The 57,671-nt window shown below is 38.0% G+C and carries 47 protein-coding genes, 8 tRNA genes, 1 rRNA gene and 2 riboswitches (1 of these 58 running past the window's edge); of the genes, 43 read left to right on the plus strand and 13 right to left on the minus strand.

Translation table 11 applies throughout. The features are described from left to right. From rrf to F1560_RS21180, 4 genes are all read left to right on the plus strand, one after another. Window positions 1-82, plus strand: a 5S ribosomal RNA gene (gene rrf, locus F1560_RS22815); the annotation flags it as partial. Window positions 83-105: 23 nt separating this feature from the next. Then, window positions 106-180: transfer RNA gene (locus F1560_RS21170), tRNA-Asn, on the plus strand. A gap of 7 nt (window positions 181-187) precedes the next feature. Further along, window positions 188-260 (plus strand) — tRNA-Thr (locus F1560_RS21175). 620 nt (window positions 261-880) lie between these two features. Further along, window positions 881-2,953, plus strand: coding sequence for a methyl-accepting chemotaxis protein (locus F1560_RS21180; protein WP_149476597.1), 2,073 nt, complete (start codon window positions 881-883; stop codon window positions 2,951-2,953). Window positions 2,954-3,125: 172 nt separating this feature from the next. Here F1560_RS21180 and F1560_RS21185 read toward each other — a convergent pair whose 3' ends face one another. Continuing rightward, complete coding sequence (locus F1560_RS21185) at window positions 3,126-3,752, minus strand: TetR/AcrR family transcriptional regulator (protein WP_338112816.1); 627 nt, start codon at window positions 3,750-3,752, stop codon at window positions 3,126-3,128. A 129-nt stretch (window positions 3,753-3,881) separates the two neighbouring features. On the opposite strand from F1560_RS21185, the gene F1560_RS21190 reads away from it, so the two are divergent. Beyond that, on the plus strand, window positions 3,882-6,122 hold the full coding sequence (locus tag F1560_RS21190) for an MMPL family transporter (protein WP_246811959.1): 2,241 nt from the start codon (window positions 3,882-3,884) through the stop codon (window positions 6,120-6,122). Window positions 6,123-6,355: 233 nt separating this feature from the next. On the opposite strand, the gene F1560_RS21195 is transcribed toward F1560_RS21190, so the two are convergent. After that, the gene (locus F1560_RS21195) at window positions 6,356-7,042 is read right to left on the minus strand and encodes an RraA family protein (protein ID WP_187773795.1); all 687 of its coding nucleotides are present in this window, start codon (window positions 7,040-7,042) and stop codon (window positions 6,356-6,358) included. A gap of 14 nt (window positions 7,043-7,056) precedes the next feature. Next, window positions 7,057-7,989, minus strand: coding sequence for a hydroxyacid dehydrogenase (locus F1560_RS21200; protein ID WP_149476600.1), 933 nt, complete (start codon window positions 7,987-7,989; stop codon window positions 7,057-7,059). 129 nt (window positions 7,990-8,118) lie between these two features. Here F1560_RS21200 and F1560_RS21205 point away from each other — a divergent pair, with 129 nt between their 5' ends. Continuing rightward, a complete protein-coding gene (locus F1560_RS21205) occupies window positions 8,119-8,994 on the plus strand; it encodes a LysR family transcriptional regulator (protein WP_149476601.1) in 876 nt (291 codons plus the stop codon). Window positions 8,995-9,104: 110 nt separating this feature from the next. On the opposite strand, the gene F1560_RS21210 is transcribed toward F1560_RS21205, so the two are convergent. Continuing rightward, window positions 9,105-10,430 carry a 2-hydroxycarboxylate transporter family protein gene (locus tag F1560_RS21210; protein WP_187773796.1) on the minus strand — a complete coding sequence of 442 codons (1,326 nt, stop codon included), beginning with the start codon at window positions 10,428-10,430 and terminating at the stop codon, window positions 9,105-9,107. 450 nt (window positions 10,431-10,880) lie between these two features. Here F1560_RS21210 and F1560_RS21215 point away from each other — a divergent pair, with 450 nt between their 5' ends. The 3 genes from F1560_RS21215 to F1560_RS21225 all read left to right on the plus strand — a co-directional run bounded on the left by F1560_RS21215 (window position 10,881) and on the right by F1560_RS21225 (window position 17,169). Beyond that, window positions 10,881-12,440: a glutathione ABC transporter substrate-binding protein gene (locus F1560_RS21215; RefSeq protein ID WP_149476603.1), complete on the plus strand. Its 1,560-nt coding sequence runs from the start codon at window positions 10,881-10,883 to the stop codon at window positions 12,438-12,440. A gap of 76 nt (window positions 12,441-12,516) precedes the next feature. Continuing rightward, a riboswitch (SAM riboswitch) is annotated at window positions 12,517-12,624 on the plus strand. A 113-nt stretch (window positions 12,625-12,737) separates the two neighbouring features. Further along, window positions 12,738-14,363 carry a sodium:solute symporter family protein gene (locus F1560_RS21220; protein ID WP_149476604.1) on the plus strand — a complete coding sequence of 542 codons (1,626 nt, stop codon included), beginning with the start codon at window positions 12,738-12,740 and terminating at the stop codon, window positions 14,361-14,363. Between the two features lie 1,323 nt (window positions 14,364-15,686). After that, a riboswitch (purine riboswitch) is annotated at window positions 15,687-15,787 on the plus strand. 86 nt (window positions 15,788-15,873) lie between these two features. Further along, complete coding sequence (locus F1560_RS21225) at window positions 15,874-17,169, plus strand: NCS2 family permease (protein WP_149476605.1); 1,296 nt, start codon at window positions 15,874-15,876, stop codon at window positions 17,167-17,169. Window positions 17,170-17,217: 48 nt separating this feature from the next. Here F1560_RS21225 and F1560_RS21230 read toward each other — a convergent pair whose 3' ends face one another. The 3 genes from F1560_RS21230 to F1560_RS21240 all read right to left on the minus strand — a co-directional run bounded on the left by F1560_RS21230 (window position 17,218) and on the right by F1560_RS21240 (window position 19,335). Beyond that, on the minus strand, window positions 17,218-18,144 hold the full coding sequence (locus F1560_RS21230; RefSeq protein WP_149476606.1) for an EamA family transporter: 927 nt from the start codon (window positions 18,142-18,144) through the stop codon (window positions 17,218-17,220). Window positions 18,145-18,389: 245 nt separating this feature from the next. After that, a complete protein-coding gene (locus F1560_RS21235; RefSeq protein WP_149476607.1) occupies window positions 18,390-18,779 on the minus strand; it encodes an RDD family protein in 390 nt (129 codons plus the stop codon). A 151-nt stretch (window positions 18,780-18,930) separates the two neighbouring features. Further along, window positions 18,931-19,335: a cytidine deaminase gene (locus F1560_RS21240; protein WP_149476608.1), complete on the minus strand. Its 405-nt coding sequence runs from the start codon at window positions 19,333-19,335 to the stop codon at window positions 18,931-18,933. Window positions 19,336-19,558: 223 nt separating this feature from the next. On the opposite strand from F1560_RS21240, the gene F1560_RS21245 reads away from it, so the two are divergent. Next, window positions 19,559-19,762: a hypothetical protein gene (locus tag F1560_RS21245; protein ID WP_149476609.1), complete on the plus strand. Its 204-nt coding sequence runs from the start codon at window positions 19,559-19,561 to the stop codon at window positions 19,760-19,762. Window positions 19,763-19,860: 98 nt separating this feature from the next. On the opposite strand, the gene F1560_RS21250 is transcribed toward F1560_RS21245, so the two are convergent. Then, on the minus strand, window positions 19,861-20,580 hold the full coding sequence (locus tag F1560_RS21250; protein ID WP_149476610.1) for a YwaF family protein: 720 nt from the start codon (window positions 20,578-20,580) through the stop codon (window positions 19,861-19,863). Between the two features lie 192 nt (window positions 20,581-20,772). Next, on the minus strand, window positions 20,773-21,549 hold the full coding sequence (gene fabI, locus F1560_RS21255) for an enoyl-ACP reductase FabI (RefSeq protein ID WP_149476611.1): 777 nt from the start codon (window positions 21,547-21,549) through the stop codon (window positions 20,773-20,775). Between the two features lie 298 nt (window positions 21,550-21,847). On the opposite strand from fabI, the gene F1560_RS21260 reads away from it, so the two are divergent. The 10 genes from F1560_RS21260 (at window position 21,848) to F1560_RS21305 (ending at window position 27,178) form a co-directional block, all read left to right on the plus strand. Further along, window positions 21,848-21,922: transfer RNA gene (locus F1560_RS21260), tRNA-Glu, on the plus strand. A gap of 4 nt (window positions 21,923-21,926) precedes the next feature. Further along, window positions 21,927-22,002 (plus strand) — tRNA-Val (locus F1560_RS21265). Window positions 22,003-22,005: 3 nt separating this feature from the next. Next, window positions 22,006-22,081 (plus strand) — tRNA-Thr (locus F1560_RS21270). A 36-nt stretch (window positions 22,082-22,117) separates the two neighbouring features. Next, window positions 22,118-22,202 (plus strand) — tRNA-Tyr (locus tag F1560_RS21275). Window positions 22,203-22,212: 10 nt separating this feature from the next. Then, window positions 22,213-22,287 (plus strand) — tRNA-Gln (locus F1560_RS21280). A gap of 78 nt (window positions 22,288-22,365) precedes the next feature. After that, a tRNA-Lys gene (locus F1560_RS21285) sits at window positions 22,366-22,438 on the plus strand. A 280-nt stretch (window positions 22,439-22,718) separates the two neighbouring features. After that, a complete protein-coding gene (locus F1560_RS21290; RefSeq protein WP_149476612.1) occupies window positions 22,719-24,008 on the plus strand; it encodes a hydroxymethylglutaryl-CoA reductase, degradative in 1,290 nt (429 codons plus the stop codon). Next, window positions 24,005-24,964 (plus strand): mevalonate kinase, encoded by a 960-nt coding sequence (gene mvk / locus F1560_RS21295; RefSeq protein WP_149476613.1) that lies wholly within the window; start codon window positions 24,005-24,007, stop codon window positions 24,962-24,964. Before F1560_RS21290 ends, mvk begins: the two co-directional genes overlap by 4 nt. 120 nt (window positions 24,965-25,084) lie before the next feature. Continuing rightward, the gene (gene mvaD / locus F1560_RS21300) at window positions 25,085-26,062 is read left to right on the plus strand and encodes a diphosphomevalonate decarboxylase (protein ID WP_149476614.1); all 978 of its coding nucleotides are present in this window, start codon (window positions 25,085-25,087) and stop codon (window positions 26,060-26,062) included. 12 nt (window positions 26,063-26,074) lie between these two features. Then, on the plus strand, window positions 26,075-27,178 hold the full coding sequence (locus F1560_RS21305) for a phosphomevalonate kinase (protein ID WP_149476615.1): 1,104 nt from the start codon (window positions 26,075-26,077) through the stop codon (window positions 27,176-27,178). A 132-nt stretch (window positions 27,179-27,310) separates the two neighbouring features. Here the strand turns inward: F1560_RS21305 and F1560_RS21310 are convergent, their stop codons facing one another. Then, on the minus strand, window positions 27,311-27,463 hold the full coding sequence (locus F1560_RS21310; protein ID WP_149476616.1) for an aspartyl-phosphate phosphatase Spo0E family protein: 153 nt from the start codon (window positions 27,461-27,463) through the stop codon (window positions 27,311-27,313). A 272-nt stretch (window positions 27,464-27,735) separates the two neighbouring features. On the opposite strand from F1560_RS21310, the gene sigW reads away from it, so the two are divergent. From sigW to F1560_RS21360, 10 genes are all read left to right on the plus strand, one after another. After that, window positions 27,736-28,299 carry an RNA polymerase sigma factor SigW gene (gene sigW / locus F1560_RS21315; protein WP_149476617.1) on the plus strand — a complete coding sequence of 188 codons (564 nt, stop codon included), beginning with the start codon at window positions 27,736-27,738 and terminating at the stop codon, window positions 28,297-28,299. 15 nt (window positions 28,300-28,314) lie between these two features. After that, window positions 28,315-28,953: an anti-sigma-W factor RsiW gene (gene rsiW, locus F1560_RS21320; RefSeq protein WP_149476618.1), complete on the plus strand. Its 639-nt coding sequence runs from the start codon at window positions 28,315-28,317 to the stop codon at window positions 28,951-28,953. 191 nt (window positions 28,954-29,144) lie between these two features. Then, on the plus strand, window positions 29,145-29,966 hold the full coding sequence (gene cdaA, locus F1560_RS21325) for a diadenylate cyclase CdaA (protein ID WP_149476619.1): 822 nt from the start codon (window positions 29,145-29,147) through the stop codon (window positions 29,964-29,966). Then, complete coding sequence (locus tag F1560_RS21330) at window positions 29,959-31,203, plus strand: CdaR family protein (protein ID WP_149476620.1); 1,245 nt, start codon at window positions 29,959-29,961, stop codon at window positions 31,201-31,203. The genes cdaA and F1560_RS21330 overlap by 8 nt, the downstream gene beginning before the upstream one ends. A 53-nt stretch (window positions 31,204-31,256) precedes the next feature. Further along, window positions 31,257-32,603 carry a phosphoglucosamine mutase gene (gene glmM / locus F1560_RS21335; protein WP_149476621.1) on the plus strand — a complete coding sequence of 449 codons (1,347 nt, stop codon included), beginning with the start codon at window positions 31,257-31,259 and terminating at the stop codon, window positions 32,601-32,603. 195 nt (window positions 32,604-32,798) lie between these two features. Beyond that, a complete protein-coding gene (locus F1560_RS21340; RefSeq protein WP_149476622.1) occupies window positions 32,799-33,473 on the plus strand; it encodes a response regulator transcription factor in 675 nt (224 codons plus the stop codon). A gap of 18 nt (window positions 33,474-33,491) precedes the next feature. Next, complete coding sequence (locus F1560_RS21345; RefSeq protein WP_149476623.1) at window positions 33,492-34,871, plus strand: sensor histidine kinase; 1,380 nt, start codon at window positions 33,492-33,494, stop codon at window positions 34,869-34,871. Window positions 34,872-34,942: 71 nt separating this feature from the next. Then, a complete protein-coding gene (locus F1560_RS21350; protein WP_149476624.1) occupies window positions 34,943-36,010 on the plus strand; it encodes an ABC transporter permease in 1,068 nt (355 codons plus the stop codon). Next, window positions 36,007-36,666: an ABC transporter ATP-binding protein gene (locus F1560_RS21355; protein ID WP_149476625.1), complete on the plus strand. Its 660-nt coding sequence runs from the start codon at window positions 36,007-36,009 to the stop codon at window positions 36,664-36,666. Before F1560_RS21350 ends, F1560_RS21355 begins: the two co-directional genes overlap by 4 nt. 242 nt (window positions 36,667-36,908) lie before the next feature. Beyond that, window positions 36,909-38,696: a S9 family peptidase gene (locus F1560_RS21360; protein WP_149476626.1), complete on the plus strand. Its 1,788-nt coding sequence runs from the start codon at window positions 36,909-36,911 to the stop codon at window positions 38,694-38,696. 43 nt (window positions 38,697-38,739) lie between these two features. Here the strand turns inward: F1560_RS21360 and F1560_RS21365 are convergent, their stop codons facing one another. Continuing rightward, complete coding sequence (locus tag F1560_RS21365) at window positions 38,740-39,267, minus strand: GNAT family N-acetyltransferase (protein WP_149476627.1); 528 nt, start codon at window positions 39,265-39,267, stop codon at window positions 38,740-38,742. 555 nt (window positions 39,268-39,822) lie between these two features. Between F1560_RS21365 and glmS the strand changes: the two genes are divergently transcribed. The 9 genes from glmS (at window position 39,823) to F1560_RS21410 (ending at window position 51,162) form a co-directional block, all read left to right on the plus strand. After that, window positions 39,823-41,625, plus strand: coding sequence for a glutamine--fructose-6-phosphate transaminase (isomerizing) (glmS, locus tag F1560_RS21370; protein ID WP_149476628.1), 1,803 nt, complete (start codon window positions 39,823-39,825; stop codon window positions 41,623-41,625). Between the two features lie 272 nt (window positions 41,626-41,897). Then, window positions 41,898-42,560, plus strand: a complete 663-nt coding sequence (locus F1560_RS21375) for a hypothetical protein (RefSeq protein WP_149476629.1) — start codon at window positions 41,898-41,900, stop codon at window positions 42,558-42,560. A gap of 244 nt (window positions 42,561-42,804) precedes the next feature. Beyond that, window positions 42,805-43,524, plus strand: coding sequence for an ABC transporter ATP-binding protein (locus F1560_RS21380; RefSeq protein ID WP_149476630.1), 720 nt, complete (start codon window positions 42,805-42,807; stop codon window positions 43,522-43,524). Continuing rightward, complete coding sequence (locus F1560_RS21385) at window positions 43,493-45,958, plus strand: ABC transporter permease (protein WP_149476631.1); 2,466 nt, start codon at window positions 43,493-43,495, stop codon at window positions 45,956-45,958. The genes F1560_RS21380 and F1560_RS21385 overlap by 32 nt, the downstream gene beginning before the upstream one ends. A gap of 5 nt (window positions 45,959-45,963) precedes the next feature. Then, a complete protein-coding gene (locus tag F1560_RS21390; RefSeq protein ID WP_149476632.1) occupies window positions 45,964-46,470 on the plus strand; it encodes a PadR family transcriptional regulator in 507 nt (168 codons plus the stop codon). Window positions 46,471-47,141: 671 nt separating this feature from the next. Beyond that, window positions 47,142-47,918 (plus strand): class I SAM-dependent methyltransferase, encoded by a 777-nt coding sequence (locus F1560_RS21395; protein ID WP_149476633.1) that lies wholly within the window; start codon window positions 47,142-47,144, stop codon window positions 47,916-47,918. A gap of 531 nt (window positions 47,919-48,449) precedes the next feature. Then, window positions 48,450-49,118, plus strand: a complete 669-nt coding sequence (locus F1560_RS21400; RefSeq protein ID WP_149476634.1) for an MOSC domain-containing protein — start codon at window positions 48,450-48,452, stop codon at window positions 49,116-49,118. 206 nt (window positions 49,119-49,324) lie between these two features. After that, window positions 49,325-50,128: a nucleotidyltransferase gene (locus F1560_RS21405; protein WP_149476635.1), complete on the plus strand. Its 804-nt coding sequence runs from the start codon at window positions 49,325-49,327 to the stop codon at window positions 50,126-50,128. 176 nt (window positions 50,129-50,304) lie between these two features. After that, a complete protein-coding gene (locus tag F1560_RS21410; RefSeq protein WP_149476636.1) occupies window positions 50,305-51,162 on the plus strand; it encodes an AraC family transcriptional regulator in 858 nt (285 codons plus the stop codon). Between the two features lie 161 nt (window positions 51,163-51,323). On the opposite strand, the gene F1560_RS21415 is transcribed toward F1560_RS21410, so the two are convergent. Further along, window positions 51,324-52,148, minus strand: a complete 825-nt coding sequence (locus F1560_RS21415; RefSeq protein ID WP_149476637.1) for a DUF6612 family protein — start codon at window positions 52,146-52,148, stop codon at window positions 51,324-51,326. A 220-nt stretch (window positions 52,149-52,368) separates the two neighbouring features. Here F1560_RS21415 and F1560_RS21420 point away from each other — a divergent pair, with 220 nt between their 5' ends. From F1560_RS21420 to ppsA, 4 genes are all read left to right on the plus strand, one after another. Continuing rightward, window positions 52,369-52,674, plus strand: coding sequence for a nucleotidyltransferase family protein (locus F1560_RS21420; RefSeq protein ID WP_149476638.1), 306 nt, complete (start codon window positions 52,369-52,371; stop codon window positions 52,672-52,674). Then, window positions 52,658-52,999, plus strand: a complete 342-nt coding sequence (locus F1560_RS21425; RefSeq protein WP_149476639.1) for a HepT-like ribonuclease domain-containing protein — start codon at window positions 52,658-52,660, stop codon at window positions 52,997-52,999. The genes F1560_RS21420 and F1560_RS21425 overlap by 17 nt, the downstream gene beginning before the upstream one ends. Before the next feature lie 352 nt (window positions 53,000-53,351). Further along, complete coding sequence (locus F1560_RS21430) at window positions 53,352-54,233, plus strand: YitT family protein (protein ID WP_149476640.1); 882 nt, start codon at window positions 53,352-53,354, stop codon at window positions 54,231-54,233. A gap of 312 nt (window positions 54,234-54,545) precedes the next feature. Further along, a complete protein-coding gene (gene ppsA / locus F1560_RS21435; RefSeq protein ID WP_149476641.1) occupies window positions 54,546-57,149 on the plus strand; it encodes a phosphoenolpyruvate synthase in 2,604 nt (867 codons plus the stop codon). 177 nt (window positions 57,150-57,326) lie between these two features. Here the strand turns inward: ppsA and F1560_RS21440 are convergent, their stop codons facing one another. After that, window positions 57,327-57,671, minus strand: partial view of a GNAT family N-acetyltransferase gene (locus F1560_RS21440; RefSeq protein ID WP_149476642.1) — the 3' portion only. 210 nt of this gene lie beyond the right edge of the window; 345 of the gene's 555 nt are visible here — the last part of the coding sequence; its start codon lies beyond the right edge, outside the window; it ends in the stop codon at window positions 57,327-57,329.

Below are 57,671 nucleotides of genomic sequence, written 5' to 3' on the forward strand. Positions count from 1 at the left end.
CCATCCCGAACACAGAAGTTAAGCTCTTCAGCGCCGATGGTAGTTGGGACTTTGTCCCTGCAAGAGTAGGACGCCGCCAGGCTGCTTTTTTCATATCTACATAATTCCACAGTAGCTCAGTGGTAGAGCAATCGGCTGTTAACCGATCGGTCGTAGGTTCGAATCCTACCTGTGGAGCCAGGTTCACGCTTCCATAGCTCAGCAGGTAGAGCACCACCATGGTAAGGTGGGGGTCGCAGGTTCAAATCCTGTTGGAAGCTCTCTACTAAACGTTGATATAGCGCTATTCCTAATATTTAGGAATAGCGCTTTTTTCCTTTTCTTTCGACTTTGACGGTATTCTTGCCGGCGGGAATTGTTTTCCGTTACTTTTCATAGAGGTATTATTACTACATATGAAATAAGTGAGAAGTAAGTCTATCAAATAATACTTCTACTTATTTTTACTTAATTAATTTTATCAACTCCTGCAATCATTGAAGAGAAAATATATCCTTTATTGATACTCTAGAAAATGAAAATAAGGAGAAATTATGAAATTTATTTAGCGAAAGTAATTGATAATATAAAAAACTAGTCCTTAAGTACCTAAAAAAGTTAACTAATGGTATAATTGGATTATGTTATCCTTAACTGGGAAACTAATGTGGAAATACATAGATTATCCAATTTGATATGCAGATATGATTAGGGAACAATTAAATTAAATATCTAAAAAAGAGCTTTGCTACAAGTTAGTAAATTTGTGAGAAGTATTCTTTTGCGATAAATTCAATAAAGGCTGTTTGATTTTTAGCTAAATTATGTGAAGCGCTGAAACGATTACCGAATCATATCACAGGAGTAGCATCAGTAAAATACAAGAAAGAAGGAATTTACGGTGGGGGCAAAAGGAAAGAAAAAGAAGTCGATAGGATTTAATTGGATTCGTAAAAGTATATCAACAAAAGTAGCCGCAGCACTTTTTGTAGCTATATTTATTGTATTTTCTACAACAGGATTCTTTATACATATGTATACAAAGGCATTACTAGTAGAAAATGTTGAAACAGATTTATCGACAAAAAGTGATGCAATCGCTGCACAGGTGAATAGCCTGTTCAAAGAAAAAGCGACGATTGTGCGGCAAATGGTAACGAATCAAGAGATTGGCAGGTACTTAAATACAACTGATTCTAGAGATGAAGCTTTAGCAAATGATTATTATGAAGGTGTATTACAGTCGCTTAATGAGGTTGTTGAGATAGATGATTCGATTGCAATGGCATGGGTTGCAAGTAATAAATCAAACTTTTTAATCGGAAGTAATGATGTTTTATCTGACTCTAGCTTTGACATAACAAGCAGACCTTGGTATGAGGCTGCTATGGCAGAAGATGATGTTTATTTCACCGAACCGTACATGGATGAAGTATTTGGAAAAATGATCTTGAGTGCAATGAAGCCAATTCAAGAGAATGGCAATACAGTTGGTATTGTTGCAATTGATATTTTTCTAGATCAGTTACCAGAGCTTATGCAAGCTTATAGAATGGGTGAGAGTGGATATTCATTCTTAACCTCTAGCGATGGAACAGTTTTATATCATCCAGATGAAACATTAATTCTTGAAGAACAACTGCAGGATATGTCTGGTGATATGGGGACAATCGGTAACAAAATGATTGCAGGCGAAAAAGGCCTTCAGTTAGCTCAAGTCAATGGTAATTTAGAATATATTGGGTATTCGCCAGTTCATACAACAGGGTGGTCTATTGGAACGTCGTTACCAGAAGACGAAGCTTTAAGTGAACTTGAAACGTTTACGATGATGATGGTTTTATTTTTTAGCATTGCCTGTTTGATTCTTGTGGTAGTCGTGATTTTTTTATTAAAACGTATGTTACGAGAGATTCCTCAAGTTACGAAAGTGATGAGAGAGTTAGAATTAGGTAATTTAAGTAAGACAAAGATACAAGCTAAAACGGATGATGAAATAGGCCAATTGGTAAGTTCTACAAATAAGATGAATGAAACACTGCGAGAACTCGTCATGAAAATCAAAAATGTATCTGAGACGGTTAGCAGTAAAAGTGAGGAATTAACGCAGTCAGCAAATGACGTGAAGATTGGATCTGAACAAGTGGCGACTACAATGCAAGAGTTAGCTTTTGGTTCAGAGTCTCAAGCAAATACCACAAGTGACCTTTCTTCCTTGATGGCTACTTTCCAATCAGATACGGATCAAGCATATGCGAACAGCAATCAGGTGTATGAATCTTCTAATCAGGTACTGAGTCATACAAATGAAGGAAGAAACCTAATGGAAAAGTCGACAGAACAAATGGAAACAATTGATACCATTATTTATGATTCCGTTCAGAAAGTAGAAAGTTTAGATACACATTCTCAAAAAATATCCGATCTAGTTTCTGTTATTAAAGATATCGCTGATCAAACGAATTTATTGGCTCTAAATGCTGCGATTGAAGCTGCTCGAGCTGGAGAAAGTGGGAAAGGCTTTGCAGTTGTTGCAGATGAGGTTAGAAAGCTTGCCGAGCAGGTCGGGTCATCCGTAACTGGCATTACAGATATTGTTGAGAATATCCAAAGGGAAACAACTCAGGTTACGAAGTCTTTACGAGATGGCTATAAAGAAGTTCAACAAGGAACTAGCCAAATAAAGGTGACGAGAGATACGTTCCAAACAATAAGTACATCCGTTACGCAAATGGTAGATGGTATTAAAATGATTTCTGATAAATTATCTACCATATCGGATACGAGTGAAAACATGAATACTTCTATCCAGGAGATTGCAGCAATATCTGAGGAATCCGCGGCAGGAGTTGAACAAACCTCTGCATCTTCACAACAGATCAGCAGTTCAATGGAAGAAGTTGCCCTAAGTTCAGATGAGCTCGCAAAGCTAGCGGAAGAATTGAATGAATTGATACAGCATTTTAGGAGCTAAGAGATTATAAGATGAGCCCAAATAAATGACTTTACACGAAAACAACGCTATTTTCCCTTAAGAATAGCGTTGTTTTTTCGTTTGTCATTTAAAAATTGCTATCAATTTGTTGTAAAAGTAATAGCAATTTTTATATACGATCCTAATTCAACATCTTTACAAACTTACACAGCTAGCTTCCATTAGCCAAACCATCCCAATAAAAGTCTACAATCTGCGTTACTAAATCATCCAGCGATGAAAATGAATTTTTAAATACTGTATTCATATTGTTTCCGGTTGTCACCATGGATACAAACAGAAGCGCTCCTAAGCGTGGATTGCTCCCGGGAATTTCCCCCTTGTCCATTGCTTTTTTTAATGCATGTTCCAATTCGTCATACATTTTTTGCTCGGCTTCCTGCATCAATTGCAACTGTTCCTGCGATAAAGATGTCTTTGCTTCCTTCATAAATGAATTAATATCAATATCAACTGTCGCTTGTAAATGGCCTTTGGCAAACTGAAACAATTGCTTTTTCAATGGCTCATTGGTTGAGAGAATTACGACAATTCTTTCGTGGATCCGATTCATTAACTGAACCATTGCATCCGTGAAAAGGTCTGTCTTTGTTTTGTAATAGTAATAAACTGTTGCTTTTGTGACATCACATTGTTGGGCAACATCGTCCATGGATACTAACGGATAACCTTTTTCTAAAAACATACCGGTTGCGATATGTAAGATCGTATCCTTCGTTGATGTTCCATCCTGTTCTTTACGAGGTCTTCCTAATGTTCGATGTTTGCGTTGCATCATGAACCCCACTCCAAATTCTATAAACTACACTTAGTATATCATAATTTAAATAGTACTTGATTAATTAACCGACTAGTATATATAATTACGAGGTACATGATTTTAAATGCACGAGAAAGGATGAGATTCGTGAAAGGTCTTTTGAAAAATTGGGGAGGTATTGTTGCAAATACCAAAACCCGTTGGGCAACCTTGTTTATTTGGGTCTTACTGATTGGGATATTTTCATATATTTGGCCACAAGTCAACGATCGGGAGACATCAGATACGCAATTATTGCCAGAAGATACGATGTCTGTCGAAGCGAGTAAAATTACAAATGAAGAATTTTCTAATGATGCTGGTACACCATTGCTTTTAGTTTGGCATCGTGATGGAGGACTAAATGAATCTGATTATGAGATGATTCAATCCCTTTATCGAAATCTAAATGAGGAACCGGTTGATCAACAAACATTTATCCCGCCTTTTCAGGATGCTCCTGTTGAAGCAATAAAAGGAAGTGCGTCTGAAGACGGGGAAGCGCTGACAACACCGGTCTTTTTTGATGAAGCTGCAGCAACAAAGGAATTACAAGCAGCGCTAGATCAACTGGGAGTTAAAATAAAGGATACATTTGGAAGTGAAGTGCTGGAAAGTGAATTAGACGATGCTGGACTACACGTGCGTTTTTCCGGACCTGTCGGAATACAGACGGATACAGTTTCCTTGTTCAGCAATGCAGATTTCACCCTGTTAATCGCAACAGTATTGATTGTATTTATTTTACTTATTTTGCTGTATCGCTCACCAATTTTGGCACTTGTTCCGCTTGTTGCGGTTGGGATTGCCTATGGGATTATAAGTCCACTGCTTGGTTTTTTCGCCGATAAAGGCTGGATAGTTGTGGATGGGCAAGCAATATCGATTATGACGGTTCTCTTGTTCGGAGCCGGAACAGATTATTGCCTATTTTTAATTTCACGATATCGAGATGAATTGCGACAAGAAAAAGATAAACATGTTGCATTAAAACGTGCGATTAGCGGTACTGGTGGGGCCATCATGATGAGTTCCCTGACAACGGTTTTAGGACTGCTGTCACTTGGGATAGCCTATTACGAATCCTATGATCGTTTTGCTGTACCTTTTAGTTTATCGATATTTATTATGGGGATCGCAGCATTAACCGTGCTTCCTGCGATTTTGGCCTTACTTGGACGTTTTGCATTTATTCCATTTATCCCACGCCCTGAAGAAATGATTCAGGAAATGGAAGAGAAGAAAGGCAAAAAACTGCGTCGTCCGAAACCAAGTCATCGATTCGGGAAAAAGATTGGAAAAGTGGTAACAAAAAAACCTTGGACGATTATTCTTGTCAGTGTAATTATTCTTGGTGGTCTAGCTGCTTTCGTACCGAAAATGCAATTTACGTATGCTTTATTAGATTCCTTTCCAGAGGATATGCCATCCCGTGAAGGATTTACATTGATTGCAGATCATTATCCACCAGGTGAAATTGCGCCTGTCAGTGTGATTGTCGATACAAATGGAGCGGATGTTTCGTTGCAGGAGGAATTGGCAGAGCATCCTTATGTAGAGCTTGTTGATGACCCTGTGGAAGGATCGGAAAATAAGGATATCCAAGAATGGAAAGTGACACTTGCGATTGATCCATACTCCACGGAAGCGGTAGAAAGCATTCCAGAGCTTCAGTCTATTGCGACGAATGCATTAAGCGATGCAGGTGTATCCAATTCAGATGACTTTGTATGGCTAGGTGGAGAAACAGCGACATTATACGATACAGACCAGATAACGAATCGAGATCAAGGGTTAATTATACCTGCCCTTCTACTCATCATTGCAGTGTTGCTCGTCATATTCCTAAGGTCCATTGTTGCAATGGTCTATCTTTTATCAACCGTTATTATTTCGTATTTATCTGCGCTTGGTTTAGGCTGGCTTGTGCTCCATCATATTTTTGGGGTCACAGAAATTCAAGGATTAATCCCGCTCTATGTGTTCGTCTTTTCGGTTGCTTTGGGTATAGACTACAACATATTCCTTGTTTCTAGTCTATGGAGCAATCGAAAAGAAATGCCGTTGAAGCAAGCTATTTCCAAAAGTGTTGCAGAAACGGGCAGCGTAATCAGTTCAGCAGGACTTATTTTAGCTGGTACGTTTTCAGTTCTGGCTGTAATGCCTATGCAGGTTCTTGTCCATTTCGGTACCATTACAGCAATCGGAATCTTGCTTGATACGTTTATCGTTAGACCATTGCTTGTTCCAGCGATTACGACGGTGCTTGGGCGTTTTGCGTTCTGGCCGGGTAAGTTATGGAAGCTAAGGGATGATGAGAGTTTTAAAGATCGTGTAAGTGAAGAATGATTTTGAGTTTGGCTGCTGGCAGGGGTGTCAGCGGCCACTTTTTTATCAATGAAGTTCAACTTATAGTTTGGCAGAAAAGGCGAAACGAAGATATTGGTAGAATAAAGTAATTTCATATCGCTAAAACAGGAAAGTATCCTGATGTCAGAATTACATTATTGATGATGTAATTGATAGTTTTGCTAGAAATGTATAATACGAATGGAACGAGGCAAAACCTCATCCCATTCGTATTATAAAAACTCATAACCATCCTCTTTTAATTGCTTGGAAAGATTAGTAGCTATGGACCCATTTTCCCAATCACCATTAGCTATTAGGTTTAAGGAGTTAATTTCATTGGCTTGTAATTCTTTTACTTTTTCTAAAATATTAAGTGCTTCTTGGGGTGGAATTACAACAATTCCATCTTCATCACCTAAGATTATATCTCCTGGATGAACGACTTGACCACCACAAGAGATATCAACATTTATTTCTCCAGGACCATTCTTGTATGGTCCACGGCCCGTAATTCCAGCTGCGAAAACAGGGAACTCATTGTTTACTAAATAATCTACGTCTCGTATGCTTCCATCAACTACAAAACCAGCTATGTTCTTACTCTTAGCATATGAATACATAATCTCACCGCAAACACTATGATTCATATCTCTCCCAGCATCTACTACGATAACATCACCAGGATCGGCCATTAATAATGCCTGATGGAATAGCATATTATCTGCAATAGAGGCTTTTACAGTAAGTGCTTGTCCAATTATTTTATTATCTTTCCCCATTGGCCTAATATGGGCATTCATACTATAAAGTCTACCCATACAATCAGATACATTGGCACTTGGGTATTTTCTTAATGCTTCAACTAATTGTTTATCTAGATTATTTCTGTGCCGAATTATTCGTTTTCCAACACTCATCATTATCTTCCCCTTTATACAACTCTATAGTTAGGTGTCTTACCTTCTAACACAGTTATAACTTCTTTTACCACCGTTGAACCCATCAGTTTCATCGCTTCTGCTGTGTTTGCGCCAATGTGAGGAGTAGCAACAAAGTTATCTAAACTAAGTAATGGATTTTTTGATGTGGGTGGTTCATGCTCAAAAACATCACTTGCAGCTGCAAATAATTTCTTTTCTGCTAAAAATGTATACAAAGCCTTTTCATCAATTACTCCACCTCTAGAAGTGTTAATCAAGACTGCATGTGGTTTCATAAAACGTAAAGCCCTTTCATTAATTAAATGCTTGGTATCTTTTGTTAGTGGAACACTTACCGATACAAAATCAGCTATCATCATCAAGTCTTCTAATCTATCTACTTTTTCAATCCCAACCTGAGAACACTGCTGTTCTGTGACAAATGGATCGTATACTACAATCTTCATATCAAATCCGTGCTTGGCGATTTTTGAAGTATTTAATCCAATCTTACCTGCTCCTATCAGTCCCAATGTCTTATTATTTAGCTGGTAGCCCATCAGCTCTTTAGGTGCTATTGATTTATTTTCACCTTTTTTTCCCTTCTCAAAGCTTAAACTTATATTACGCACAACATTCGTCATAAGAGCGATAATTAACTCAGATACAGATTGAACATTAGCTTCAGGTGTATAGACAACTTTTACATCATGTTCTTTGGCGGCCCCTATATCAATTGAGTCATATCCAATACCATGTTTACCAATAACTTTTAACTTTTTTGATTCCTCAATCATGGAACGAGATACTTTTTCTGCCCGGATTATCATGGCATCGATATCCTTTAGCTCATCAAGATTATTTGTTACTGTGGCATATTTTTGAAGTGTGTTTAGAGCATCTTCATCTATGTGTTCATTAAGATAGACCTTATACTTTGGCACTTTATCTACTCCTTTGTTTGATAGCGCTAACAATTAATTATATACTAAGTATAAATATTGCTAAATGTAATGTAAAATACATAAAAACTGTATTAAATACTATTTATTTTAATATTAGGAGGATCGAGAATGAACCTGAACTTTATCCCGACGTTTTTAACGATTGTACGAAAGCAGTCGATTAGTGCTGCAGCAGAATCGATGCATGTTGCTCAAACGACAATTAGCCAAAGGCTAAATGTTGCTGAACAAGAATTTGGTTTTAAACTCATCGAAAGAGGAAGGGGTATTAAAAAAATTACGTTAACACCTGCAGGCGAGGAATTTTTACGTTTAGCAGAACAGTGGGAAAACATCTATAACGACTTAAAAATCCTAAAAGAAAAAGGACCTAAGCTAACGTTGAGCATTGGTTCGATAGATAGTTTTAATACATTCTATTTACCAAGTGTCTATAAGGAAATTAACAAAACATCATCGTCTGTGCTACTACGTAGTCATACACTACATTCAAATGAAATTTATTCCGGAATTGATAATAAGACACTTGATATAGGTTTTACGCTAATTCAAAGGAGTCATTCAAACGTAAACGTAGAGAAATGTTATGAATCTGATTTAGTCGTATTACGCAGTGGCAATGTTAGCGATTCAAAAGTAGATCCTTTAGCGTTAGATCCTTTATATGAACTATTTATGCCTTGGGGAGAAGAATACAAAATATGGCATGAGTTTTGGTGGGATCCGTTAAGTGTTCAAAAAATAAAACTAGACGATATCCACTTATTATTTGATTTTTTACAAAACCCAACTTACTGGGCAATCGTTCCTGAATGGATTGCGAAAAAGGCAAATAAAAGCAGAGGGTTTTCGATTCAGTATTTTACTGATCCGCCACCAAAGTACACCTGTTACAGGCTTACTCATAAAAATCCAAGCTTGTCTAAGAGTTCTGCTATTGAGTTTTTTGATAATCAATTGAAAAAATGTATCTCTATGTCATGACAACGTCTTTATTTTTTATATAATGTATTCACAAATAAAACCCCTAGAATGTGACTTGCTCAACACTCTAGGGATTTCGCTTCTATATTAAATATAAATCTAACATATTATTACGTGGCGGATAGAAAACTCATAACTAAAATTGTTAATACTCCACCAATACGTGTAGTTACCTGTAAGAAGGGATACAATTGCATTCGATCACTTGCTTTTAGAACAGCAACATCTCCTGAACCTCCCATATCAGCTAATGAAAGTCCAGAGATGATGGAAGACTCAATGAAATGAAAACCAATTAGCCATCCAGCCAATCCGGCGATAATTGAAATAATCACTACAATAGTAACAATTAAGAAGATGTGTGATGGATCTGTAATGATTTGTAGGATACGGTCAATATCAATTAAGCTTGCACTTATAGCTACTAATATAGCTGGGATCCAAAGCTTACTTATAAAATTAAACCATACCTCTGCACCAACGGTGATATATTCAGGGAAAATATTCCAAACCTTTAATATTGCAGTTAAAATTATGATCCATACAAAAGTATGTAGTGCGGGGACAAGTTCACTTAGCAACATTCCTGCCATATATAATCCGCCAGCTACCATCATACCTATTCCGATATTGCGAAGTGATTCTAGCATACTTGTATCTTTTGTGGTTTTAAATCCTGCATCTTTTTTTCTAAGTGGATTCCCTTCTCCTGAGAACCCTTTTACAAACATGTTTTTATTTTTCTTCCCTAAATAGTTAAGTACAGACGCTAATAGTATACAAATAATATTAGAAACGATTACTGCAGGTGCAAGAATATCGAAATAATCTACTGGCAAACCTCCCATATTATCAGCATAAATCTCCGAAAGCGGAATGGCCCCTGTAGTTATTCCGCTTGCCATAATCGGTGCCACTATCATAAGAATCGTTTGTTTAAATCCTATACCAAATAGTTGCCCTAGCAAACCACCCGCTAATGCTGCCAGTAATATCGTCGTTAATAAAGGAATTAACATTTTTAAAGCTACATTAATAAGAACTTCCTTTTTTATACCTAATATACTTCCGACAATTAATCCTGCAACAATTAGGTTAGAGAATCCAAAACCGCTATAGAAATCAGCAGCTAATTCAGCAGTTACTTCAGGCAAAATTCCGATATAAATTAGTAGAGAGGGTAGGAAGATGCAAAGTATAGTACCTCCTCCAAAATCAGAGAATTTTGGAATGGAATCCCCCATCCACATGAACAAACCACCTAAGCCCATCGTAATCATAAAACCAGTAATTAAACTAGAAGGAACGACATCAAGGTATAATCCTACTATTGCAGGTACTAATAGTAAAAGATATATTGGAAGTTTTATTCCGTAAATCTCTTGATTAAAAATATTATTCTTTCTTTTTGTATTCACAACATTTTCACTGCCCATTAATCCCACTCCTTTTTTAGATAAGTAATTCCCTAACAAACAAATTTTGATAGCGCTTTCTATTAATTGGAACGTATACTTGCTTTGATTTCTATTATCCATCATAAATATTAAGAATTATAATGTAAAACTAATATATTTGCTAATAAATATCAAAATATGTGATGTTATGATGTTTAGAATCTCATTGTAAGGAAAAAGAGCTATTCTCATAGTTAATTAGTTTGTAATTAAAAACATTGAATGCTATTATATATTCAATTCAAAGTAAATTCATCGGTATTCTTGAATAATTGAATTGAGAGATAGATGTTGCTAGGAGGGGGATATAAACTGTTCTTAGAATAACTGAACAGATCATAATAGATACATAATTGATTGTGGATAATGGAGAGCAAACAATCATAGAAATTAAAAGTAGTAAAAATTTCAACACTTGGAGTGGTTTAATTGAAAAAAGCATTATTATTTATTTTACTTATATCAAGTTTATTGGTTATAACTGCTTGTGCTGGTGATGGAGCAGATGAAACAGAGAATGTTGAGGAAAAGGATCTGACAGTCGGATTAGCCTCTGAACCAGTATCGCTGGATCCACATGCTGCAAATGATGGTAACTCCTTATATGTGATGAATGCCATCTATGATACGTTGATTGAGCAAAATACAGATTTGGAGATTCAGCCAGCTTTGGCTGAAAGTCTCGAACAAATTGAAGATACTGTCTGGGAAGCAAAGCTTAGAGAAGATGTTACTTTCCATGATGGCAGTGCATTTAACGCAGATGTTGTAAAGGCGAACCTGGATCGCGTTCTTGACCCTGACATGGGATCACCGCTCGCCTTTTTATTCGATATGATAGAGTCTGTAGATATAGTAGATGAATATACGGTTCACATTAATACGAAATATCCCTTTTCAGCCTTACCATCTCATTTGGCACATCCAGGCGGGCATATGATCAGTCTTGAAGCGATTGAAAAAGATAATGAAGCAATTGCCAATGGTGGAGAGCCGTTTGCAACAGTTAATGAGAACCCGATTGGTACAGGATATTTTAAATATGATGACCGTACAAGTGGAGAACAAATTAAGGTTGTAAAAAATGAAGACTATTGGGGAGAGCAAGCCGGGGTAGATTCGGTTACGTTTAAATTTGTCCCAGAAGATTTAACACGAATTGCAGAGCTGCAAACTGGTGATTCGGATATCATTTATCCAGTAAATACAAGCAATATTGATGAAGTGGAAACGAATGAAGGAACACATGTTAAACAATCCGATAGTGCAAGTATGTCCTATCTTGGTTTCAATGTAGAAAAAGAACCATTTACAGATCTTAGAGTAAGACAGGCGATTGCAAAAGCAATTAATAAAGAAGAAATTATCGAAGGAGTACTTAATGGTGTTGCCTTACCAGCAAAAGGACCACTTGCGCCGACCGTGTTTGGGTACGATGAAAAGGTAGAACCAATTGATTATAATGTTGCTGAAGCAAAGGAATTATTAAAGGAAGCAGGCTATGAGGATGGTTTCAATGCAACAATCCTGGCCTATGATACAAATACATCAGATATCACACAGGTTATTCAAGCAGAGCTAAAGGAAATCGGTATCGATATTGACATTGAGATGACTGAAGTAGGAACCTATCTGGAAGTCACTGGTAATGGTGGTGTCGATATGTTTATCGGAAGCTGGGGAACTGTAACATTAGATGCGGATTACGGGCTATACCCAATGTTCCATTCAGCTAATGCCGGGAATCCCGGAAACAGATCTTTCTATGCAAATGATGTAGTAGATGCATTACTGGAAAAAGCAAGACAGGAAGGAGCAGAAGAGGAAAGACTACAACTATATAGTGAAGCACAGCAAATTATTGTAGATGAAGCTCCAATTGTTCCGCTTTACCATTCTGTATTGCTAGCTGGTTTAAGGGATGAAGTAAATGGGTTTTATCAGTTTCCGAGTAGTTTCCCGTTTTTGCGGGATGTAACGATTGATTGACAGATAAATTGAATTTTATAATAACATTGACTTTTTTATCACGAAGGTGTAATTTTAATACAATTGAATATTGAACTTCTTATCAAGAGAGGTGGAGGGATATGGCCCTTTGATACCTCGGCAGCGGGCTCAATTTATTGAGTACTGTGCCAATTCCATCAGACACTAGTCTGAAAGATAAGAAGAGGAACTAGAATTTTTCTACCCTCTTCTTATGGAAGGGGGTTTTTGCTTTGGTCTTATAATTGAATATTTGTCTAGCTAAAGGTGATTTAAAAATTAAGGGAGTGAATAATTGTGACAGAATATGGCGTATGGACAATCATACTGGCATTGGGATATACATTTGCGCTGATAACGGCAGGACAAATTGCCAAAAGACGCTTGACTAAGAAAGATAGTTATTTTGTGGGAAATCGGAATTTCAATAAATGGATTGTTGCGTTTTGCATAACTGGATTATTCTCGGGATCCACATTCATTTCTATTCTGGAATTATCCTATTTAACTGGTATCTCGGCAATCTGGTATGGAGTGGCAGAGATGGTCCAGATTTTTATCATTGCTTTCTTGATTATCCGTTCTTTCCGAAAAAAGATGCTTGTAACGGTTTCTGGTTTGATAGGAGATACGTACGGGAGAACAGCAAAAGGCTTATCAGGAGCAATTACTGCATTCGCATTTCCAATGTGGTCGGTTGCCACAGCAATCGCATTTGCTTCTGCCTTTCATGTGTTTACAGGTATTTCGTTGAGCTTATCCGTTGCGTTTACTGCTATTTTACTTTTTATCTATCTGCAGGCTGGTGGCATGTGGTCCATTGCTTTTACACAAACAATGAACATGTTTGCGTTCGGATTGATGATTGTAATTGGAGTTATTGCTTTTTTCATCAATCCGGGATTATCAGGTTTAGCTACATTGAACATGGAGCGCCCAGAAATGTTTAACTTTGGGAGTGCCGGGCTACAAGTGATTGTCGTCTGGTTTGGAACTTTTCTCGTAAATGTCATTCTGGCACAGGCGGCCTTCCAAATGGCATTATCTTCCCGTTCACCAGAAGAAGGGCAAAAAGGCCTTGTTATGGCTGGATTCATGGCGATTCCGTTTATAGTCGGTGGTGTTATCTTCGGAATATCAGCTGCTATCGTCGTACCGAATGCATCCACTGGTCTTATCGCCATTCCGCAGTATCTGATGGAAGTTTTGCCTGCCCCATTAGTAGGTTTATTTTTCCTTGGTGTATGGGGCTGTGCACTTGGCTGGGGTGGACCATGTCAGTTCTCAGGTGCTACAAGTCTCGGACGTGATGTGGGAAGTGCGATTAATCCAAGTGCCACAGGAGACCAGCTTATTAAATATACGAAAATCTCGCTTCTGCTTTTAACTGGCCTGATGATTGCGTTTGGTTTATTGCGAACGGAGCAATCCGCATGGTGGAATGTATTTGCATGGACGATACGAAATAGTGCCACGTTTGCACCGGTAGTAGCCGCGCTGTTTTGGCCGGTGGTGACCAAGCGCGCTGTAGTTGCTTCATTGTTCACTGGATTTACTAGCGGCCTATTGTGGTATTACTTGGGTGGTTGGCATCCTCAGGAATTTTATTTGAACATACACCCGGTTTGGATCGGAAGCTCGGTTAATATCGTGACAATTACATTGGTAACACTGGCTAATAGAGGAACGAATTTAACATTGCGAAAGACAGATCGTTTTGGTTACATGGGGTTAATTGGAGGAGTTATTTTAACGCTGGTGAATATTATTTATTTTGAACAGGCCTATCAAAGTGGATTGTTTGGGTTGTTTATGTTTGTGGCTGTATTGAGTTACTTTATAGCGGCGATACGGTTTGTGAGGTTAAATGAAGTCGGAGCTGTACTTGTAGAGGAGAAAGAATACATTGCGTCAAATAGTTAAGGAACTACAATAAAGATAGAAAGTTTATCTACGATTTAATTGGGGTATAGATGATTTATCGCAATGAAAAGTAAGCGTAAAAGTTGTGTTAGCAGGGAATGGAGGTAGAATAAGTATGGATTTAATTATCACTACTTTTGTTGCCTTGATTGGTGTCTTTGTATTAACCATTAGGGCGTTTACAGCGGTATATAAAAATAGATTGAAGGATTCTGATGAGTAAAGAGATTTTTTTAAATCTTGTTTAGGGTAGTTAAGATTTGTTATGAAAGGCAGCATCATTTTGTGTTTTGCTGCTATCTGTTTACTAAAATTATTTGTTCTTGAATGAAAACATATTGAAAAACTATGAAATACATGTACGGTATTGCAAGAAACCTATAGAAACGAAAACGTGTTAGGGTATAACGTTTTCCCTTAATCAAAGTAGAACTGCATTGGGACTTCCTTTTTTTTAAGGAAGTCCTTTTTACGGATCTAGATATTAGTACTGACGCGGCGCGGTAGCAGAGGTAAGCTTGAAAAAAATTTAAGTAAAGAATTGTTAAGAGAAATTTCTTTTGGTTATAATTTATAAGAAATTTATATTTATTTGAAGGAATAAAATTCTGACCGAATTCACCGACACTAATCAGACCTATTCTAACAATAGCTAATGTATAAGATTCCTGGATCAACTATATAGCCCTAATTCCAATTGCGGAGTTAGGGCTTATTTTATTTGAGGAGGAAAAGTATTTCAAGGGAAGATATTTTTGAAGAGATGTCAGATCTTCCAAATATAAAATATAAGTAATCAGGGGGAAAAGCGGCAATTTGAACAGAACACACCACATCACGCAATATGGAAGAATACCTGATTACTATTAATTTTCATCCCCTTATTATAGTAGGGATGCTTTTTATCTAAATAACCTACAGAAACTATAATTGCTAAAAAGTCTTGTTAATTTACTCATATAGCCTTTGGAACAAATGAATTGAAAGGAATTACATTTCAATGAGTAAATATCTGTAAATCAAATAGGTAAGTCAAACAAGACCTTTTGAAAGTGAAGGTAATAAACTAAAAATTGTAATGGAATGAGCAGCTATATTAGACTATATAAAGAAAGTTTGCGAAGGATAATTTTATGTTGGAGATGTATTTTTGAATAAAGATGACCATAACAAAATTAGAAAAGAGAATTTGGAACGATCCAAGTAGATCAATTCTAATAGGGGGCGAGTGTCAATTTACCGCAGTTCATCGTTATACTAGTGATTATCCTCCCGACTACCCTTGACGCCCACTCACCAACTTGTTATCATTTTTCTATTGTTCAAAAACAAATAGCTACATCTTGTATAAGTCCAGGAATATGGCTTGGACGTTTCTACCAGCTACCATAAATAGCTTGTCTACAAGGGATGGAAATGTATTTTCCTATACCTTTTACGATTACTTTGGCATGCTGGGACGGAGCAAGGTTTTTTATACAAAAGTAGCAAATAGGAGATACTACATATTATGAAAAACTTTTTTGGATTTACAGAAAGAAATACTTCATATAAACAGGAAATTTTTGCTGGTCTCACAACCTTTCTTTCCGTATCTTATATTTTAGTCGTAAACCCGCTTATTCTTAGTCAAGCAGGGATGGATCGGGGGGCTGTATTTACAGCTACTGCGCTTACCGCAATCATTGGTTCCTTACTTATTGGGTTGCTTGCGAATTATCCAATTGCTATTGCACCTAGTATGGGGCTGAATTCATTCTTTACTTTTTCTGTTGTTATTGGGATGGGTATTGAATGGCAAGTGGCTTTGACAGGTGTTTTTATTGCGGGAATTATCTTTATGATTTTAAGCTTGATGAAAATCAGGGAAAAGATCATTAATGCGATTCCGGAGGATTTAAAACATGCGATTGCTGCTGGGATTGGATTTTTCATTGCATTTATCGGCTTTAAAAATGCAGGAATTATTGTTGCTAATCCAGATACGTTTGTTTCGATTGGTGACGTAACATCACCTGGAACAGCATTAGCTCTCGTTGGTCTTATAATCACCATTATTATGCTCGTTCGCGGTGTAAATGGAGCAATTTTTTATGGAATGGCAATTACAACGATTATTGGAATGCTTGTTGGGTTAATTAAAATTCCGTCTTCTATTATCGGGACGATTCCGAGTCTTGAACCAACATTTGGCGCTGTGTTTATGAATTTCGATGCGATTTTTACACCAGAAGTCTTAGCGGTTATTTTTACCTTTTTATTTGTTGCCTTTTTTGATACAGCTGGTGCTTTGATTGCACTTACGAGTCAAGCTGGAATCATGAAGAATAATGAGATTCCGAAAATAGGAAGAGCGCTGCTTGCGGATTCTTCGGCTGCGTCTATCGGTGCGATATTGGGGACATCCACACCTGCAACGAGTGTAGAATCTTCATCAGGAATTGCGGTTGGGGGAAGAACTGGCTTTACATCGATCATCATTGCGCTTTGTTTTGCGATTGCATTATTCTTTTCACCTGTTCTTGCTGTTATAACGACAGAGGTTACTGCACCTGCGTTAATTATTGTTGGGGCGCTAATGGCGATGGATATTCGTAATGTTAACTGGAATAGAATTGAAATTGTCATTCCGGCATTTTTGACGATTATTATGATGCCACTAACTTCCAGTGTCGCGATGGGTCTTGCATTTGGATTTATCCTTTACCCATTATCGCTCCTTGCGCAAAAGCGTTTTAAAGAAGTGCATCCAATTATGTATGTGCTTTGCTTGCTATTTATTTTATATTTTATCTTTATTGCATAGCAAATTAAATTAAACCTCAGGGTTCACATACCCTGAGGTTTAATGTATTTAGTGCACATACCGCTTTCGCTTCAATATTACCTGCCAAAGTCCTCGCATCTCGCCAACAGCAATAGCTGCTAGAATTAGTAAAACGCCAAACCATCTAGAAGGTGCAACATATTCTGCTAATCCAATATAGGCAATAACTACCGATACAGGAAGCTCAACCGCACCAAGAATGGTGGCTAAGCTTGCTGGTAGATGTGGTGTTGACATGGCGAACATGAGTGGCGTTAAAATTAGTCCACATAGAGCGAGTGCTCCTGCATAAATCCAGATGCTACCACTGCTCAAGACATTAGCATTTAATGTCAGGTGTGGTGGAAATAGAATAAAGATTAATAGAGCTGCACCTGTCACCATAATTGGTGACCGAATCGTTGCTGGAACATTAACCGCTACACGTCCACTGACGATAATAAAGGCGGAATAAGTAAATGCAGAGCCGATTCCAAGTAGGAAGCCGATAAGTGTTATCTCGCTTAATCCACCATTAAACACATCTGCCGCGAATAATACACCAACTAATGTTAGTGCAACAGTGAGCAATATCTTGCCGCTTGGTTTTCGGCGATAAATGATCCATTCAAATAACACCCCAACCCATACAAATTGGAATAATAAAACAACGGCTAGTGATGCTGGTAGATATTGCATAGAGCCATAATAAAGAACACTTGTTAAACCGGTGAAGCTTCCTGCGACCATAAGGGAGAGTATCGTTTTGAAGGAAAGCTTTTTAACTGCCTGGGGATGTCGTTTGATAGCAAATAACCCAATAATCCAAAGGACAACAAAAGCGATGCTTGCCTGTACAACATTAATTTCACTGAGAGACCAGCCTGCAGCAAAACCTAATTTAATAAATAACGGGTTCAGCCCAAAGAAAAAAGCCCCTAAAGAGAAAATGATAATAGCATGATGTCTTTTCATATGATTTCCTCCGTTACTATTTAAAAAATATGATATCTATTTAAAGAAGACCATCTTATCTATTATAGCATATTTACTAGGGTTTTTGGATGCCGACTAGCTGTTAAAAATTGCTGGTAAGGTTAAAGTAATTGGAGGTTTCCTTGGATTTGAGGGTTATTTTCATTATCAAAAGCAAAAAACGAGGTTAAGGCATAGCCTTGTCCTCGTTTAGGGAATCCATTACGAATTTATTGTGCACCTTATTATACCTCTCGAACCACTGTCCCTGCAACCTCGTCATGAGGCAATACGGAGCCATCTTCACCTTCAAATGCTTTTCGGTCCTTCATGTATTTAAACGTGCTTAACGAATCTCGGTAAGCCATTCGTTTTATAATTTGGCCAGATGTTATCTCAGATCCATCCTCATTTTCAAGGGCTAGTCCCATTGTTTTATACCCAAGCGTTTGACCGCATGTTTTTAGTTGAGCATATTCCAAAGACCACATGACAAGAGTTGGAGTAACGAACGCATGGAAAGCTTCATTTTTAATTTTTTTCTTTAAAAAATACTCGACACCAGCTGATGCGACACCTGAAATAACACTGTCGATAAGAACCGCTTTTGTACGCTTTTTCGTAATTGCTTTCACTAGAATTCCCCCTGTAAATTTAGTTGTTTCTATTATGTACGAGTGCTGCTCGAAAAGGTTTCGCTTTATCATGAGAAAATTGTTGTTTAGTGATACTTTTTATCATGTGATTGCCTGTGAACCTTGATTAGGAGATGCCTATAAAGGATCATTATTCCTCACAATAAGCCTTATACCAATGGAAAGGCTGAATTTCAGCAAGTGTTTTAAATATAAGGTCTCCACTCACTGTGGTAATGGCAGCTTTTGTCGTCGGTCCCCAATAGAATAGTCTTTCCTGGCACACACCACATGGAGTTAGTATTTTAAATGGGCTTTGTTCATCATCCCTTACGACACAAATACTATGTGTAATTTTTGTATCGAGCTTATGCGCCTCTAAAATCGCACCGGTTTCCATACATAATTCGGTGGAAGCATTGATAACGTCCGGTGCAACACTAGTAAGGATTCTCCCATCTTCTGTATACATCGCTGCAGCGCCGCCCCAGCCAGTGGGGTACCTTTTTGTTAGTAACTGGGTAGCAGCTTCATAAAGTTTATGTTCTATGTCCATTTGTTCCCCTCCAATTCTCTCTTATATATTATTAAAGCATATCTTGAGCTTCGTTTGTAAAGTTCCTTACTTTTTGAAAACAGCTTAGAAAATCCGGTGGGAAATTCGAAAATGCCATCGAAAAAAGTCACTTTTAGGGAATCAAGTACCTGCTGTTTTTAGATTATATCCATTTGTATGATGAAAGAAGAGCGTACATAGTGCTGATGAGGAGGAATATCAAATGCGCGAAGAAATCATGAAGCAGCCAAAAGAAGAGGCAGAAAAAGTACTGGAATTGCAGAACTATTATTTTGATAAGGGCGTTGTACGCGGTTTCGAACGCGGTATTGAACATGGAATTGATCAAGGGAAGAAAGCACAAGCCATTGAGGTTGCAAAGAAGCTGTTATCTAAAGAAATGCCTCTGGGGATATTGCGGAAATAACTTTGAGTAAGAAGAAGTAAAACGCCTTGCAAGAAGCTGTAATTAAATTGTATCGAAGGACCTCCAATGCTCAAATTAAGAAAGCTCTCATAGCACTGCTAAGAAAGCTTCTTCTTCTGACAGAATCGATACAAATAATAAAGCCCGATAAACACTACGAGTCCCAATAAACATAACTGGACATAATAGCTTACACCACTACCAAGTAAATCAAGTGGGCTGCTGGTGCTTGGCGTATTTGCAAGATACAAGTAGTTGGAATCTAAGATAGGATTAACGAAAAAACCAATAATACTTGCGTAAATCAATAAATAACCGTACGCCTCCAATGTGGACTTTAACGTTAGTTGGACAGCATTTGTAAGGACTAGAAAGAGCCCGACAAAAGAAATCGTAATATGATGAAGGAAAAAAATAAAGAAACGAAAATTTGGGAAATCATATGGAAGCTCTGGTGTAATGAGTGCCAAAAAAGGTGGAATAAATCCAATAAAAAATGTAATCGTAATTAATTTTTTATGTTGTGTTGCAAGTGCAATTGCTCCTACTATGCTGGCAATACTACATAGATGAAGTGGCAGTTGCTCCCTCGTGCTCCAGATGCCATTCGTTGCTGCCCATGCTTGATAGCAAAGCTCGGCTAGTATTAATATGCTAAATGAAACCCATCGTAACGCATGATACCAGTTTTTATTGATTTTTTTGTACGTAAAAATGAGCGTGAGCATGACAATAAAATAAATGAAAATCATCGTAATATGACTTGGGCCAAACGCAGTAAATGGCTCTCCATCTAAGGTTCCAAACCAATCCTTCATCCTTATCCCTCCTTTCTAAAGTTAAAAAGACGCTTTGAATCATGGACTGATAGCAAAGCGTCTTACTACATTTAATTAAGAAAGCATAAAAATTATGCGACTTTATTTATCACAAAGAATAGTTACGGCAATGAAACGCTAAAAATGGAATGACGCTTATACCGTCTAGAAGCTTACAATTCATACTCCGTTCTAACCACCAATAATATGGAAACCAGAATCAACATGGAGAACTTCTCCTGTTACACCACGTGAAAGATCACTAATAAAGAATAAAGTTGCGTCCCCGACTTGATCTTGGTCAACATTGCGACGAAGTGGTGCCTTTTCTACGATTACATTTGCTTTTTCGTTAAAGCCGGATACACCCTTAGCTGATAGTGTACGAATTGGACCAGCAGAGATAGCGTTAACGCGGATGTCATATTTACCTACATCTTCTGCTAGGTAGCGGACGCTTGCCTCTAAGGAAGCTTTTGCCACACCCATGACATTGTAGTTTGGAATAACGCGTTCGGCACCTAGGTAGGATTGCGTAACGATGCTTCCTCCCTCAGTCATCAATTCTTTTGCTGCTTTTGTAACGGCAACAAGTGAATAAGCGCTGATTTCCTGAGCTAGTAAGAAACCATCGCGTGAAGTGTCGGCATACTCTCCTTTTAACTCTTCACGTTTTGCGAATGCAACAGAGTGTACGAGTCCGTGAATAACGCCTACTTTTTCTTTGATCTCTTGAAATGCTTCTTGAATACTTTCATCGCTTGCAACGTCACAGGAGACGACAAGCTTTGGCTCGATATCGTTTTGCTCCAATAATTTAACCAACTTTTGGTGTGAACGTTCCTGTCTATTTGTAAAAATTAAGTTCGCTCCAGCATTGTGAAGTGATTTTGTAATTCCCCAAGCAATACTTCTTTCATTGGCAACACCCATTATAACAACGTTTTTTCCTTGTAGTAGACTTGACATAATAAACCTCCATCAAAATATCTTTTTTCTATTATAACCTATTAGGACCTGGTGATGAAACTAAAATAAAAATCTAAGTAACTTCGTAATAAATCTAGCACAAAACCCGTTTGTAATATTCTTTTTATTGTATCGAAAACCTTAATATGCAAGGGGTTTTGCGACTTTTTATAAAAAAACGTAAAAAAAATCAAATTTACTCTTTACAAACATTTCAATCCTGGTTATAATAAAATTCGTCAGTCTGCGACAGGGTGTTACAAAGTTTGTCGTAATTACTGATTTGAAACGAAAGTATGGCCCGTTGGTCAAGCGGTTAAGACACCGCCCTTTCACGGCGGTATCACGGGTTCGAATCCCGTACGGGTCACCAACATGGAGGATTAGCTCAGCTGGGAGAGCACCTGCCTTACAAGCAGGGGGTCGCAGGTTCGAGCCCTGCATCCTCCACCATTTGCCGGCCTAGCTCAATTGGTAGAGCAACTGACTTGTAATCAGTAGGTTGGGGGTTCAAGTCCTCTGGCCGGCACCATTTCTTGTATAAAATGAAAAGATAAGTTTATAATATGGAGGGGTAGCGAAGTGGCTAAACGCGGCGGACTGTAAATCCGCTCCCTCAGGGTTCGGCAGTTCGAATCTGCCCCCCTCCACCACTTATATTGTTGGGCTGTAGCCAAGCGGTAAGGCATCGGGTTTTGATCCCGTGTACCCTAGGTTCGAATCCTAGTAGCCCAGCCATTTTTTTATTTTAGGATTATTTACAAGTTCGTTCTAACGAGCATATTGAATTAATCCACACCTTCCGTTTTTCTACATGAGCCATTAGCTCAGTCGGTAGAGCATTTGACTTTTAATCAAAGGGTCGAAGGTTCGAATCCTTCATGGCTCATCAATTTAACATTATCCAGTTTTGGATTATATACAGCAGAGATAAAATAAACAAGGTCGTTGTGATAATATGCATACTACCTTGTTTATTTGCATTTTAAGTGGATTTTTTACATAATAGATACAGTGATTTTATTTTTAGGGACGCATCATTTTCTGTTAATAAGAGCAGGAAGCTTCTAATGAAAAAAACTATGATATCGTGTTATAATTTATTCAATGAAAAGTGTAACGATTGAAGTATCGATTCTTATATAATCAATATTAAAGGATGATCCAGGATGAACTCTTCCAGAATCCCCGGTTTCTATAATATGTCTGTTGAACAACGACGGGAGCTTTTAAAAGATAATTTTCATTTATCTCCAGAGGAATGGAACGATCTATATGTGAAAGAACCTCTATCTACAGCAACAGCAGATAAGATGATAGAGAATGTGATTGGAACATTTCAACTTCCATTAGGTTTGGGGTTGAATTTTCTCATAAACGGGAAAGAATATATAGTGCCAATGGCTGTTGAAGAAGCTTCTATTATTGCATCTGCAAGCCATATCGCTAAAATTGTCAGAAGTGCCGGTGGGTTCCAAACGGAAGCGACGGAACGTGTAATGATTGGTCAAATCCAAGTCATCGGCTGCTCCGATTTTCAAGCTGCTAAGCAGGCATTGCTTGAAGCGAAAGATTCGTTAATCCAAGCAGCAAATGCAGCCTACCCGAGTATTGTTGCTCGAGGTGGAGGAGCACAGGATATGGACGTTCGCATCCTGAATGAGGAAGCAGATTCGACTTATAATCAGATGCTTGTGATGCATATGTATATCAACACGTGTGATGCAATGGGAGCAAATATCATCAATACGATGGTTGAATCGATTGCACCAATTGTCGAAGAAATCACGGGTGGAAAAGTTTATCTGCGAATTTTATCAAATTATGCCGATGAATGCTTGGCGCGAGCGCACTGTGTTATTCCTCCCGCATTACTTGCTACGGGTGAATTCTCAGGTGAGGAAGTACGTGATGGTGTGATTCATGCATTTGAATTTGCATCATCTGATCCGTACCGTGCTGTTACGCATAATAAAGGTATAATGAACGGGATTGACCCAGTTGTAATCGCAACTGGAAATGATTGGAGAGCCGTGGAAGCTGGTGCACATGCATATGCAGCCAGGAATGGCAGCTACGGTTCGATGACAACCTGGTCAAAAGATGAAGCAGGTAATTTAGTTGGTGAAATTGAATTACCAATGGCTATTGGAACGGTTGGTGGGGCAACCCGAGTCCATCCATTAGCAAAGCTTTCATTATCTATGATGCATATTGAGTCAGCCAAAGAGCTTGCTCAAGTAATTGTAGCAGTTGGATTGGCGCAAAATCTCGGAGCTTTGAAGGCATTAGCAACAGATGGTATCCAAAAGGGCCATATGGCTTTACATTCTCGCTCTGTTGCGATTGCAGCAGGAGCCACAGGGGAGATGGTTGATATCATTGCAGAACAATTAATCGAACAAAAAGAAATCCGTGTCGGAAAAGCTAAAGAATTGGTGGAACAGTATACAAAATGAGTGCAGAAAAAGTAACAACTTCAGAGAAAACAGCTATTGGTATAGCTCATAGTAAACTAATTTTGATTGGAGAGCATGCGGTTGTACACGGACAACCAGCAATTGCGATTCCATTTCCATTAATTGGTGTTGAAACAGTCATTGAACGTGTGCCAGGTACGGTTAAAATGGATAGTTCTTTTTATCATGGTCCACTATATTTAGCACCAGAAGCCCTGCAAGGAATTGTTAAGTGTGTTGAAGCGTCGTTAGAATATTTGGAAATTCCTTGCAAAGACCTGCTGATTCGAATTAATTCCTCTATTCCGCCTGGAAAAGGGTTAGGCTCGAGTGCGTCTGTTGCGATCTCTGTGATTCGGTCTTTATTTGACTTTGCTGATAGAGAATGTACAGACGAGGAGCTATTAGAGCTTGCAAATGTAGCGGAGACTTATGCGCATGGGGCTCCAAGTGGGCTTGATACGCTTACAATTACATCTCGTTCTCCTGTATGGTATAAGAAAGAAAATCCAATTGATTACATTGACCTTGGAGAGGATTTCCATTTTATTGTCGCTGATTCAGGAAGAGTTGGTGATACACGTACATCCGTGGAATCCGTTGCGAAGCTTCTCAAGTCAGCGCCGAAAAGAATTCAGCGAAAAATGGATCGAATTGGTGAATTAACCCATCAAGCGAAGCATGCATTGGAGCGGGCTAGTAAACATTTTCTTGGACAACTATTGAATGAAGCGCAGAAAGAACTGGAATCACTAGGTGTTAGTGATGCAGGATTGAATAAATTGATTTATTTCGCTCGTAAAGAAGGAGCCTTAGGTGCGAAATTAACAGGTGGAGGCAACGGCGGCTGTATTATCGCACTTGCCCAAAATGAAGTGCATTCAAAATTGCTTGCAGAGAAGCTAAAAAAGTACGGTGCAACAGCTGTGTGGCCGTTTGTATTGAAAAAACATTAGAAAACTTGGCATTCGCTATTAGATTCGGTGAATGCCTTAGTTGCACTTATGCACATTGGTAAGTTTTGTACTTTCTTATTTGCGAAATAAGAAGAATAGAGAGACAAGGGAGATATAATGATGAAAGCTACAGCAAAAGCACATACAAATATTGCTTTAATCAAATACTGGGGAAAGCGTGATGAACGGCTGATTTTACCTACAAATAGCAGCCTTTCCCTCACATTGGATGGCTTTTCTACAACAACTACTGTAGCTTTTCAAGAGGATTTATCCGAAGATCAATTTATGTTGGACAATCAGCGTGTAGAGGGGGAGGCTTTCCGTCGTGTGACAAAATTCCTCGACTTAATTCGCCAGCACGCAGGAAAAGAACAGTTATATGCGACGGTGAATTCAATCAATGATGTTCCTACTGCTGCTGGTTTTGCCTCATCAGCGTCTGGGTTTGCAGCACTAGCAGCAGCAGGTGCTAAAGCAATCGGACTAGACTTGGATGATCAAGCATTATCCCGTCTAACTCGTCAAGGGTCAGGGTCAGCTTGCCGTTCTATCTATGGTGGCTTTGCAGAATGGGAAATGGGAGAACTTACGGACGGTTCGGATTCGTATGCTGTCCCAATTGCTCCAGCCGAGCGTTGGGATGTTCGTGTAGCTGCTGTTGTCCTTTCGTCCACGATGAAAAAAGTGTCGAGTCGTGCTGGAATGAAGCGAACGGTTGAGACATCTCCGTTTTATGCTGGCTGGATTGACAGTATTCCAAATGATTTGAAACAAATAAAAGAAGCAATTGCAGCGAAGGATTTTGAGAAGGTAGGAAGTATTGCTGAAGCGAATTGTCTCAAGATGCATGCAACGACGTTGGCGGCGAATCCTCCATTCACGTATTGGCATGATACGACAATGCGTGTGATGCAAACGGTCGGGGACATGCGAGGAGATGGAATTCCGGCATACTTTACGATTGATGCAGGGCCGAATGTGAAAGTCCTTTACTTGCCAGAGGATGAAGTACGTGTTAAGCAAAAACTTTCTGAAATATCCGGTGTTTCGGATGTGATTTTAAGTAAACCGGGGCAAGGAATAAGCTATCTTTAGGGGGCAGACGTCTTGGGTAATACATCAATGACTATAAGAGTACCAGGGAAGTTAATGATTGCCGGAGAATTTGCTGTTCTTGAGGCCTATCAAAAACTAGCGGTTACGGCTGTAAATCGGTTCGTTTATGCGACAATTGAACGTAGTGAAAGAAACAGTCTAACGTTACATGATTTTAATCTCGAGAAGCTGAAATGGGAATATGAAGCTGGAGAAATAAAAATCCATTCGAATGATGAACGCGTTCAGTTCGTATGTGATGCGATGACAGTCGTTTATACATACTTAGAGGAAAATGAAATTCATCCAGACAGTTTCCAGTTAGCGATTCGAAGCGAATTGGATGACCGTTCTGGTATTAAATATGGGTTAGGGTCAAGTGCGGCAGTTGTAACATCTGTTATTGCAGCTGTTCTTAATAAATTCCTTGGAGAAAAGCCTGCCCCAGAGCTAGTTTTTAAACTTGCGGCTATTTCTCATGTGAAAACCCAAGGAAATGGATCGGGTGCAGATGTAGCTGCTTCATCATACGGTGGATTACTACAGTATGCCTCGTTTCAAGCGGAATGGCTATTGGATGCATATATGAATCGAAATTCGATAACAGATTTGGTTGAAAGAAATTGGACGTATTATGGCGCGAAATCGATACAAATGCCGAAAAACATCTATTTTTGTGTAGGCTGGACAGGGAAACCAGCATCGACCTCGAAACTTGTCGATCGAATTTTACAATTAAAATCAGACCAGCCAGAAGCCTTTGAGCGTTTTCTGGCTGCAAGTAAATTGGCAGTCGATCATTTTCTGCAAGGTATGGAAGAAGCGAACGTGGAGCTCCTATTAAAAGGAGTGAAACAAAATAGAGAGGCTTTGGCTAACGTTGGCAGGGATGCCGATACGTTGATTGAAACGCCTCTACTCGGCACGTTATGTGATTTGGCAGAGTCCTTAGGCGGAGCGGGGAAGCCGTCAGGAGCTGGTGGTGGAGATTGTGGTATTGCTTTTATGCCATCAAAACAACAAGCGGATGAACTGATGAAAGCTTGGGAGGAGGCAGGCATTAAAGCCTTGAGCCTTCAACCGTATCCATATGGCGCTACTGTCATTGATAAATAATATAGAATAGACAGGGTAATTTGATCGTTCTGAGTCACTATAATTTTTGCCCAAACAAAAAAGACATTCATTCCCTGCTCAGTTGGAGAGCATTTTGATGTCTTTTTTTTACCCTATTCGTCTCTTTTTCTATTAGTAGAGGTGCTTTTGGTATGCGTTAATTAATTCGTCTAACTTAACACTTGATGCAATAACAGCCTCAGAAGTCAGGTCATGTGTTGTAGAAAGTGAAATCATCTCTTCGCGGCATGCTTCAATTTTTTCAATTAAATGATCTTTATTCACAATTCTGTCCTCCTATCTAGTATACTATAATAGAAAATTACCCAAATTATTGCAATAGTAAACGTGTGTGAACGTTTTGTGTCTTTTTAGAAAAAGTGTTTTTTGAGTGGCGAATTCAGACAGACTGGATGTTTGTCAAGCCTTGGGGCGCATGACTTAGTTGAACCTATGCAGGTAGGAAGGTTTTAATATTTTTTTGTTAAATAAAGTTTGAAACCTTTTGTATTACATATTCGTATAACAAGTACCGCATAGTAAGCGGAGGTAACCTGATGGATCAGATCATAATAGAAAAAATAAAACAAGTGAAAAAAGGAGATCAATCTGCATTTGCGGATGTTGTTTCCTTTTACCAAGATAAAATATACCAGCATTGTTTACGAATGCTAGGTAATGCACATGAAGCAGAGGATATGGCGCAAGAAGCTTTTATTCGTGCATATGTGAATATCCATTCGTTCGATGATCGTAGAAAGTTTTCTACATGGTTGTATCGGATTGCGACGAATTTGACAATCGATCGGATCCGTAAACGAAAGCCAGATTATTATCTGGATGCAGAGATCAGAGGGACGGAAGGGTTGGATATGTATTCCCAGCTGGCGAGCGAGGAGCGGCTACCTGGAGAGGAAGTTGAAAGCTTAGAATTACAACGCTATATTCATCACGAAATTTCCCAGCTTCCACCGAAATATCGTAGCATTATTATGTTGCGTTATTTGGAAGAGTTTTCCCTTCAAGAAATAAGCGACATCTTAGATATACCTTTAGGAACGGTGAAAACCCGAATTCATCGTGGGAGAGAAGCTTTAAGGAAAAGGCTTCGTCATGTGTAAAGGAGTGTGAAACACTTGGAATGTAATAAAGAATCGGTTGAATTGATGCATAAATATTTGGACGGTGATCTTTACAAGAAGGAAGAGGAACAGCTACGTGCGCATCTAGAAACTTGTGAAGCTTGCCAACATCATTTCCATGAGCTAAAGCGTACGATTACATTGATTAAGAGTGCGGAGCATTTCACGGCGCCAATGGACTTCACGCAGAAAGTCATGGATAGACTTCCGACCGAGAAGAAACGTGTAACCTATATGCGATGGTTTAAGATGCACCCTGTACTCACCGCGGCGGCAATATTTTTCGTGTTGATGATGACTGGAATGTTTGCTTCTTGGAGTGAGGACGGTCAGTTAGTTGTATCGAAACAAGAAGAGCTAGTCATTCAGGGAGATACGGTGATTGTCCCAGAAGGAGTGACTGTTCCTGGAGATGTCCTTGTGAAAAATGGGAAATTACTAATTAAAGGTACAATTGATGGGAACGTAACGTTAGTAAATGGAAAGCTTATTAGTGATGATGGTTCGTTAAATGGAGAAGGGCTGATGGCTTCAGCCGGTGGAGTCAATGGTGAATTAGAAACGGTTGATCAGATGTTCGAATGGATGTGGTATCAACTGAAAAGCTTTCTTAGAGGTGTTTTCTCCTTTTAAAAGCGGTTGAAATACCCCAGGTAAGACATAAAATCTTATCTGGGTTTTTGTGTTCATCATGCAATATGTTTTGGAAATATTGTGTTATAATAAGTATCGTTCCTATCTTTTTAGATTAGGTTCTAAATAGATCGTTTGTATGAGTTGAACGAGAGTTAGACTAAATTATTATTGCAAAAGGATGTGTGCACATGCTTGATGGGGGATTCGATTTAATTGACCTGCTAAGAATAGGCGTAGATATAGCTCTCGTCTGGTATGTATTATATAAATTAATGATGCTGATTAGAGGTACAAAAGCAATCCAGCTTTTAAAAGGAATTGCCGTTGTACTTGTGGTCTGGCTATTGAGTATATTACTAAATTTACAAACCATGCAATGGCTAACGAATCAAGCCATTTCCTGGGGGTTAATTGTTATCATCATTTTATTCCAACCGGAGCTAAGGAGAGCGCTCGAGCAACTCGGTCGAGGGAACCTTTTTGCGCGGAGTGTGAAGTCAGAAGAAGAAATGATGCAACAGGAAATTGATGCGATTGTACAGTCGTGCAGTTATATGGCAAAGCGAAGAATCGGTGCCTTAATTTCGATTGAACGTGAGACGGGTATTGGTGAATATGCTGAAACAGGGATTGCGATCAATGGAAAACTGTCGCATCAGCTGCTAACAAATATTTTTACTCCGAATACACCGTTACATGATGGTGCTGTTATCATTAAAGAGGGTGAAATTACAGCAGCTGCTTGTTATCTTCCTTTATCAGAAAGTCCATTTATTTCGAAGGAGCTAGGGACGAGGCATCGTGCGGCAATGGGGATTAGCGAGGTTACCGATGCGTTGACAATTATTGTTTCAGAGGAAACAGGTGCGGTTTCTTGTACAAAGAACGGAGAACTACACCGTGACCTGGATCAGGATCATCTACGCGGTATGTTAGAAGCCCATTTATCCCTAAGTCAAAAGACCTCTGAGAAAAAGTCGTGGAAACGAAGGGGGAACAAGAATGGATAATTGGTTTAAGAGTAAATGGTTTGTCCGACTTGCTTCTTTAGCTTTCGCGGTGTTCTTATATATTTTTGTGAATGTAACGGTTAATTCGTCTCACTCTGATCCAACATTTTCAGGTAGAGCCGATCAATCGCAAACACTTGATGATGTACCAGTTGAAATAAGGATTGATGAACAAAACTATGTGGTTAGTGGTGTACCTCAATTTGTAACGGTTAGCTTACAAGGAAGTCCTGGAAACTTAACCCCACTCGCTCTGCAACGTAATTTTGACGTGTTTGTAGATTTACAAGGGTTAGAAGAAGGGGATCATGTGGTAGAATTGCAACACAATATCTCCAATGACCTTACTGTATTTATTGAGCCAAAGACGATTGAGGTTACAATTGAAGAAAGGGCGAGCGAAGAGTTTGCTGTAGTTGCTGATTTTATTAATGAGGATAAAATGGCGCCAGGATATGAGCTGGTTGATTATACACTCGAACCAGCTACCGTTACGATTACAAGTTCAAGGTCCATTATTGATCAAATTGGTATTGTAAAGGTATATGTTAATTTAGAAGGTTTGGATAGCTCGATTAATAATCGTGAGCTACCTGTGAATGTCTATGATACGCAGGGGAATGAATTGACAGTTCGAGTTGCACCAGAGAATATTCAAATATCGGCTGAAGTTGATAACCCGAGTAAGTCGGTACCTGTATCCGTTGAAACGACAGGTGAGCTACCAGAGGGCTATGCATTAAATTCGATTTCTGCTAATGTAGACGAGGTGGAGGTTTTTTCCACTAGTGAAGTGCTAGATGGAATTTCTGAGCTTTCGACAGAGGCAATTGATTTATCCGAAATTACCGAATCTGGTACAATAGATGCGCAACTTTCCTTACCAGAGGGTGTAAATGTTCCTGATATGGAAACAATTGAGGTAACAGTCGATGTAGAACAGACATTTGTTTTTGAAGGATTAACGATTGAAGAAGAAAACCTACCAGACGGACAAGCGGTTACCTTTGTTGAACCTGAAACTGCAGAAATGGATGTTACGGTTACAGGTAGCGAAGCGGACATAAAAGGATTAACAGCTGAAGATATTCGTATTTTCATTGATTTAAGCGATCTGGAGCCTGGAGAGCATCAAATTCCAATTACGATTGAAGGGCCAGATCTTGATGATATAACAATTACAGGAGAATTAGAAGAAGTTACAATTGCGATTAGTGAATTGGAATCGAATGAATAATTCATTTGTAAGCAAACAGCTGAATTGGATGTAAGTTAAAGGAGAGGTAACGAATGGGAAAATATTTTGGAACGGATGGTGTGAGAGGCGTAGCCAATAAGGACCTAACACCAGAATTAGCATACAAGCTAGGACGCTATGGTGGTTACGTGTTGACGAATGGAATGGAGAGACCTCGCGTTGTTATCGGACGTGATACACGAATTTCAGGTCATATGCTTGAAGGGGCTTTATTAGCTGGTCTCTTATCTATCGGTGCAGAAGTAATGCGACTTGGAGTGATTTCAACGCCGGGTGTTGCTTATTTAACAAAAGCTACAAGTGCACAAGTTGGTGTTATGATTTCGGCATCGCATAACCCTGTTGAGGATAACGGAATTAAATTCTTCGGTCCAGATGGCTTTAAATTGACGGATGATCAAGAAGCGGAGATTGAAAAGCTCATAGATGCAGAAGATGCCTTGCCACGTCCTACGGGTGCTGGTGTTGGAATTGTTACCGATTATTTCGAAGGCGGACAAAAATATCTTTCCTATTTGAAGGATACGATTGATAATGATTTCGAAGGGCTTCAAATTGCAATTGATTGTGCACATGGAGCGACATCTAGTTTAGCTACGCACCTGTTCGCTGACTTAGAGGCAGATATTTTTTCAATTGGATCGACACCAGATGGTCTTAATATAAATGACGGTTTTGGATCTACACATCCAGAAAAACTACAAGCATTTGTTGCAGAAAAGAAAGCAGACATTGGCCTTGCATTTGATGGGGATGGCGATCGTCTCATCGCGGTTGATGAAAAAGGAAACATCGTTGATGGCGACCAAATTATGTTTATTTGCGCGAAGTATTTGAATGAAAAGGGATTGCTCAAGAAGAATACGGTTGTATCAACAGTAATGAGTAATCTTGGTTTCTACAAAGCAATTGAAGAAAGCGGTATGCGTAGTGATAAAACGGCAGTCGGTGATCGCTACGTGATGGAGGAAATGCGTAACGGTGGTTACAACCTTGGTGGAGAACAATCCGGTCACATTATCTTCCTTGATTACATCACAACTGGGGATGGAATGCTATCCGCATTGCAGCTTGTAAACGTGATGAAGGAAACAGGTAAGCCTTTATCGGAGCTTGCTAGTGAAATGACTATTTTCCCACAAGTATTAAAAAATGTGAAAGTAACCGATAAAAACGAAGCATTAAGCAACCCGGTTATTTTAGATGAAATTAAAGCAGTAGAAACGAAGCTCGCAGGACAAGGACGCGTTTTAGTAAGACCATCTGGAACAGAGCCACTCGTCCGTGTCATGGTCGAAGCTCCAACTGCTGACGAATGTGAAAAATATGCCGACCAAGTTGTGAAGGTTATTGATGACTTGCTTGGGTTAAAAGAATAATTTTTAGGAACTGCTCTCTTAAGAAAATGGAGGGCAGTTTTTTTGTTGTGCATATATGTGGAATCTAGCACGCATTTTAAAGAAGGCTGATGTACACAAATTCAGGACGGGATGAAACGAACGAAAGTCCAACATGAATCACTCTGCGAAGATATGGTATGGTAAAACTAGTACAAATTAGGAGGTTCAGACGTCATGATTACGATTTTAATTGTTGATGATGATCCGCATATCCGTGAGTTGCTTCGTTTTTATTTGCAAAAGGATGGTTATAAGACGATAGAGGCTGTCGATGGACAAGATGCATTGCAGCGATTAGAGGGAAGCAGCGTACATTTGGCAGTTGTTGATATTATGATGCCGAATGTGGACGGCTACCAGCTGTGTGAGGAGATACGTAATGATTATGATATTCCTGTGCTCATGCTTACCGCAAAGGACGGGATTTCAGATAAGGAGAAGGCCTTTCTAGCTGGAACGGATGATTATATTGTAAAGCCATTCGAGCCGAAGGAAGTGCTATTCCGTATAAAAGCATTGCTTAGACGATTTCAAATTACCAATGAAGAAGTGATCCGAATTGGGAAAGATACGGTAATTAACCGAAAAAGCTATGAAGTGCAGACGAAAGGCAAAACAATGATTTTACCCTTAAAAGAATTTGAGCTGCTTGCACAATTAGCGAATTATCCGAACCGAATATTTTCGCGGGAGCAATTAATTCAACTGATTTGGGGAAATGACTATGAAGGAAATGACCGAACGGTGGATGTGCATATTAAGCGGCTTCGCGAGCGTTTTGCTCCAATGGAAGCTGGTTTTTCGATTCAGACGATTCGGGGGTTAGGATATAAACTAGAAGTGAATTAGAGAGTTGGAGGAGCAGATATGCGAACGCTCTACGTACGGATTATTGTAATGACAATGGCAATTATGATTGCAAGTGCACTAATTGCATTTGCTGCAACAAACATTTATTACCAGCATTTTTTAAAGCCGGAAAATGATAAAAAGGTAACCCATATTGCTGAAAATATTGTAGATTTATTTGAAGAAAACCCAAATCAATCGATTGCGGACTATTTAACAGCAATGACAGATTTAGGGTATACCTTTTATCTTGTGACACCAGAAGGGGATGCATTAACGTTTGGAAATCCTTTTTCATCTGAACATCTGGATAAAAGTCATATCAATCATGTTTTTCATGGAAATACCTATCATGGTATTGCGAATTACCCTTGGAAACCCTTTGTAACAGGTTTTTTTGATAATGAAGTGAAAAATACAATTGGAGTTCCGATTCAGGTGAACGGTGACACGCATGCACTATTTGTTCGTCCAAATTCTACCCAGCAATTTGGAGAAATGCGGATTTTTCTAGCAATATTACTTGTTTTAGCATTGCTATTTAGCTTTTTATTAGTACTAACAAGCAGTCGTTATATTGTGAAGCCAATTAAGAAATTGACAGAAGCAACGAGAAAGATTGCTGCTGGAAATTATCATCTTAAGCTTGACGTTAATCGCAAGGATGAGATTGGTAGGCTGGCAAATGACTTTTCAACGATGAGCAGTAGTTTAGCCCGAACAGAAGAAAAGCGTCAAGAGTTCGTGTCGAATGTTTCTCATGAAATTCAATCGCCATTAACATCGATTCAGGGTTTCTCTCAAGCTTTGCAAGAAGAGGAAATGTCTGAGGCAGAGCAACAGCGTTATCTAGCTATTATCGAAAGTGAAAGCAAGCGATTATCAGCTTTGAGTAAACAGCTCCTTACCCTATCCAATTTAGATAGCGAAGTGGACATCAATGACTTTGTTCCGTTTGATCTTACTGAGCAATTAAAGGAAGTTGTTTTAACAATGGAATGGCAATGGCGGGAAAAACAAATTGCGATAGAGCTCGATACTCCTCCTACTACAATTATTGGCGAGCCAAAGTTGTTGCAGCAGGTTTGGGTAAATTTAATTGCAAATGCAATTCGCTATACAGATTCAGGAGGAAAGATATCGATTCACACAGCGACTGATAAATCCTATGTACAGGTTACGGTGAAAGACACGGGGATTGGTATTAGCGAGGAAGATTTACCACAGCTTTTTGATCGATTCTATAAAGTCGATAAAGCCCGGACGAGAACAGAAAACAGTACTGGCTTAGGTCTTTCGATTGTGAAAAAAATAATGGAGGTACATGGCGGTACAATTATGGTAGAAAGCGAGCTCGGGAAAGGGTCTGTATTTACAGTATCTCTTCCTCAGAAGTAACGATTCGTTCATCCTCCGTTCATATTCAACGTATATGCTATGAAACATAAAGAAATAAAGGAGTGAACAGGATGTTTCTAGCTATACGGGAACTAGCACATGCGAAAATTCGTTATGCCTTAATCGGCTTTATCATTGTATTAATTGCTAGTCTGATTTTTATTATCTCTGGATTGGCAAAGGGATTATCTGCAGATAATGCATCAGCAATTCAAAACTTGCAGGTGGATTATGTATTAATGGATACCGATGCTGAACTCGAGATGACAAAGTCAATTATTTCGAGGGAGGATCTAGATAAAGTTTCACAGATTGATGGGGTTGCACAAGCCAATTCCCTTTCCGTTCGGATGATGAATGCTTCTATCAATGATACTGATCAGAATGAAGATGTGGCTTTATTTGTGACGGAATCAGATAGCATGCTTTTACCACCAGTCCGTGAAGGGAAGCCAATTGCTCAAGAGAATGAGGTGATTGCCGATCGTACCTTACAGCGAGAGGGTATTGAAGTTGGTGATACGCTGACATTTGGAGAGCAACGTGAATTAACGGTTGTAGGGTTTGCTGAAGATAGTCAGCGCTATAGCCATACGTCTGTTGTATTTGTAGATGGGGGAGAAAGCGAACATATCAATGCTATTACAATTAGAGTTGATGAATCACGTGTCGATGAAATTCGAAATGCTGTTGGTAATTCGTTCGATATGGTGACGAGAGAGGAAGCGTTAAAAGGAATTCCAAGCTACTCACAGGAACAAGCTTCGTTAAATATGATGATCGTACTCCTATTCGTGATTACAGCATTTGTTTTAGCTGCGTTTTTTTATGTCATTACATTGCAGAAGCGAGATCAATTCGGGGTGCTAAAAGCATTAGGCGCGAAAACGACGTATCTTGTACAAAACTTAGTCGGGCAAGTTGTCCTCATTTCTATCCTATGTATTGGCATTGCGGTTGGATTAACACTTGGGATAGCTGCAATTTTACCAGAGGAAATGCCATTTTTATTAACAGCTGATGGAATGATTCAGACGTCCATTCTAATTCTAATCGTATCGGTTATTGGGGCATTTCTATCACTCATCCAAATCGTTAAAATTGATCCAATCGAAGCAATAGAGGGGGCAGGAAAATGACAATCGTAATGGAGAATGTATCAAAGTTATATCAAGATGGTCCAAAGTCCTTTAAAGCGTTGGATTCGATTTCTTTGGAAGTGAAGAAAGGGGAGTTCCTTGCGATCATCGGTCCTTCTGGCTCTGGAAAAAGTACGATGTTATCGATAGCGGGTGCCCTTTTATCGCCGACGAATGGAACCGTTTGGCTAGATGGAGAGAATATTGCAAACCTATCTTCGAAACAAATTACTGCTCGAAGATTAAAGAAAATTGGTTTTGTCTTTCAAGCGGCAAATTTAATACCTTATTTAAAAGTGAAGGATCAATTAACTGTTATCAATATGCTAGCCAAACATAAGGACAGAGCAAATGAAGGGGCACTGTTGAGACATTTTGGACTAGCACATCGAGCTACTAATTACCCGAATGAGCTTTCTGGAGGAGAAAGACAACGAGTAGCAATAGCGCGGGCGCTCATCAACGATCCAAAACTAATTCTTGCTGATGAGCCAACCGCAAGCTTAGATTCGAAGCGTGGCCGAGAAGTGGTCGAAACACTTGCGAATGAAATTAAATCACGAGGGAAATCGGGAATTATGGTCACCCATGATGAAAGAGTACTCGATTTATGTGACCGGGTCGTTACGATTCGTGATGGAAGGTTAGAAGAATAGATTGGAAAAAAAGAGCCTGGGGGTTTTCTCCAGGCTCATCTGCAATTTCCTCCACCTAATACGAGTTCCGCCTGAGGTCTGAACGAATATCCCACCTCCGCAGGTTCACTGTGATGCGAATGTTGATACAATAAAACTTAACTACAAACGTTTACTGTACAAGGATAAATCGTTTATAATAAAAATATCCATTATTTTAAGTTTTTTCAGAATAAACGAACCAAAAACCGAGGAGGATAATGATGATTCAATTTCCTAAACCGAAAGTGGAACAGTTTTTTCGTACGTCTAATATTTATGATTTTGCTGTAAGTGGTGATGAGAAGCGGCTTATTTTTAGTTCTAATTTAAATGGAAAAGTTAATTTATGGGCGATCGATTTGCCGAACACATCTCCCTATTTATTTGCCCATCGTGATGAATCAACCAACTTTATTAAGTTTGATCCAGAAAATCGTTATGTGTTAGCTGGCTATGATAAGGATGGAGACGAGAATTATCAGATTTATGCTGTTCCAAGTGAAGGAGGACTCCCACAACCGTTAATAACTGGTGATGCCAAGGAAAAGTATTTCTTTTGTCATTTGAGTGAGGACGGAGAACGAGTCTATTATATGACTTCAGAGGGCAACCCTTCATTTCTAAATGCGCGGGTACGTAATTTGAAGGATAATGCTGATACATTGCTGAACGAGGGAGAGGTCTCGCCAACTTATTTAGCTGCTGTATCGGATAATGAGGATGCTTTTGTATATACGCGTATGTTCGCAAATACATATGTGACAGCTTTTGTGAAGGTAGGGGATGAGACACACTATTTAACACCGGATCAAGAGAAAGTCCATGTTGTTTTCAGTCCTGTTTTTACGAATGATGAGACAATCTATTTCGTAACCAATTATGATAGCGAATATAATTATCTGGCTAAATATGATTTGAAAACAAAAACATTTTCCTCTGTTTTTTCCATCGATAAGGAGAGCATCTCTATCAAATGGGATAAGGAAAATAAAGTGTTTTATCTCATAACAGAAAAAGGAGTAGAGGATTTATTCTATCGTTTCGATCCTGAAACTGAAAAGCTTGAGAAATTAGCTTTGCCAGTCGATGTGATTGAAAAGGTGCATGTTGCTAAGTCTGGCAATCTTTATGTGCTAGGAAGAAGTGCAACGCTCCCATTCAATATTTTTACATCGAAGGACGGAAAAGATTGGGAGCAGCTAACAGATAATCGTGTACTCGGGATTAGTAGAGAGGACATGGTAGAACCAGAAGTGATCTCCTATGCGTCTTTTGATGGGATGGAAATTGAAGCGCTGCTTTTCAAAGTAAAGCCGGAAAATGATAATGGCTACACGATTTTTTGGCCACATGGCGGACCACAAGCGTCTGAGCGCAAGATGTTTCGTGCGATGTTCCAAAGTTTCCTGAACCGTGGTTATACGATATTTGCACCGAACTTCCGTGGAAGCACAGGCTATGGTTCTTCCTTTGTAAAATTGGTGGAGCAAGATTGGGGAGAAGGGCCACGATTAGATAATGTTGCAGGAATTGAGTGGCTGTTTGAAAATGGTATCGCAGACCGGGAAAAGCTGTTTCTTGTAGGTGGAAGCTATGGTGGATATATGGCGCTGCTACTGCATGGACGGCATCCGGAATATTTTAAAGCAGTCATCGATATTTTTGGACCATCAGATCTATTTACGTTTGTGAAATCTGTCCCACCACACTGGAAGCCAATTATGGATCGCTGGCTTGGCGACCCAGAACGTGATAAAGAGCGTTTTATTAAAGATTCCCCTGTTACGTATCTCGATGCGATGACAAAGCCAATGCTCGTTATCCAAGGTGCGAAGGATCCACGTGTTGTGAAAGAAGAGTCGGATCAAATCGTTGCCAAACTGGAAGCAAAAGGACGTGACGTCGAATACCTCGTGCTTGAGGATGAAGGTCATGGCTTTTCGAAAAAGGAAAATGAAATTAAAGTGTATAGCTTGATGCTGGAATTTATGGAGAAGCATCAAGGGTAAACGATATGCTATTTACTTCTCTTGTTAACCCTATGTAGTTGGGTTAGCAAGAGAATTTTTTATTCGACCATTTATAATAAACAAATGTTAGCGTCTGTCCATTCATTTCAAACGTTTCTTCGTCCGATCCTATATACGTAAATCCATTTCTCTCGAGAATGATTCTAGATGCTACATTATTAGTTGTTGTTTTGGCGTGAATCTGGTTGATACGCTGATTGACAATGCCATCTTCTAATAATAATTGCAAAGCTTTCCTTGCAATACCTTCCCCAGTATAGTTTTTGCCCACGCGATAACCTAGATGAGCTTCCATTTGAGCGGTATCAATATCAACTAGATTAATCCTGCCAAGAATCGCATTATATTGATCTTTTATTAGGTAAAAATACGAAGTACCCTGTGCTTGTTCTTCCAGTAATGCTTCATGATTACTTTTAAAAACCTCTTGCTTATAATAGTCGTCTCCCCTAGAGGGTACTGTTTGCTCAAAATACGCTCTGTTTTCCAGTTCAAATTTGAATAGAGCGTCAGCGTCCGTAGCTTTTATTTTTTCAATACATATTTCCATCGACAAACCTCCTGTTATTGGTTATGTTTTTATTATAACGAAAAATGAAGTTAATTCTCTAATTTAAAAATTAATGGATTATTGTATTGCTTTTCGAACAAAATAAAGCAATAAAGAACTTTATTACACCCACCAACATAAGCTAATCAATAACTCCTTCTTAAAAATAGGAGTGTAGGTATTGACCAAAGCGAATAGTTTCAGTTAAAATGAAAAGTGTTCTTTTGGAATTTATCCAAGCAGAACGAATTACTCAACAATAGAAAGGAGCATAGAGGTTATAGAAGCAACAAAAAGCGCCAGGACTATTTTTCAGGTCGAAGTGGAAAAATAGTTGACGAGGTTGGAGGTTATCGAAGTTTCGGCGGGTGCCTCCCGGTTGCACATCTCAATCGTTTCGCTTTATCTCTAAAACAATGAGGCGACTTATTGGACAAAAGGATAAAAGCAAGATGTCCACTATAAAAATACACGAGAGAGGGGCAGAAAGACGCCCCTTGTACAGCAAAGGAATAGGTTCGTTTTGTCTGCCCCTTATTTTAGGAGGACAACATTATGTGCGGAATTGTAGGATATATCGGACAAAATGATACGAAAGAAGTTTTATTAAACGGACTGGAAAAGCTGGAATACAGAGGATATGACTCCGCTGGTATTGCTACTCTAAATGAAGAAGGAATTAGCCTAACTAAGGTAAAAGGTCGTATTGCAGCACTACGTGAACGTGTTGATAGCTCTATTCAAGCAACAATGGGAATCGGCCACACAAGATGGGCAACACATGGTGTACCAAGTATCACGAATGCACATCCACATCAAAGTGCGTCAGGAAGGTTCACACTTGTTCATAATGGAGTTATTGAAAATTACAAGGACCTAAAAAAGGAATACCTTCAAGATGTTAGTTTCGTAAGTGATACGGATACAGAAGTAGTTGTACAATTGATCGATAAGCTTTATCAAAAACATCAGGATACGGTTGAGGCATTTCGTGAAACGATGCGTTTATTAAAAGGTTCTTATGCGATTGGTCTAATCGACGTAGAGGATCACGAGACACTGTATGTTTCCAAAAACAAAAGTCCACTTCTAGTTGGTTTAGGTGATGGATTTAACCTTGTTGCGAGCGACGCTATGGCAACATTAAAGGAAACAGACCAGTACCTTGAAATTTTTGATAAAGAAATTGTACTTGTAAATCGCAACTTTGTTGAAGTGCAAACACTAGAAGGTTCTGTTGTGGAACGCAAAGCCTACACTGCTGAAATTGATGCAAGTGATACTGAAAAGGGTACGTATGCCCATTACATGTTGAAAGAAATCGATGAGCAGCCAATTGTGATGCGTAACATTATTAAGAACTATCAAAATGAAAACAATGAACTGAAGCTTGATGCAGACATCCGCAGTGCAATGAAAGCGGCTGACCGCATTTATATTATTGCGGCAGGCACAAGCTACCATGCAGGTTTAGTTGGAAAAGAACTTATTGAGAAGCTAGCAAATATTCCAGTGGAAGTTCATGTTGCAAGTGAATTTTCATATAATACACCATTGTTATCCGAAAAACCACTGTTTGTGTTCATCTCGCAAAGTGGTGAAACAGCTGATAGCCGTGCCGTTTTAGTTAAAATAAAAGAAATGGGCCATCCGGCATTAACCATTACAAATGTGCCTGGATCCACCCTTTCTCGTGAAGCGGACCATACATTGCACTTATATGCAGGTCCCGAAATTGCTGTAGCTTCAACAAAAGCATATACTGCACAAATTGCAGTACTTGCTATTTTGGCAGTAGATACAGCAAACGTAAAAGGAATTCAATTGGACTTTGATCCATTACAAGAGCTTGCTATTGTTGCAACAGCAATGGAAACTCTAACAGGTCAGAAGGAAGAAATCGAACAATTAGCAAGAGATTACTTTGAGACAACTCGTAATGCCTTCTTTATCGGTAGAAGTGGTGATTACAATGTTTCACTTGAAGCTGCATTAAAGCTGAAAGAAATCTCCTATATCCAAGCAGAAGGATTTGCTGGTGGAGAGTTGAAACATGGAACTATCGCCCTTATCGAAGAGGGAACACCGGTAATCGCGCTTGCTACACAAGAAAATGTGAATTACTCTATTCGCAGTAATGTGCAGGAAGTTGTTGCCCGTGGTGCGAACGCAATGATCATTAGCATGAAAGGCTTAGAAGAAGACGATGATAGCTTCGTGGTCCCACATGTGAATGAACTCTTAACACCACTAGTTAGTGTAATTCCAATGCAATTATTAGCTTATTACGCTGCCTTGCATCGTGGCTGTGATGTTGATAAGCCAAGGAATTTAGCTAAGAGTGTTACGGTGGAGTAAGAGGGTTTCTAACTACTGTTGTGTTTTGTGGATTTGAAATAAAGTCGTACCGTTTATAAAAAGTCGCACCGTTTCACCCCTTTGGATATGGTTATCTAAAGGGGTGTTTTATTGTTACATTCATGAATTTTTACTCGGCAGTTGCACGAAGAATTAAATAACTTTATTCTCGTTATACAGCAGATGAAACCTAAATAAATATCAAACGTATAACAAAGATAAGCGTTTTTTAAATAAAAACAAATTTGAGATAAAGGAGTTATGTATACCTGATGCTTCGTTTTATTCGTCGTAGAAAACGTCGTTTGAAGATGAAAAAAGTTAAAGAGGGAGATGGTCATACATTAAAAGAGTACCGACTATGGAATATTTTCAGTCGCTCATTATTCCATATAGAAATAACTAATGATAAGAATGAGAAAACCAATTACGCTATAAGCTGTAAATATTTTGTAGAGGAGCCTAGAGCTGATTTATACCGCAATGGCAGACATATCGCCTACTCTAAGCTTCCAGCTGCTTTTCCAGTAGAAAATGGAGTAATTGAAATAGTAAACGGTGGGTATGGGATAAATCGGATTCATTATGATACGGATAAAGAAGGGACTTTTTCCGTATATCCAGATAAACGCTCAATCAGAGGCTTACGCATGTGGTTGCATAAACGATTTCCCCGAATTAGCTCGCTCATTGGGATGATTGCTATTGTAATCTTATTGACTTCAATAGCACTAAGTTTACCTCAACTAATAGAAAAGATTACTGAAATTCCGTGGGTTACTGAAAATATAGGTACATTCGTATCACCAATAACATTTTCGTTACAGATTAATATTTGGATGTGGGTTGCGGGTGCGGTAGCTGGAGTAGAACGAACTCTCATGCTTCGTAACCATTGGTTAATTGATATGGAAACAAGCTATTGGGATAGTTAATTTTCTATCGGTATAGTAGATACAGCTGCTTCAATCCTAGTGAATTATTTGGTTTGTAAGTTTTTTTGGTTAAACTATATTCTAAAGCAACAAAAACTTATAAATAGTACATACTAAGTATGCACTATTTATAAGTTTTTTTACGTAATAATAAATAATTTAGGCATTAATTGATTTATTAACTTCATTTTATTATATACTTAGTATATAATAAAATGAAGTTAGGGATAGGAGGAAGTAAAACATGATTAAAGTCAAGAATTTAAAAAAGGCGTTTATACAGGGGCAAGCAAGAACACAAGTGTTAAAAGGTGTTGATTTGCAAGTTGAAGAAGGGGAATTTGTAGCTATAATGGGGCCTAGTGGTTCTGGGAAAAGTACATTACTCCAACTTTTAGGTGGTCTTGATATACCAACTGAAGGGGATATATTAATAAACCAGAATAACTTGAGTGAGATGACGGAAAAAGAAAGAACGATATTCCGTAGAAAGTATATAGGGTTTATTTTTCAAAATTACCAGCTACTACCTACATTAAATGTAGAAGAAAACATAGCTTTTCCTCTACATGCAGATGGCAGTTTAACGATGGAAAAGCACCGGTTTATTTTAGAATTACTTGATTCTGTTGGATTGAAAGAGCTTGGTCGAAAACGTGCTAATTTACTTAGTGGTGGTCAACAACAACGAGTAGCTATAGCCAGAGCGCTTGTCAATACCCCCTCGGTATTATTAGCTGATGAACCAACGGGAAATTTAGATAGAAATAAAGCCGAAGAAATTCTCGGGTTAATATCAAGATTCAACCGAGAAAACAATCAAACAATTATAATGGTTACGCATGATATTTTCGCAGCTGGGTTTGCAGATCGCATTATTCTTTTTAAAGATGGTGTTATTGATCAAGTGATTTCCAGGAAGGATGATGATTATGCTAAATATGTGGCGAATTTCATGGCTTAACATAACACAAAATAAAAAACGTTTTTTCATTTCATTGCTTGGGATTATTTTAGGCATAGCGTTTGTAACATCTATGCTGATTGCAGACAAAACAACAAATGATGTTTTTGAATACTATGAACAAATGTATGTGGCAAATGCAGATTACTGGGTTCTAAGCGATGAACATACATACTCTGAAGATGTTGTTACGTCAGTTCTGACTAGTTCAGCTGTAACGGAAACATTGCTTGCGCTTGATAAACAAGCTTTCTTTGAGCTTGAGGGTGATCAATCCCTAAATCAAAGATCCGTACGAATTACAGGTGTGAATGATCAAAATAGTTCTTTGCTAAAACTTCCTGTTATTGAAGGAAGCTTAGACAATGAAGGATTGGTGATACCAGACGTTGTTGCAAATCTGTTAAATAAAGAGGTAGGAGATACAATTAGGTTTGCTGACTTGGGAGAAGCTAAGGTTTCCGCCATTGTTGAATACACACAGCTGCTTGCAAGTCCGAGTGACTGGGAAGGTGCTGAACAAAAGAGCTTCCGAATTATGGCACCACTTGATTTGTTAAGGGATTGGACTGGTATGGATAATGAGCTTTCATATGTAAGATTTCAAACAAATAATGAAGGAGAGAAACTTTTTCAATCACTCCAGGAAGAATTTCGTAATTCAAATGTATATGTGCAACCAGTTGTCGCGGATGACCGACAAAGTAACGACATTGGAGGACTTTATACATTCTTTTACCTAATTGCTGGGTTATCCATGTTTATCAGCGGGTTTATTGTTTTTAACATGATTTATACAAGTGTGATGGAGAGAAAAAAGGAATTTGCGATAATGAAGAGTTTTGGTTATCTTCAACGTTCTGTTTCTAGACTTATCCTTATTGAAGTAATACTTTTGGCATTAATAGGTGCAGCTATTGGGGTACCCATAGGAGTTTGGCTTGGAGATATGTTCATGCAAACTTTACTTAGTGTGTTTGAATTTGACATGGTTTACACATTAAATTGGCAGATACCTATATTAACAGCTGTAGTAATCGGAGTTTTATTTCCTGTTGTCTTTTCTTTATTTCCTATTTATAATGCGGGTAAAACCTCTGTGTTATTGACGTTAAAAATGGCAGATCAAACGCATTCATCGAAGAGCCGATACATATTTAGGGCTGTTCTGGGAGCTGGATTGCTAATCTTTGCATTTATCGATCATCCGGTCTCTTATTTAGCTATTTTAGCAAGTATCATTTTGTTGTTTCCATTTTTGTTACTGGGTGTGAATCGGATATTTAAACCTATTTTGAAGCTATTCTTTGGCTATTCTGGTAGTCTGGCAGCTAAAAACCTGACACAACAATTAAATCGAAATGCCAATACTTCCGCTATTCTTGCCGTTGGGATAGCAGTGATATTATTACTAAGTGCTGTTATAGAATCTGCTCCTGAAGGTTATGAAAATGAAATCAGGAATACGTATGGAGGCGACCTAAGAGTTACATCAGAAGCGGCTTGGTCTAATCAGGATAAAGCAAAACTGCTAGCATATGATTCTATTGCAAATGTTGAGCCTTTAACGGAAGCTACGCCAATTACATGGGAAACAATAGATGGAGAGAAGAGACAGTTTTCCATTTTTGCTGTAGATAAAGAAGGACCCATTTTATTTGATCGTTCTGAAAAGGAGAAATCCTATAATGAGCTAACAAAGGAACCATCTATTCTCCTTGGTGAAAGAGCATTTGACGAATGGGGCGGAAATGTGGGGGAATATATTTACATTAATACACCTTCAGGTAAACAACAATTTGAAGTCCTTGATGTTGTAAAAACATCGAATTACTCAGGCTATGTTGCATTTATGGATGAACATCATTTAAATAATGAATTTGGTTGGGCGAATAGTTTTGACATGCTACTAACTTTAAATGACGGATATACGGGTGAACAATTACGGGATCAGCTGTGGCTAGATTACAGCAACCATCTCTCAAAAGTTGAAACTGTAGAAGATGAAATTAAATCAACTACCTCAGCATTAACCGGTATGAACGAGTTAATTCTAATCATGTTAGTTTTAATCATTGGGCTAGCGAGCATTGGTACAGCTAACACTTTATTAATGAACACATTGGAGCGCACCTCTGAGATAGGGACAATTCGAGCGCTTGGTCTTACAAAACAGCAAGTTAAAAAGATGATAATTGGAGAAGGTTTGCTTATAGGATTATCAGGGGTTATTGGTGGTATAATTTCAGGTATGGTTTTACTTTATGTCACTAGCCAATCAAAACTTTTGGCAGGGTTTATATCTTTTCAAATACCTTTAGGCAATATTATCCTGGCACTGATTGCTGGTGTTTCTCTTAGCCTCTTTGCTTCTTGGATTTCTAGTGCTACGGCGAGTAAAATAAGTATTATATCATCACTTAAAGAAGGTTGAGCATTATGTCGGTTAAATACGGAATATTAACATTGCTATATTTACAAAAAAATCATGGATATGATTTAAAATTAGAGCTAGAGTCTCTTCTAGGAACCAAAGGGAAAATTAACCCCGGCCAAATTTATACGACGCTGGATCGTCTAATCCGTGATCTACTTGTCTCATCTGTAGGAATGGATGACCAAGAAAGAAAACTTTATGAAATAACTACGGAAGGAAAAAATGAGCTGGAAAATTGGCTGCTGGAACTTGTACCCTATCATTCTACAAAAGATGACTTTCACTTTAAATGGAGCTGTGCTCGTAAGATTGGTTTCGAACAGGAAAAAAAAATGCTTGATCAACAAAAAGCAACGATAATGAAAGATGTTATGGAATTGACAAAGTTAAAAACGGAATTTCTCCTTCGAGGTGACGAGAATAGATATTTATTAATTAGTGGTACCCTCTTGCATTTAGAAGCAGATTTAAACTGGATTCATCAAGTTGAAAACCGAAATCGGTCCTAATTTTAGGCGAAGGTTTTCTCTTTCTAAAATCCTTGCTACTATTTCAAAAAGAAGTCGGTCTTGAACAATTTTTTCAAAACCGACTTCTTTTTATTTAACACAAAATGTGTATTCGCGAAGTATTTTTGATCAAACATTATTACAAAGCAACATAGATTTAAAATAAGGTCGCGATGTTTTAAAAAAGCTTCGAAGCCATCCACCTTTGAATAAGCTGATCGATGAGTTAGTAAAAGGAAAAGTGATGGAGAAGATTTTGTGGAAATAATAATGAAAGACGAAGAAAAACTGATTCTGTATATAAATTATAAAAGAGTCGGTGTTTTTGTTTAATCTAAAATAGCTATGAGGATTCAAACGAAAAGCAGTTAAAATAGTTTTAGAAGTTGAAGATGTAAATGATGTTTATCATAAAGTATTTGCAAATGGGTATCCCATCCAGACGGAATTGACTAAACAGGCCTAGGCAATGATTTATTTTAGAGTAGTTGATCCAGGCGGATGTTATTTAAGAGTAACATCAAGCAATTGATTGCAGTTAGTTTGCACAAAAGCAATAAGGTAAATTTATCATTTCATATTAGATATTGGTATTTTAAATTATGTTTACTGTTAGGTAAGATTAGAGAGAAGTTATTTACTTACCAAAATCCTGAGATGAGGGATGCAAATTGGGAATTGACTTTCATAATAAGAAAAACCAAACAACATATACCACTCGAGATGCTGATATGACATGGATGGGGGCAATAAAGAAACTTGTGCCTATTGAAAATATTTCAAGTGCTTTAGATGTTGGCTGTGGCGGAGGAATCTATTCAAAGGCTTTATCGGAAATAGGTGTGGGTTCTGTTACGGCTGTCGATTTTTCGGAAGCAATACTGAAAAGTGCAAGAAGCAATTGTAGTGAATACGAAAATATTATATTTAAACATGGAAATGCTTTAGAAACTGGTTTAGATAGTGAAAGTTATGATTTGTTACTTGAAAGAGCATTGATTCATCATATTGAAGATTTAAGAGCCTGTTTTAAAGAAGGTTATAGAGTATTAAAGAACGAAGGTATTTATATCATGCAAGACCGTACACCTGAAGATTGCGTATTAGAAGGTAATGATAGTCATATTAGAGGGTATTTTACTGAGCTTTTTCCAAAATTAATTGAAAAAGAAACCGTTCGCAGACATAAGAGTCAAATTGTAACCGAAACGTTGAAGGAAATCGGTTTTAAAGAAATTCAAGAAGTTAAGTTATGGGAAACGCGAAAAGTGTATGAAAACAAAAAGCAATTATTAAAAGACTTAAGTGAACGAACAGGAAGAAGTATTTTACACGAATTAAACGATAACGAATTGAAACTACTAATAAAACATATAGATGCTTCAATTTCAATAGATAAAGATATAGTCGAGAAAGATAGATGGACCATTTGGAAAGCAGTTAAATAGTTGATGGATTTATTTTATGAAAGTGTACTTAAAGGATAGGGTGCTTTAATAGAGCGATTAAAAAGCCTAACTTCTCAATTTTAATATCGAGGAATTAGGCTTGTTAATATTGGAATTTCCTTAAGACTGTAATCCGTATTTTCCTGACACATATCCTAATTTCTTTAGTACAAGGTCATCTACATTAAATGAACATATAGAAGTGAATAACTGTATAATCTTAACTAAACATGAAGTTATTACTTTCCAAACCCGATTGTTGAAGATTCAAGTTCCATCGAATCCAATTTTATTAGATATATCTCACCGCTGGTTCTCATAGATTTGATAATCGAGGGTAATTTTTTACCTTAATCAGTTAGAGTGCTGGGAGGGAAAACAAGTGAAGCTAGTTAAGTAATCGTAAGCCGTCTGAAAAGAAAAGAGTCCTCCCTCATTAGGATATCATTGAGATTGTTGCTAACAAGTCTCGCAAACCCTGACGTAAAATCGAGTAAATATAATTAAGCATACGGAAAGAAGGGGCTATTAATGATCGGCACAGAAACAATAGAAATAAAACACCTTTCAATAGGATTACCGAAAAAAATGAAGTATGGAAATGGGAAGGAAATCAATACTGGAATTCGTAAACAGACAACGGAAGAAGCTTTTCTAACAAAAGATGGCTTTAAGGGTGATGGGGTTAGCGACTTAAATAATCATGGTGGTCTAGATCGAGCTGTCTGTGTTTATCCATATGAACATTATTTACTTTGGGAAAAAGAATTTGGAAATCCTTTACAACCTGCCACTTTCGGTGAAAATTTAACCGTAACAAATATGTTAGAAAAAGCTGTTTGTGTGGGTGATATTTTCCGTCTTGGAGAAGCTGTTATACAAGTTACGCAAGGTAGAGTGCCATGTAGCACCATTACAAAGAGAACGAGTAATTCTGCCCTTCTAAAAAGGATGGTACAAACTGGTTTTACCGGCTACCTATGTCGTGTTTTAGAAGAAGGTGTTGTCCGAAAAGATTCTAATATGACATTACTGGAATCACATCCAAGAAAAGTATCCATTTTATATGGCAATGAGATTTATTTTCATAAGCAAAAGGATATCGAAGGCATAAAAAAGGTATTAGCTGTTGAAGAACTAGCTGACAAGTGGAGAGAAGTGTTGATGGATCGGTTAAGTAAGCTTAGTATCCTTCCCTAATTTTCTTCATTCATAGCTAGATATTAAGATAAATCCATTAATACGAAGGACCAGGTTAGCGATTTTGAAGTGTATCCGTAATTGTGTTATTATGTTTTGGATTCCAATATGGAAGGGGCATTAATATGTGCTGTTCATGTTTTCCAGTAATAAAAGATAACTCTATCATTCAATATTAAAATTAATATAGATAGAGGGGATACAAATTGTTATTTCAACAAGAATTAATTAATCGTGTAACAAAAAATTGTAACAAAGATTTGTATATCGTTTCTGCAATGATGTATGGTTCTTTTACCACAGGTGAAGGTGATATATATTCAGATGTGGAATTTTATATCTTCATTAAAGATAGCTTTTTCAAGGAATTTGATTCAAATGAATGGATATCTAATTTATGTGCAACCGACTTAATCTATTTTAATGAATATGGAACGCAAGTAGCTATCTTTGGTAACCTTATACGCGGGGAATTTCATTTTCTTCCACAATCAAGAATGAACGTTATAAAGGAGTTTAAGCCAACGGGGGTATTTCCTAATGCAGAAAAGATGTTCATTTACGATTCAACTAACCAATTATACGCTTTATTAGATTATCTTAGCGGAGAAGGTCCAGATAGAAAAACAAATGAAAATGTTAATTCGTCTTTTAATGGCTTCGTAAATTACTGGATTTTTGGTGTAAATGTATTAAAACGAGGAGAATACGCTCGGTCTTTAGAAATTCTTTCTCACGTCCAAAAACAAGTTTTACAAGCAATAAGGATTAAAGACGATTCTGTAGAGCATTGGCTGAACAGTACAAAAAATCTTGAGTCTGACTTAAAAAAAAGCTCTTATGAAAGCTACAAGTCCATTACAGCTAATCTCGAACAAACAAACCTTGCCAAGGCATACTATAACGCATTAGTATTGATGGAGAAGTTATATTTTAATGTATCTTCTTCATATGAGATTGATGTCAGCAGAAAGCTGTTAGCTAAGATGTACACTCATATAAACGAATAAATGAATATAAGGAAAGAGATACTCGATTTAAGAGTATCTCTTTTCTGTAGAAGTTGCTTCTTGAACGGCGGCTTTAGTATATAGCAAAGTGAAGAGATAAATCTGTCCAAACAGAGCACAAATTAACAGGAATTGCGTTCACATTATACGTATTATATTTTTAGGAGTTGAAGCATATGGCATTGGTGGAATCATTGCAAAAGGCAATAGACTACATGGAAGAACATTTACTAGATAATCTAACGATTGAGGAGATATCTAAACATGCAAATGTATCTCCTTTTCACTTTCAACGTACGTTTATGATTTTGACAGATTTATCTGTCGGAGACTATCTTCGAAGACGTCGTTTAACCTTGGCAGCACAAGAGTTAACCAGCACTGGTAGCAAAATTATCGACCTTGCTTATACATATGGCTACGAAACTCCCGAAGCTTTCTCAAAGGCTTTTCGTAAACAGCATGGTATTACTCCGAGTGAAGCGCGAAAAGGGATTGGGAAGCTGCAATCTTATAACCGCCTGACTATACAGGTAAATTTGAAAGGAGCAGAACCGATGAATTATAAAATTATTGAAAGAGATGCTTTCCAAGTAATTGGAGTAAAACGTGAATGTCCATGTGGTGTTGAAACAGAAGGTCCCGGTATCCCAGAATTTTGGGGTGAAGTCAATGAAAATGGAACAGTCAACAAGCTGATACAATTTATCAACGGAGAAATTAAGGGTCTATTAGGAATGACTGACAATTATAATGCTGATAAAAATACAATTGATTATTGGGTTGCTGCGGAGCATGTTGGAGACGTGCCAGAAGGATTATCTAGCTATGAATTCCCCGCATCCAAATGGGTCATTTTTGAAGTGCATGGACCTGCTCCAACGGCAATGGTCAGTGCTTGGAAACGAATTTATTCAGAATGGATCCCATCTAATGGCTATGAGATAGCTGAGCTTCCAGCCATAGAAGCTTATATAGATTCTGATGTCCATAGTCCAAATTCATTGAATGAAATATGGCTTGCGGTAAAATAGAGCTTTGTACTTTACGCTAAATAAGCGTGTTATCCTATGCATGGTAAGTGTATTAATCGCAATTGTTGAAGAGAAGACAGATGTTACTGTAACAATGGCCAGTTATCTTTATTGAGAAGAAGATAACTGGCCAATAAGACCATCAAATTAATCGAGAACGTTTATTCATTATTTTTAATATACTGCTCGACTCCGGTTGGAACAAAAAAGTGTTCCTCTTCAAATATATTAATCCCTTCAAAATAGAAAGCCATGGTTTCAAAAAGGTCTATAACTTCTCCCTCGAAATCTACTGTACCATACATTTCTGTAGCAAAATCGATGAGATGACCCGTATCCTTCTCGAGCTTTACCGAAACTGAAAACGCCTCGACAGAAGCTTGCTCCTCGGCTGTATCAACGAAATTATCTTGAGTAAGTAATTCATGATAGATGTTAGAATCTCCGCTTAAGATTAATTCATAATACGCTGTGTCATATGTATCATCCTCGTCAACATCGTTCACAATTAATTCATCTATATGCTCAAGTAAAATATCATAATTGATGAAAGAAGTGGTACTCTTATAATCTGCGGTGATTTCCTCGTGATCCGTGTCAGAAAGTCTTTGCCAATCCTCATTCTCAGTGTTTGGATTCTCTGTATAATAGGTAGCATCTTTATTAGAATACATGGCAAATTCCGTTTCTTGGCCTAATGTGGCCATCGATACATGTAAACTAGAAGAAAGCGGATCAACTATTAAGCTATTATCAACTTGTACTGTGGTTTCCTCATTGATTGAATCGCCTGTAAATTGTTGGGTTATTACCGTTATTGTCCTCATGCTTTGGATTTCCTCCGCAGCAGCTTGAGCCTTTTCTATAATGTCGTTTTTTTCATTAGGATCCTCAATAGGTGTCGTGTTATAGCTTTCGGTATCTTCTTTTGCGGAACAAGATGAAGCGATAACTAGAAATAACAAAATGAAACATACTTTTTTCATTTTAAAGAAATACCCCCCCATGAATGGAAACTGTGAATTTTAGACTTATAATAATAAATGTATTAAACGGAAATCGCCTTGATGCTATTATTGCATGAAAGATGTTTATAGCAAAATAAAAGTGCAGCCTACGTGGTTTTTCTTTGCTCCAGAGAATAAATTTAAGGAGTAATGTTATAATGAATATAAATAACCAATCTCGGGAAATGGCGGTGATGATATGTTATCTCAACAAGAAATCCTTGGTGAATTGTCAAAAAACTTGAATACATGGAAAGAAAAATATGGTGTTAAGCGAATTGGCTTGTTCGGTTCGTACAGCCGTGATGAGCAAAAAGAATCCAGCGACATTGATGTGGTAGTAGAATTTAATGATTCGGACTTGTCTTTTGATAATTACATGGATCTAAAATTCAACCTTGAGGATCATTTTCAGAAGCCGGTAGATTTAGTCATATTAGATGATATTAGACCCGCTTTAAAATCCAGTATTTTAAGGGAGGCTATATATGCAAAGGGAGCCTAGAGTTTTTTTAGAGGATATCATATCGGCTGCAGTTAAAGTGGAAAAATTCACTAGAGGAGTATCCTATGACGATTTTCTAGATAATGATTTAGTTTCCGACGCGGTCATTAAGAACATTTTGGTAATCGGCGAAGCATCCAAAAACATTCCAGTAGAAATCCGAATAATGAATCCTCAAATTGAGTGGAGAAAGATGGCTGGAATGAGAGACATGATGATTCATGGTTATTTTTCTATTAATTATCGGATTGTTTGGGATGTAGTGCAAAACAAAATTCCTACACTTAGACAACAAGTAGAGCAACTTTTAAAAGAAATGAATTAACTTTTTAACATTACTGAACTAAAAGAACTGGAACCAATTAGGGTCCAGTCTTTTCTTTTTTTTATAGTGGATTATATAGCTTATCCAGATTGTGTTCAATAAATAAATACGTCAGTTTTTCCTCGATATTTCTTCGTCTATTTTCGTTTTCAAATAGTTACATTTCATAATCTTCTCGTCTGTTGTAGGGAAGAACATAGATAAATTGCATAAAAGGAAAATAGGTTTAGAGACTTACGGTGAGAAAAAGAAAGTTACCGGGGGACAAAATAATACCGATAAAATAAAAATTATGATTAAATAAAGAAATGCAAAGATAAAAAAGGAAAATAGTTTGGGAAGAGGAAAGTAAATGAATACAAATACAAACACAGAGCAAAAAGGAACCATCATATTTAAAAAGGTATTACGTGCATTAGCAGTTGCTATAGGGGCTTTTATAACTGCATATGGTCTAGAATCGGTACTCATTCCAAACAATGTGTCAGACGGAGGTGTGACGGGTTTAAGTATAGTTGGTTCACAACTATTCGGAATCCCTCTTGGAGCTCTAATTGCAGTATTAAATATACCATTCATATTTTTAGGGTATAAACAAATCGGGAAAAGTTTTGCGATTTACTCTGTTATTGGTATTGCTACGCTAGCATTTGGGACAAGCATTATGCACCATATACCAATTATAGTTCAAGGAGATACATTGTTAGTCACTGTTGTTGGTGGTATTATCATTGGCTTCGGTATGGGTTTAGCATTACGAAATGGCGGCGCATTAGATGGTATTGATATGTTAGCAGTCTTACTTTCTCGAAAATTGCCATTTGGAACAAGTGACCTTATCCTATTTTTAAATTTATTTGTTTTTATAGTCGTTTCAACAGTTTTCGGATTACAAGGAGCTTTCTTATCAGGAATTGCTTATTTTATTGCATCTAAAGTAATTCATATTGTTGAAGAAGGGTTAAGTGGTTCTAAAACCTATAAAATTATCACTAGTCAACCGGATTTAATGGTAGAAACTATACGTGATCGTTTAGGTCGCAGTGCAACCTATAGTCTAGTTGAAGGCGGTTATACAAATGAGAAATTTAAAGAGATAACTTGTATTATTAACCGTTTAGAGGATAGTAAAATGAAAGAAATTATTAACGAAATTGATAAACATGCTTTTATTGCTGTGTATGATGTAGCAGAAGTTAAAGGTGGTAGCTTCAAGAAAAAAGACATTCATTAATATAGGTCTTTGTTTTCAAGATTAATACAAATTCAGGCTGGATCCTTTAATGGGTTTAGCCTTTTTATGCATTCAAATAATTCAATCTCTTGCTTGATTTAGCTTTCTTGCTGAATGAATTAAAAATCCTATTTATTATGGTGTAAAAGGTGTATGAGCTGAATTTCGAGGTGGCGCATATCGAGGCATCAGTTAGAGGTCTTGCTCTTCCTAATTAAATTATAGCATATAAAAAAAGGTAATTATAGACTGTTTCTTCTTATATACTACTGCTAAAATCAATAGAACAATACTGGTTAGGAGAGATGTGGAATGAGCTCTTTGGTTCTCGGTTTTCAGGAAATGGAGAAAACACAGCTTTTGCTTGTAGGCGGAAAAGGATTGAATTTAGGTGAATTATCAAAAATCCAAGGAATACAAGTTCCAGAAGGTTTTTGTGTTACAACGGCAGGATACCAAAAAGCCATTGAACAAAATGAAGCGTTTCGAGCATTGTTGGGTCAACTAACGACGTTAAACGTAGAGGAACGCCATCAAATTAGTGAAATCAGCAGCAAGATTCGGCAAATTATGATGGACGTAGATATTCCTTCTGATGTTGTAAGCGCAGTTGCTGATTCTCTTTCCGAATTTGGTGAGAACCACGCTTATGCAGTGCGCTCTAGTGCGACCGCTGAAGACTTGCCACATGCCTCTTTTGCTGGGCAACAAGATACCTATCTAAACATTAAAGGAATCCATTCGATCTTACAGCATATTAGTAAGTGCTGGGCTTCACTGTTTACGGATCGAGCAGTGATTTACCGAATGAAAAATGGATTTGACCAAAGTAAAGTTTCTTTATCCGTTATTATCCAAAGGATGGTTTTCCCTCAGGGTTCTGGGATTTTGTTTACTGCTGATCCGATTACCTCTAACCGAAAGATATTATCAATCGATGCCAGTTTTGGACTTGGAGAAGCATTGGTCTCTGGGCTGGTATCTCCTGATAATTATAAGGTACAGGAAGAAAAAATCGTCGAAAAGATGATAGGATCTAAGAACATGGCTATCTATGGCCAAGAGGAAGGAGGAACTGAGACACAGCAGATTGATCCTGATCAGCAGAAGTCACAAACACTAACAGACCAACAAATTTTACAATTAGCACGTATAGGAAGAAAGATTGAAGCTCATTTTGGTAGTCCGCAAGACATCGAGTGGTGTTTGGCAGAGGATACATTTTATATTGTCCAGAGTCGTCCAATCACAACTCTGTATCCCATCCCTGAAGCAGGTGAGACTCAAGAAAACCAAGTCTATGTATCTGTCGGGCATCAACAAATGATGACAGACCCTATGAAACCATTGGGATTGTCCCTTTTCCTGTTAACAACACCTGCACCCATGCGTAAAGCTGGTGGAAGGTTGTTTGTTGACGTAACACCTATGTTGGCTTCACCTGCCAGTAGAAAAATGATAATAGATAACTTAGGAAAATCTGACCCGCTCATAAAAGACGCACTTATGACCATAGTAGATCGAGAAGATTTTATAAAAACGTCCCTAGATGCTGAAAAAAATCTGAGTTTTGACAAACCTAATGCTCCCTCTGATACTCAAGCACAAATCGGAAACGATCCAACAATCGTTTCGGAATTGATTAAAAAAAGCCAGTTATCGCTAGAAGAGCTGAAGCAAAACATCCAGACAAAATCAGGTGCGGATTTATTTGGTTTTATTCTGGAAGATATCCAGGAACTGAGAAGGGTTTTATTTGAAGGTATGAGTGTGATTATAGCTGCACAGGATGCCACAACATGGATTAATGAAAAAATGAACGAGTGGTTAGGAGAAATAAACGCAGCGGATACACTTTCTCAATCCGTACCAAATAATATTACTTCAGAAATGGGTCTCGCATTATTGGATGTCGCAGATGCGATTCGTCCTTATCCAGAAGTAATTGATTACTTACGACATGTAAAGAATGATAACTTTTTGGATGAACTGATTAACGTTGAAGGAGGACAAAAAGCCAAAGACGTAATAACAGCTTATCTTAACAAATATGGCATGAGATGTGCCGGAGAAATTGATATAACCAGAAGTCGATGGAGCGAAAAACCAACTACACTTATCCCTATGATTTTAGGGAATATCAAAAACTTTGAGCCGAATGCTAGTCAGAAGAAATTTGAGCAAGGGCGAAAAGAGGCTTTGGAAAAAGAACAAGCGTTATTAGAACGATTGAAGCAACTGCCGAACGGAGAACACAAAGCTAAAGAGACGAAACGAAATATCGATCTAATTCGTAATTTCAGCGGGTTTAGGGAATATCCTAAATACGGTATGATTAACCGCTATTTTGTTTATAAGCAGGCATTGCGGAAAGAAGCGGAACAACTCGTACAAGCGGGGGTTATTCAGGGAGAAGAAGATATATACTATCTCACTTTTGAAGAACTTGAAGAAGCCGTCCTTACAAATAAACTGGATTATCAATTCATCGACAAGCGAAAAGAAGCATACAAATTATATGAAAAATTAACTCCGCCACGTGTTATTACTTCTGATGGTGAAATCGTTGCAGGTGAATACAAGCGTGAAAATCTCCCGGATGAAGCTATTGTTGGCCTGCCAGTTTCCTCAGGAGTTATCGAGGGGCGAGCACGTGTCATTTTAAACATGGAAGATGCTGACTTAGAAGAAGGAGATATATTAGTCACATCCTTTACGGACCCTAGCTGGACACCGTTATTTGTATCCATAAAAGGTCTAGTCACTGAAGTTGGTGGGCTGATGACCCATGGAGCGGTTGTCGCACGTGAATATGGCTTGCCAGCAGTTGTGGGAGTAGAAAATGCTACGAAATTGATAAAAGATGGCCAACGAATTCTTGTTAATGGAACGGAAGGGTATATTCAAATATTGTAATTGCTAATATGTTCAGATTATCGTCAGAGTGGGTGGCAAATCTAGGGTAAATAAAAGATCATTATGCATGTGTCTCCAGCTTCACATAGAAAGAATCCGTTTTGATTTTTCTCTTTTTCAAAACGGATTCTTTTGATTTAAACACTGTAAAGAAAAGGGTGGGGTGTACGAAATGTTTTATTCTTCTATAGGGTTTTTTGGTCCGCCAAGTTCTAATTGATAAAAGGCCAAGTCAATCCATTTATTGAATTTAAAACCTGCCTTTTCTATTGTACCTGAATGAACAAAACCAAAGCTTTTATGCATGGCAATGCTTTTTTCATTTGCTGCATCAATTCCAGCGACCAAGGTCATATATTCTCTTTCTTTGGCAATAGTGATTAATTCCTTCATCAAGGAAGTCCCAATTCCTTTTTTTCGGTATTCCTTATTTACATAAACGGAATGTTCAATTGTATATTTATAAGCCGGCCATGCTCTAAAAGAACCGAATGTTGCAAAACCAGCCACTTTATTATCTTG

This window comes from Oceanobacillus polygoni (assembly GCF_008304605.1).
Classification (GTDB): Bacteria; Bacillota; Bacilli; order Bacillales; family Amphibacillaceae; genus Oceanobacillus; species Oceanobacillus polygoni.

What these genes read in the sequence shown, in the direction of transcription:
- F1560_RS21185 (WP_338112816.1), bottom strand. Translation starts at nt 3,752, where the DNA reads ATGATGCAACGCAAACATCGAACATTAGGAAGACCTCGTAAAGAACAG.
- F1560_RS21195 (WP_187773795.1), bottom strand. Translation starts at nt 7,042, where the DNA reads ATGAGTGTTGGAAAACGAATAATTCGGCACAGAAATAATCTAGATAAA.
- F1560_RS21205 (WP_149476601.1), top strand. Translation starts at nt 8,119, where the DNA reads ATGAACCTGAACTTTATCCCGACGTTTTTAACGATTGTACGAAAGCAG.
- F1560_RS21210 (WP_187773796.1), bottom strand. Translation starts at nt 10,430, where the DNA reads ATGGGCAGTGAAAATGTTGTGAATACAAAAAGAAAGAATAATATTTTT.
- F1560_RS21225 (WP_149476605.1), top strand. Translation starts at nt 15,874, where the DNA reads ATGAAAAACTTTTTTGGATTTACAGAAAGAAATACTTCATATAAACAG.
- F1560_RS21230 (WP_149476606.1), bottom strand. Translation starts at nt 18,144, where the DNA reads ATGAAAAGACATCATGCTATTATCATTTTCTCTTTAGGGGCTTTTTTC.
- F1560_RS21240 (WP_149476608.1), bottom strand. Translation starts at nt 19,335, where the DNA reads ATGGACATAGAACATAAACTTTATGAAGCTGCTACCCAGTTACTAACA.
- F1560_RS21245 (WP_149476609.1), top strand. Translation starts at nt 19,559, where the DNA reads ATGCGCGAAGAAATCATGAAGCAGCCAAAAGAAGAGGCAGAAAAAGTA.
- F1560_RS21250 (WP_149476610.1), bottom strand. Translation starts at nt 20,580, where the DNA reads ATGAAGGATTGGTTTGGAACCTTAGATGGAGAGCCATTTACTGCGTTT.
- fabI (WP_149476611.1), bottom strand. Translation starts at nt 21,549, where the DNA reads ATGTCAAGTCTACTACAAGGAAAAAACGTTGTTATAATGGGTGTTGCC.
- F1560_RS21290 (WP_149476612.1), top strand. Translation starts at nt 22,719, where the DNA reads ATGAACTCTTCCAGAATCCCCGGTTTCTATAATATGTCTGTTGAACAA.
- mvk (WP_149476613.1), top strand. Translation starts at nt 24,005, where the DNA reads ATGAGTGCAGAAAAAGTAACAACTTCAGAGAAAACAGCTATTGGTATA.
- mvaD (WP_149476614.1), top strand. Translation starts at nt 25,085, where the DNA reads ATGAAAGCTACAGCAAAAGCACATACAAATATTGCTTTAATCAAATAC.
- sigW (WP_149476617.1), top strand. Translation starts at nt 27,736, where the DNA reads ATGGATCAGATCATAATAGAAAAAATAAAACAAGTGAAAAAAGGAGAT.
- cdaA (WP_149476619.1), top strand. Translation starts at nt 29,145, where the DNA reads ATGCTTGATGGGGGATTCGATTTAATTGACCTGCTAAGAATAGGCGTA.
- F1560_RS21330 (WP_149476620.1), top strand. Translation starts at nt 29,959, where the DNA reads ATGGATAATTGGTTTAAGAGTAAATGGTTTGTCCGACTTGCTTCTTTA.
- glmM (WP_149476621.1), top strand. Translation starts at nt 31,257, where the DNA reads ATGGGAAAATATTTTGGAACGGATGGTGTGAGAGGCGTAGCCAATAAG.
- F1560_RS21340 (WP_149476622.1), top strand. Translation starts at nt 32,799, where the DNA reads ATGATTACGATTTTAATTGTTGATGATGATCCGCATATCCGTGAGTTG.
- F1560_RS21345 (WP_149476623.1), top strand. Translation starts at nt 33,492, where the DNA reads ATGCGAACGCTCTACGTACGGATTATTGTAATGACAATGGCAATTATG.
- F1560_RS21350 (WP_149476624.1), top strand. Translation starts at nt 34,943, where the DNA reads ATGTTTCTAGCTATACGGGAACTAGCACATGCGAAAATTCGTTATGCC.
- F1560_RS21355 (WP_149476625.1), top strand. Translation starts at nt 36,007, where the DNA reads ATGACAATCGTAATGGAGAATGTATCAAAGTTATATCAAGATGGTCCA.
- F1560_RS21360 (WP_149476626.1), top strand. Translation starts at nt 36,909, where the DNA reads ATGATTCAATTTCCTAAACCGAAAGTGGAACAGTTTTTTCGTACGTCT.
- F1560_RS21365 (WP_149476627.1), bottom strand. Translation starts at nt 39,267, where the DNA reads ATGGAAATATGTATTGAAAAAATAAAAGCTACGGACGCTGACGCTCTA.
- glmS (WP_149476628.1), top strand. Translation starts at nt 39,823, where the DNA reads ATGTGCGGAATTGTAGGATATATCGGACAAAATGATACGAAAGAAGTT.
- F1560_RS21375 (WP_149476629.1), top strand. Translation starts at nt 41,898, where the DNA reads ATGCTTCGTTTTATTCGTCGTAGAAAACGTCGTTTGAAGATGAAAAAA.
- F1560_RS21380 (WP_149476630.1), top strand. Translation starts at nt 42,805, where the DNA reads ATGATTAAAGTCAAGAATTTAAAAAAGGCGTTTATACAGGGGCAAGCA.
- F1560_RS21385 (WP_149476631.1), top strand. Translation starts at nt 43,493, where the DNA reads ATGCTAAATATGTGGCGAATTTCATGGCTTAACATAACACAAAATAAA.
- F1560_RS21390 (WP_149476632.1), top strand. Translation starts at nt 45,964, where the DNA reads ATGTCGGTTAAATACGGAATATTAACATTGCTATATTTACAAAAAAAT.
- F1560_RS21400 (WP_149476634.1), top strand. Translation starts at nt 48,450, where the DNA reads ATGATCGGCACAGAAACAATAGAAATAAAACACCTTTCAATAGGATTA.
- F1560_RS21410 (WP_149476636.1), top strand. Translation starts at nt 50,305, where the DNA reads ATGGCATTGGTGGAATCATTGCAAAAGGCAATAGACTACATGGAAGAA.
- F1560_RS21415 (WP_149476637.1), bottom strand. Translation starts at nt 52,148, where the DNA reads ATGAAAAAAGTATGTTTCATTTTGTTATTTCTAGTTATCGCTTCATCT.
- F1560_RS21420 (WP_149476638.1), top strand. Translation starts at nt 52,369, where the DNA reads ATGTTATCTCAACAAGAAATCCTTGGTGAATTGTCAAAAAACTTGAAT.
- F1560_RS21425 (WP_149476639.1), top strand. Translation starts at nt 52,658, where the DNA reads ATGCAAAGGGAGCCTAGAGTTTTTTTAGAGGATATCATATCGGCTGCA.
- F1560_RS21430 (WP_149476640.1), top strand. Translation starts at nt 53,352, where the DNA reads ATGAATACAAATACAAACACAGAGCAAAAAGGAACCATCATATTTAAA.
- ppsA (WP_149476641.1), top strand. Translation starts at nt 54,546, where the DNA reads ATGAGCTCTTTGGTTCTCGGTTTTCAGGAAATGGAGAAAACACAGCTT.